The organism is Rouxiella sp. WC2420 (assembly GCF_041200025.1).
Taxonomy (GTDB): domain Bacteria; phylum Pseudomonadota; class Gammaproteobacteria; order Enterobacterales; family Enterobacteriaceae; genus Rouxiella.
In genome coordinates this window covers 5052231-5109901 of sequence record NZ_CP165628.1, presented here as the reverse complement: position 1 = coordinate 5109901, position 57671 = coordinate 5052231, and the positions used below count along the sequence as shown (strand labels likewise).

The following is a 57671-nucleotide window of genomic DNA, read 5'->3' as shown; positions in this document are numbered from 1 at the left end:
GTTAAAAGGCATTGTCGATCTGCCTGTTTTGCCATTGGAAAATGTGGCTGAAGCAGCCAAAGGCGTCGATGTCGTTTTTTTAGCGACGGCACATGAAGTCAGCCATGATTTGGCCCCGCAGTTTCTGGCACTGGGATGCACCGTATTCGACCTGTCTGGTGCGTTTCGCGTCAATGATCCGGCTTTCTACACCCAATTCTATGGTTTTGAGCATCAGCATCAGGACTGGCTTGATAAAGCCGTTTACGGTCTGGCCGAATGGCAGGCAGATAAACTGAAAGACGCGCAGCTGATTGCGGTTCCAGGATGCTACCCAACGGCGGCCCAGCTGGCTATTAAACCGCTGCTGGAAAAAGAGTTACTGAATCAGGACCAATGGCCGGTAATCAATGCGACAAGCGGCGTGAGCGGAGCAGGGCGTAAAGCCAGCCTCGGCACCAGCTTTTGTGAAGTGAGCCTGCATGCTTACGGCGTATTCAACCATCGCCACCATCCTGAAATCTCGACCCACTTGGGTACGCCGGTCATTTTCACCCCGCATCTGGGCAGTTTCCCGCGCGGTATTCTGGCTACCATTACCTGCCGTCTGAAGCCAGGCGTCAGCGCAGAGCAAGTTGCCAAAGCGTTTCACAGTGCCTACGACAACAAGCCGCTGGTTCGTCTGTATGACAAAGGCATGCCAGCGCTGAAAAACGTAGTTGGCCTGCCGTTCTGTGATATCGGTTTTGCTGTGCAGGGTGAGCACGTCATCATCGTGGCGGTTGAAGACAACCTGTTGAAAGGCGCATCGGCTCAGGCAGTACAGTGTCTGAACCTGCGCTTTGGTTTCCCGGAAACTACCTCGCTGGTGTAATAATCTGAAATTTAAGGCAATTAGTTTAAAAGCTAACTGATTGTTAATTTTATAAAACACCTTGTTTTGAACGTTTATTCGTCCGCTCAGGGGTGTTAAATTAAATACCCAGTGATTCCAGAAGTCGCTGGTGTTGAAGCAAGGTGGCATACGAATGAATCCATTGATCATCAAACTAGGCGGCGTGTTACTGGACAACGAAGAGGCGCTGGATCGCCTGTTCGCGGCGCTGGTTGCTTATCGTAAAGAGTATCAGCGTCCACTGGTGATCGTTCACGGCGGTGGCTATTTGGTTGATGACCTGATGAAACGTCTCAACTTGCCGGTGGTTAAGAAGTCTGGACTGCGCGTTACGCCTGCCGACCAGATTGATATCATTACCGGAGCACTGGCGGGCAGCGCCAACAAAACGCTGCTGTCCTGGGCGGTTAAAAACGATATTAGCGCAGTGGGCCTGTCTCTGGCCGACGGTGGTTCAGTTAGCGTAACTCAGCTTGATGAAGAGCTGGGCTTTGTGGGTAAGGCCGAAGCCGGTTCCCCTAAACTGATCAACACACTGACAACAGCGGGTTATTTGCCAATCGTCAGTTCTATCGGTATCACAGCCGAGGGCGTGCTGATGAATGTCAATGCCGACCAGGCAGCGACCGCTCTGGCTGCAACGCTGGGCGCAGATTTGATTCTGCTGTCCGACGTCAGCGGTATCCTCGATGGTGACCGTCAGCGTGTCCCGGAAATGACCGCAGCAAGAGCAGAAGAGATGATTGAGCAAGGCATCATTACCGATGGCATGATCGTCAAAGTGAATGCCGCTTTAGACGCCGCGCGCACTTTGGGTCGTCCGGTCGATATCGCCAGCTGGCGTGACGCAGAAAAACTGCCGGCTCTGTTCAATGGTGAAGCCATCGGCACCCGTATATTGGCGTAACCAGGTTTTAAGAGTTTTATTATTAAAGCGCGGCGTAAAAAAACGTCGCGAAATCAGATATTTTTAAGGAAATTATCATGGCAGCAACTCAAGGCATCAGCAAAATCGTTCTGGCTTACTCGGGCGGTCTAGACACCTCGGCCATTATTCCATGGCTGAAAGAAAATTACGGTAACTGTGAAGTGGTGGCGTTTGTGGCCAACATCGGCCAGGACCAGGCAGACCTGGAAGGCATCGAGCAGAAAGCGTTGGACACCGGTGCTTCTGAGTGCCACGTTGTTGATCTGCGTGAAGAATTCATCAAGGATTACGTTTACCCAGTGCTGAAAAGCGGTGCGCTATACGAAGGGACTTACCTGCTGGGCACCTCAATGGCTCGCCCATTGATCGCCAAAGCTCAGGTTGAACTGGCGCTTAAAGTCGGAGCAGACGCGGTTTGCCACGGCGCAACCGGTAAAGGTAACGACCAGGTTCGTTTCGAAACAACCTACACCGCGCTGGCTCCACAGCTGAAAGTGGTTGCACCATGGCGTGAGTGGGACCTGCGTTCCCGTGAAGCCCTGCTGGACTACCTGAAAGAGCGTAATATCAAGACCACTGCTTCTCTGGAAAAAATCTACAGCCGTGACGAAAACGCATGGCACATTTCTACCGAAGGTGGCGTGCTGGAAAGCCCTTGGAATGCTCCTAACAAGGATTGCTGGGCCTGGACCGTGGCTCCTGAAGATGCACCAGACGAAGCAGAACTGGTCACCTTGAAAGTTGAAAAAGGCGAAGTTGTTGCCGTTAACGGCAAAGATCTGACCCCGTTTGGTTGTCTCGAAGCGCTGAACGTCCTGGGTGTGAAACACGGCGTTGGTCGTATCGATATCGTTGAAAACCGTTTGGTAGGTATCAAGTCTCGCGGCTGCTACGAAACCCCGGGCGGCACCATCATGATGGCTGCGCTGCGTGGCGTTGAGCAGCTGGTTCTGGACCGTGACAGCTTCAAATGGCGTGAGCAGCTCGGCCAGGAAATGTCTTACGTGGTCTACGACGGTCGCTGGTTCGCTCCTCTGCGTGAGTCAATTCAGGCAGCTGCCGATTCTCTGGCGCAGGACGTTAACGGTGAAGTTGTTGTGAAACTTTACAAAGGCACTGCTACTGCTATCCAGAAAAAATCGCCGAACAGCATGTATTCTGAAGAGTTTGCGACCTTCGGCGAAGACGAAGTGTATGACCACAGCCACGCTGGTGGTTTCATTCGTCTGTTCTCACTCTCTTCACGTATCCGTGCACTGAACGCTGCTAAAAAGTAAGTCTCAGTTTACTTCGGTTACATCAGGCGTGCGGGGCATCTCGCACGCCTGAAACATCACTTCAAATTTCACTTCTACAGCAAGCAAAGTCAGGAGCATTATCATGGCATTATGGGGCGGACGCTTTAGTCAGGCAGCAGATCAGCGTTTCAAAGAACTGAATGACTCACTGCGGTTTGACTATCGATTGGCAGAGCAGGATATCGTGGGCTCGGTTGCCTGGTCAAAAGCGCTGGTCACCGTTAATGTACTGACCGCAGACGAACAGCTAGAGCTGGAAGGCGCGTTGAACGTGCTGTTGGAAGAGGTGCGTGCCAATCCTCGCGCTATCCTTGAAAGCGATGCCGAAGATATTCATAGCTGGGTTGAGCTGAAGCTGATCGACAAAGTCGGCAATCTCGGCAAGAAATTACATACTGGCCGTAGCCGTAACGATCAGGTCGCAACTGATATCAAACTGTGGTGTAAAACCCAGGTGGTTGAACTGCAACTCGCCGTTAAGCAGCTGCAACATGCGCTGGTAGAAACTGCCGAGGCTAATCAAGACGCCGTGATGCCTGGTTATACTCACCTGCAACGCGCGCAGCCGGTGACTTTTGCCCACTGGTGTTTGGCTTATGTAGAAATGTTGGCTCGTGACGAGAGCCGTTTGCAGGATACCCTTAACCGTCTTGACGTCAGCCCTTTGGGTAGCGGCGCATTGGCAGGCACGGCATATCCGATCGATCGTGAACAGCTTGCTGGCTGGTTGGGCTTTGCTTCGGCAACGCGTAACAGCCTCGACAGCGTTTCAGATCGTGACCACATTCTTGAATTACTGTCTAACGCATCAATCAGCATGGTTCACCTTTCACGTTTTGCGGAAGATCTAATCTTCTTTAACACTGGTGAAGCGGGCTTCGTTGACCTTTCTGACCGCGTGACGTCTGGCTCTTCACTCATGCCGCAGAAGAAAAATCCGGATGCGCTTGAGCTTATCCGCGGCAAATGTGGTCGCGTGCAGGGTGCGTTAACCGGGATGATGATGACCCTTAAAGGCTTGCCGCTGGCTTATAACAAAGACATGCAGGAAGACAAGGAAGGGTTGTTTGATGCGCTTGATACCTGGATGGACTGCTTGCAAATGGCGGCATTGGTCCTCGATGGTATTCAGGTAAAACGCCCGCGCTGCAAAGAAGCGGCTGAGCAAGGCTACGCAAACTCTACCGAGTTGGCTGACTATTTAGTTGCCAAGGGTGTGCCGTTCCGTGAAGCGCACCACATTGTCGGTGAGGCAGTGGTCGAGGCAATCCGTCAGGGTAAAGCGCTGGAGGCCTTACCGCTGGCCGATTTGCAGAAATTTAGCAGTATTATTGGCGATGACGTTTATCCGATTCTTGCGCTGCAATCTTGTCTCGACAAGCGCAATGCCAAAGGCGGTGTTGCGCCTGAGCAAGTTGCGCTGGCTATCCGTGAAGCCAAATCGCGTCTGGCTTAATAGCTTTTCGCCTGATTGCTGCTAAATAGCAGACATAAAAAAGCGGGCCTTACGGCCCGCCAAACCTTCATAGACTGCTTTCTTTCTAATAAGACGTTCTGATACTTATTAGCCCCGATACAAATCAGGCTGCGAAGTACTGTTCCAGATCGTCGCTTCCCCCGATGTGGCGACCACCGATGAACACTTGTGGAACTGTTGCACGACCACTGACCGCACGCAGACTCACAGTTGTTGCATCTTTTCCAAGTACCACTTCTTCGTACTGAATACCGCGTTCTTGCAGCATTTGCTTCGCTTTACTGCAGAAAGGACAGCCTGGTTTGGTGAATACCGAGACCGATTCCTGCACTTTATACTCTGGGGCCAGATATTTGAGCATAGTGTCTGCATCAGACACTTCAAACGGGTCGCCCGGCTTGTTTGGTTCAACGAACATTTTCTCTACCACGCCGTTACGGACCAGCATGGAGTAGCGCCAAGAACGCGGACCGAAGCCCAAATCGGCTTTTTCGACCAGCATGTCCATGCCTTTGGTGAACTCACCATTACCGTCTGGAATAAAGGTAATGTTTGAGGCATTTTGCTCGGCTTTCCAGGCATTCATTACAAAAGTGTCATTCACAGACACGCAGAGAATGCTGTCAACACCGTGCTGACGGAATACGCTCGACAGCTCGTTGTAACGTGGCAAATGGCTCGAGGAGCAGGTTGGTGTAAACGCGCCCGGCAGAGAAAACAGGATCACAGTTTTATTTTTAAACAGGTCATCGCTGGTGGTATCAATCCACTGATCGCCCTGACGAGTGTGGAACGTGACTTGTGGTACGGTTTTTCCTTCACGGCTTGAAAACATGCATAACCTCTTAAATCACTTATTTTGTGGTGAGTAATAAAATTTTTTTCGACGTTGCCTTTCGATGGAAGACATTATTAACGAATAGTCTTGATAGATATAATCGTTGATTGCTATCTTATCTATCGCTACTGACTATCGCCTTTGCGAGTCGTTAAGGGAGAATTTATGAACATCCGTGATTTAGAGTATCTGGTTGCGCTGGCCGAGTTCCGGCATTTTCGCCGCGCTGCCGATTCTTGCCACGTCAGCCAGCCAACGCTGAGCGGTCAAATCCGCAAACTCGAAGATGAGTTGGGCGTTATGCTGCTGGAGAGAACCAGCCGCAAAGTACTGTTCACACAGGCGGGTTTATTGCTGGTAGATCAGGCACGTACAGTATTGCGCGAAGTAAAGGTTTTAAAAGAGATGGCTAGCCAGCAGGGGGAGGCGATGTCCGGCCCGTTGCATATTGGGCTGATCCCAACCGTGGGGCCTTATTTGCTGCCGCAGATTATTCCGTCGCTGCATAAAACTTTTCCGAAGCTGGAAATGTATCTGCATGAAGCACAGACCCAGCAACTTCTGGCGCAGCTCGACAGCGGCAAACTCGACTGTGCGATTCTGGCGCTGGTAAAAGAAAGCGAAGCCTTTATTGAGGTGCCGTTGTTTGATGAGCCAATGAAGCTGGCAATCTATGACGATCACGCCTGGGCATCGCGCGACAGAGTAGCAATGGCGGATCTTTCGGGTGAGAAATTGTTGATGCTGGAAGACGGTCACTGCCTGCGCGATCAGGCGTTAGGTTTTTGCTTCCAGGCAGGGGCAGACGAAGACACTCATTTCCGTGCCACCAGTCTTGAAACCTTGCGGAATATGGTCGCAGCCGGAAGCGGGATTACTCTGCTGCCATCACTTGCCGTGCCACACGAGCGTAGCCGCGACGGTGTGACTTATTTGAAATGTGACAAGCCGGAACCGAAGCGCACCATTGCTCTGGTGTATCGCCCCGGTTCCCCACTGCGCGGTCGCTATGAACAGTTGGCCGAAGCCATTAAACAGCACATGCAACCTTACATGGACGCGTTAGCGTTAAAAAAGGCGGTTTAAGCCGTTTAGTGCCGCAACGCGATAGGCCTCAGCCATTGTTGGATAGTTAAAGGTAGTGTTAACGAAATACTCAATCGTATTTCCTGCCCCTTCCTGTTCCATAATGGCTTGTCCGATATGAATAATCTCAGCTGCGCGTTCACCAAAGCAGTGAATACCGAGTATTTGCTTGGTATCTCTGTGGAACAGCAGCTTGAGACTCCCGACGTTCATACCAACGATTTGCGCACGCGCGAGGTGTTTGAACTGCGCGCGGCCCACTTCATATGGCACTTTCATCGCGGTTAATTCCTGCTCGGTTTTACCCACGGAACTGATTTCCGGAATGGTATAAATACCGCTAGGAATATTTTCAATCAGATGCACTCTGGTCTCGCCCTGGACGATCGCCTGGGCAGCAATGCGGCCCTGATCATAGGCAGCAGACGCCAGACTCGGATAACCGACAACGTCGCCGACCGCATAAATATGCGGCTGAGCAGTCTGGTACATGCTGTTAACTTTCAGCAATCCGCGACTGTCTGCTTCAAGACCGGTATTTTCAAGTTTCAGCGAATCCGTATTACCGGTGCGACCATTGGCGTACAGCAGAGCATCGGCTTTAATTTTCTTGCCAGATTTCAGGTGCATAATGACGCCGTCATCAACGCCTTCAATCCTCTCAAACTCTTCATTGTGGCGAATAACAACGCCGTTATTCCAGAAGTGATAAGAGAGTGCGTCTGACATTTCCTGATCAAGGAACGCCAGCAATCGGTCGCGGGTGTTGATCAGATCGACTTTTACATTCAGTCCGCGGAAAATCGAAGCATACTCACAGCCAATTACGCCGGCCCCGTAAATAATAACGTGGCGAGGTTCGTGTTCCAGACCGAGGATTAAATCGCTGTCGTAAATGCGTGGGTGAGTAAAATCAACGTCTGCAGGACGGTAAGGCCGTGAACCACAGGCAATAATGATATGTTCTGCCGTCACAAAGTCCTGAGAACCATCGGCATAGGTTACCGAAATAGTGTTAGCATCTACAAAGCTGGCATCACCGGCAAACAGTTTGCATTGATTACGCTCGTAGAAGCTTTCGCGCATGCGGGTCTGCTGATTAATCACCGTATCGGCATGGCGTAAAATTTGCGGGAATGTCGAGCTCATTGCACGAGAACCGTCGCTATATAGCGGATTTTGGTTAAACTCGATAATTCTGCTGACTGCGTGTCTTAACGCTTTTGATGGAATGGTTCCCCAGTGAGTACAGCCGCCACCAACGTTGTTATAACGTTCGATGACTGCAACTCTGGAGCCTTGTTTAACCAGACCCATGGCAGCACCTTCACCGCCAGGGCCGGAGCCAATTATGATGGCATCAAAATGATAGTTCTGTGACATGGATAAGGGACCTATTTTTCTACAAAATCATAACGAGAATGTAACATCATAGACCTAATTTCCCAACGACCGGTTATCTATTCGTGGGAATGCGGCAACATTCAGAAGAACTTTATGCTCCACTTAGTATAACGGTCGTTGTAGAAAAATTTGGTATAGTGAAATGAATTCAGGCGAATGAGTAAGTAGATACTATCGGATGAAGGTCATGGGCGTAAGAGCACAACAGAAAGAGCGTACTCGCCGCTCGCTTATTGAGGCGGCCTTTAGCCAACTAAGCGCAGAGCGCAGTTTCGCCAGTTTGAGCCTGCGTGAGGTTTCTCGCGAAGCGGGCATCGCCCCCACGTCTTTTTACCGGCACTTCCGCGATGTGGACGAGCTGGGCCTGACCATGGTTGATGAAAGCGGTTTAATGCTGCGCCAATTAATGCGCCAGGCACGCCAGCGTATTGCCAAAGGCGGCAGTGTTATTCGCACCTCGGTTTCAACCTTTATGGAGTTCATCGGCAACAATCCCAATGCTTTCCGCCTGTTACTTCGTGAACGTTCAGGAACATCTGCGGCATTCCGTGCCGCGGTAGCGCGCGAAATTCAGCATTTTATCGCAGAACTTGCCGACTATTTGCAGCTTGAAAACCATATGCCGCGTAGTTTTACTGAAGCGCAGGCAGAAGCCATGGTTATTATCGTCTTTAATGCCGGTGCAGAGGCGCTGGATGTCGATATCGCCCAGCGTCGCCAGCTCGAAGAAAGGCTTGTACTTCAGTTACGTATGATTTCCAAAGGTGCTTACTACTGGTATCGCCGCCAGCAGGAAAGAACCGCTGACACATCAGTTAACGATGAGGTCATTCAAAGCGATTGAATTTGTGGCAAGGTATCAGTTCAATGAATGCAGCTTTGTGGGCTGTGACTTAACGTCAAAAAGGATAAAGAGGATTAGAAGATGACAGAACAACCACGCCAGGAGAACGGCACCCTGGTATTGGCTCTGATTGCCGGATTATCGATTAACGGCACCTTTGACGCCTTATTCAGTTCAGTTGTACCTTTTTCGATTTTCCCAATTATTGCGCTGGTGCTGGCGGTTTATTGCTTACACGTGCGCTATCAGCAAAGCGAAATGGCTTTTGGCGTGCCCAAACTGGCCGCTGCCTGTTTCGTGTTGGGATTATTGCTATACAGCACTATTATCCGCGCTGAACATCCGCAGTTGGGGTCTAATTTCGTCCCGTCAGTGATTTGTGTGGTGCTGGTATTCTGGATTGCCTATCGGATCAAGAAACGCAAGCAACAACATAACGCTTGAATTTACAAATAGTTAGAAAGGGCAGCCGTCGGGCTGCCTTTTTACTTTAGTTAGTCGCCAATGCGTTCAAGCAAAACGCCGCATTCCATATGATGGGTATACGGGAACTGATCGAACAGCGCGAGACGAGTTACGCGGTGGGTCTGCTGCAAGGTTTCAAGATTGGCGCACAGCGTTTCCGGGTTACAGGAGATATAAAGGATGCGTGAATACCCTTGAACCATTTTGACGGTTTCGTCATCCAGGCCACTGCGAGGCGGATCGACAAAAATGGTTTCACATTGATAACCCTTCAAATCGACCCCCTCCAGACGACGGAATTCTCTTACGCCATTCATCGCCTGGGTAAAGTCTTCAGCTGCCATACGAATAATTTGCACGTTATCAACATTATTAGCCGCGATATTAAACTGTGCCGCTGCAACAGAAGGTTTGGCTATTTCAGTTGCCAGTACGCGATTAAAATTACGGGCCAGCGCCATCGAGAAATTACCGTTGCCGCAGTAAAGCTCGAGCAAATCGCCTTTTGAACCTTCAGTCACCCCCAACGCCCACTCCAGCATATGAATATTCATTGCGGCGTTCGGCTGGGTAAAACTATTCTCAACCTGACGATAAATCATCTCGCGTCCAGCAACCGGCAGGACTTCATCGACATAATCCTGATCGAGCATGATTTTAGTTTTTGCCGCGCGACCAATCAGCTGAATATCAAAACCGTCTTGACGTAGCTGGTCGCGTAGCGCGGTTGCAGCCTGCTGCCAGACATCGTCAAGCTTGCGATGATAGAGCAGGGAGGCTATAAGTTTGCCGCTGCGGGTCGACAAATAGTCAATCTGGAAAAGCTTGTGGCGCAGGGCCGGCTCGGCTTTGACCGCAGCAAGCAAAACTGGCATCAGGCGGTTAATCAACTCGCTGGCAGCAGGGAACTGGTCAACGCGGATGCGGGCCTTGGTCTGCTGATCAAACATAATGTGATACAGGTCGCCTTCATCGTGCCAGACGCGGAATTCGGCGCGCATACGGTAATGGCTGACCGGTGAACGGAAAACTTCAGCCGCCGGCGCATTAAATGGCGTCATTAGCGCCGTGAGACGGGCGGTCTTTTCCGCCAGTTGGTCGTCATATTGTTCAATGGGCAGGTTTTCTGGCGTCATCTGGTTTCTCGTTTTACGGCTAATCAAAGGGCGAACATTGCGGATTATGATGCGTTTTGCCCGCTGATTGTAGGGAATACGAAGATGATGTCCAGTTTTGTCGTATTTAGTTGGGTTCAGCTCGATGGAAGTCTAGATTTCAAAATAGGTTGATCGTAGGATTCATCCTAGGCCTCCACTATTGAGTTAAAAGGGAATCCGGTGTGAATCCGGAGCTGTCGCGCAGCGGTATGGGGAAAGCAAGGCGAGTGCATTAATATTATTCTGCAAAACAAAAATGCAAACACTGTCCTTAATAAGGATGGGAAGTTATCGCCGGGTGTTAATTCTGTTAAATAACAAATCCCAAGCCCGAAGACCTGCCTGAATTACGTCGCAATATTCATTGTCATCGCGAAAGTGCCAATGATTTATGCGGCATCCTTTATTTATTTCGGATGCGCGTTTACATGACAATTAAAAAGCATGCGCTGCTGGCGGTTCTTTCCGCCACAGCTTTTTCGGGCTGGGCGCAAGATAGTAATCCTCAAACAGATAATGATGATGTAGTAGTTACGGCTAACCGTTTTCCACAGCCGGTCTCAACCGTTTTAGCTCCGACTACGGTGGTGACGCGAGATGAAATAGACAGATGGCAGTCCAAGTCGCTGGTTGACGTAATGCGCCGTTTGCCGGGTGTAGATATTGCCCAGAATGGCGGCTTGGGTCAGACCAGCTCGATGTTTATTCGCGGCACCAATTCAAGCCACGTATTAATTCTGATTGATGGTATCCGTTTAAATCAGGCCGGGATTTCTGGTTCTTCAGATTTAAGCCAAATCCCTATTTCTCTGGTGCAGAGAATTGAATATATCCGTGGCCCGTCTTCTGCGGTTTATGGTTCCGATGCCATTGGCGGCGTAGTTAACATTATTACGACTCGCGATAAACTGGGCACCACAGTAACAGCGGGCCTGGGTTCAAACGGCTACCAGTCTTATGATGCCTCAACTCAACAGAAGCTGGGTAAAGATACCGTCGGGACTTTCGCCGGTAACTATACCTACACCCACGGTTATGACGTAGTGGCCGATGGTAATACTGGTGGCGATCCGCAGCACGACCGCGACGGGTTTATGAGTAAAACGTTGTATGGCTCAATACTTCATAACTTCAGTGAAAACGTCAGCGGCTTTATTCGCGGTTATGGTTTCGATAATAGAACCGCCTATGATGGCTATTACACACCGGGAAGCGCTTTGCTGGATACTCAGCAGTTATATAGCCAAACTTGGGATACTGGCCTTCGTTATAACAAAGGCATTTATGCTACTCAGTTAATTGGTAGCTATACCCACAGCAAGACCTACAATTATGATCCGCGTTACGGTCAATACGATTCATCTGCGACCTTGGATGACGTGCAGCAATATAACGTTCAGTGGGGGAATACCCTGCAGGCGTGGCACGGTACATTAAGCGGAGGTCTTGACTGGCAGAAGCAAACGACCACTCCAGGTACTGATTATCTGAGTGATGGTCATGAGCAGCGTGATACCGGCGTATATGCAACAACTCAACAATTGTTTGGTCCGGTAACTGTTGAAGGCGCCGTTCGCAGCGACAATAACTCTCAGTTTGGTCAGCACACTACGTGGCAGAGCAGCGCGGCCTGGGAGTTTATCGACGGTTATCGCTTTATTGCTTCCTATGGCACGGCATTCAAAGCGCCGAATCTGGGACAGGTCTACAGTGCGTTCTACGGTAATACAAATCTGAAACCTGAAGAAAGTAAACAGTGGGAAGGTGGCGTTGAGGGTCTGACTGGTCCGGTAACCTGGCGTGTCAGCGGTTATAAAAACGAAATCACCAACCTGATTGACAGCGATCCAGTGACCTATCGTTATTATAATATCGGCGATGCCGTTATTAAAGGGGTTGAAGCCACGGCCTCCTTTGATACTGGACCGTTTAGTCACCAGATTTCTTATGACTTTGTTGACGCGCGTAATGGCCAGACTAATGAAGTACTATTACGCCGTGCCAAGCAGCAGGTTAAATACGAACTCGATTGGCAGGTTGAGCAAATTGACTGGGCTGTGACCTATCATTACCTCGGCCAGCGCTATGATACTGACTACAACACTTATCAGACTGTGAAGCTTGGCGGCGTGAGTCTTTGGGATCTCGCCGCTTCTTATCCTGTTACTGACCATCTGACCGTTCGTGCTAGAATTGCCAACCTCTTTGATAAAGATTATGAGACGGTTTATGGCTACGCTACAGCAGGACGTGAGTATTTCCTCTCTGGAAGCTATACCTTCTGATCATGCCATAGTACCGGCTCGCCCGACGGCGCTGGTGTTTGACTCTGGCGTCGGCGGGTTATCGGTTTATCATGAAGTCCGGCTGCTATTGCCGGACCTGCACTATATATATGCTTTCGACAACGTGGCGTTTCCCTATGGGGAGAAGTCGGAAGAGTTTATCGTCGAGCGCGTGCTTGAAATTGTCAGCGCTGTGGCGAAGCGCCATCCCCTTTCTATTATTATTATCGCCTGTAATACCGCGAGCACGGTTTCACTTCCTGCATTAAGAGCGAAATTCAGTTGCCCGGTAGTCGGCGTCGTCCCTGCTATAAAGCCAGCTGCCAAACTGACCCGTAACGGAATTGTTGGACTATTGGCAACGCGCGCGACGGTGCAGCGTCCATATACGCACGATCTGATTGCCCGTTTTGCTACAGACTGCAAAATCCTGATGCTAGGATCGGCTGAGCTGGTGGAGTTGGCCGAAGCCAAGTTGCATGGCGAAGAGGTTTCTCTTCCTCTATTAAGGAAAATCCTGCAACCTTGGCTTAAATTACGTGAGCCACCCGACACAGTTGTACTTGGATGTACTCATTTTCCGTTGCTCAGTGACGAGCTGTCGCAGGTTTTACCTGATGGAACTCGCATGATTGATTCCGGATCGGCCATTGCACGTCGCGCACACTGGTTAATTGAGACTGCTTTTACTTCTATTCCCGAAAAAAAACAGGGAACGGAAATAGAAAGCATCGCTTATTGCATGAAGCTCGATGAACAAGCTGCAGAGTTGCTGCCCGTTTTGCAGGCATATGGCTTTAAAAGCATCCACGAATTGGTGCTTTAAACAGCTTTTGATTAAACATTCAGCGGTCGGAAAAGTTTTTTAAAAATAGGGGTTGCGGCCTTCTGAGAACTCCCTATAATGCGCCTCCACTGACCGGGAACAACGACTCCTCTAACGAGAACCAAGTCGCCAGGTTGGGAAGAGAAAAAGAAAGATTCGAAAGAAAAACTCTTGACTCTTCAGCGGGAAAGCGTAATATGCACCTCCCGCGCCGCATAAGATTCATTGCGAACAGCGGCACTGCTCTTTAACAATTTATCAGACAATCTGTGTGGGCACTCACAAGACGATATCAGCCACCTCGGTGGCAACAGAATATCAAAGGCAGCAATGCCAAGTCTTAGAGTGACCAAGCAGTAATTCATTTTTGAATTATTACGAAAGTAAACTTTGAGCACCGCTTAACTTGTTTAAGCAAATCGAACTTTTAATTGAAGAGTTTGATCATGGCTCAGATTGAACGCTGGCGGCAGGCCTAACACATGCAAGTCGAGCGGTAGCACGGGAGAGCTTGCTCTCTGGGTGACGAGCGGCGGACGGGTGAGTAATGTCTGGGAAACTGCCTGATGGAGGGGGATAACTACTGGAAACGGTAGCTAATACCGCATGATGTCGCAAGACCAAAGTGGGGGACCTTCGGGCCTCACGCCATCGGATGTGCCCAGATGGGATTAGCTAGTAGGTGGGGTAATGGCTCACCTAGGCGACGATCCCTAGCTGGTCTGAGAGGATGACCAGCCACACTGGAACTGAGACACGGTCCAGACTCCTACGGGAGGCAGCAGTGGGGAATATTGCACAATGGGCGCAAGCCTGATGCAGCCATGCCGCGTGTGTGAAGAAGGCCTTAGGGTTGTAAAGCACTTTCAGCGAGGAGGAAGGCGTTGTTGTTAATAGCAGCAGCGATTGACGTTACTCGCAGAAGAAGCACCGGCTAACTCCGTGCCAGCAGCCGCGGTAATACGGAGGGTGCAAGCGTTAATCGGAATTACTGGGCGTAAAGCGCACGCAGGCGGTTTGTTAAGTCAGATGTGAAATCCCCGAGCTTAACTTGGGAACTGCATTTGAAACTGGCAAGCTAGAGTCTTGTAGAGGGGGGTAGAATTCCAGGTGTAGCGGTGAAATGCGTAGAGATCTGGAGGAATACCGGTGGCGAAGGCGGCCCCCTGGACAAAGACTGACGCTCAGGTGCGAAAGCGTGGGGAGCAAACAGGATTAGATACCCTGGTAGTCCACGCTGTAAACGATGTCGACTTGGAGGTTGTGCCCTTGAGGCGTGGCTTCCGGAGCTAACGCGTTAAGTCGACCGCCTGGGGAGTACGGCCGCAAGGTTAAAACTCAAATGAATTGACGGGGGCCCGCACAAGCGGTGGAGCATGTGGTTTAATTCGATGCAACGCGAAGAACCTTACCTACTCTTGACATCCACGGAATTCGCTAGAGATAGCTTAGTGCCTTCGGGAACCGTGAGACAGGTGCTGCATGGCTGTCGTCAGCTCGTGTTGTGAAATGTTGGGTTAAGTCCCGCAACGAGCGCAACCCTTATCCTTTGTTGCCAGCACGTAATGGTGGGAACTCAAAGGAGACTGCCGGTGATAAACCGGAGGAAGGTGGGGATGACGTCAAGTCATCATGGCCCTTACGAGTAGGGCTACACACGTGCTACAATGGCGTATACAAAGAGAAGCGAACTCGCGAGAGCAAGCGGACCTCATAAAGTACGTCGTAGTCCGGATTGGAGTCTGCAACTCGACTCCATGAAGTCGGAATCGCTAGTAATCGTAGATCAGAATGCTACGGTGAATACGTTCCCGGGCCTTGTACACACCGCCCGTCACACCATGGGAGTGGGTTGCAAAAGAAGTAGGTAGCTTAACCTTCGGGAGGGCGCTTACCACTTTGTGATTCATGACTGGGGTGAAGTCGTAACAAGGTAACCGTAGGGGAACCTGCGGTTGGATCACCTCCTTACCTAAAGATACGCATTGTGCAGTGTCCACACAGATTGTCTGATGAAATAGTAACGAGCAGAAATACCTTTATAGGCTTGTAGCTCAGGTGGTTAGAGCGCACCCCTGATAAGGGTGAGGTCGGTGGTTCAAGTCCACTCAGGCCTACCAATCCTTTCCTTCTCTGCGTTGTCGCCCCACTCGTTTGCACCAAGCAAACGTCGTGTGACTCCGCCTTGATAAGAAAAAGATTGGCTGACTCATCTGAACGATGAGTGATAAAGGTATCTGTTTAGTGACTGTATGGGGCTATAGCTCAGCTGGGAGAGCGCCTGCCTTGCACGCAGGAGGTCAGCGGTTCGATCCCGCTTAGCTCCACCATATCCATACGGCTCACATCAAATACTTCAGAGTATATTGGAAACAGTATGCTGCGAAGTATTTTGCTCTTTAACAATCTGGAACAAGCTGAAAAATTGAAATGATACAGCTGAACATAACTCTCCGTAGAAGTTTTGAGTTATGCGCACCTGTATTAGAGTCTCTCAAATAATCACGGCTACGAACGGCGTCACTCTTTATGAGTTTAAAAGACACCTTCGGGTTGTGAGGTTAAGCGACTAAGCGTACACGGTGGATGCCTAGGCAGTCAGAGGCGATGAAGGGCGTGCTAATCTGCGAAAAGCGTCGGTAAGGTGATATGAACCGTTATACCCGACGATACCCGAATGGGGAAACCCAATGTGATACGTCACATTATCGCATGGTGAATACATAGCCATGCGAGGCGAACCGGGGGAACTGAAACATCTAAGTACCCCGAGGAAAAGAAATCAACCGAGATTCCCCCAGTAGCGGCGAGCGAACGGGGAACAGCCCAGAACCTGAATCAGTTTGTGTGTTAGTGGAAGCGTCTGGAAGGTCGCACGGTACAGGGTGATAGTCCCGTACACAAAAATGCACAGATTGTGAGTTCGATGAGTAGGGCGGGACACGTGACATCCTGTCTGAATATGGGGGGACCATCCTCCAAGGCTAAATACTCCTGACTGACCGATAGTGAACCAGTACCGTGAGGGAAAGGCGAAAAGAACCCCGGCGAGGGGAGTGAAATAGAACCTGAAACCGTGTACGTACAAGCAGTGGGAGCCTACTTTGTTGGGTGACTGCGTACCTTTTGTATAATGGGTCAGCGACTTATATTTTGTAGCAAGGTTAACCGTATAGGGGAGCCGTAGGGAAACCGAGTCTTAACTGGGCGTCAAGTTGCAAGGTATAGACCCGAAACCCGGTGATCTAGCCATGGGCAGGTTGAAGGTTGGGTAACACTAACTGGAGGACCGAACCGACTAATGTTGAAAAATTAGCGGATGACTTGTGGCTGGGGGTGAAAGGCCAATCAAACCGGGAGATAGCTGGTTCTCCCCGAAAGCTATTTAGGTAGCGCCTCGTGAACTCATCTTCGGGGGTAGAGCACTGTTTCGACTAGGGGGCCATCCCGGCTTACCAACTCGATGCAAACTCCGAATACCGAAGAATGTTATCACGGGAGACACACGGCGGGTGCTAACGTCCGTCGTGAAGAGGGAAACAACCCAGACCGCCAGCTAAGGTCCCAAAGTCATGGTTAAGTGGGAAACGATGTGGGAAGGCATAGACAGCCAGGATGTTGGCTTAGAAGCAGCCATCATTTAAAGAAAGCGTAATAGCTCACTGGTCGAGTCGGCCTGCGCGGAAGATGTAACGGGGCTAAACCATGCACCGAAGCTGCGGCAGCGACGCTTAGGCGTTGTTGGGTAGGGGAGCGTTCTGTAAGCCGTTGAAGGTGGTCTGTGAGGGCTGCTGGAGGTATCAGAAGTGCGAATGCTGACATAAGTAACGATAATGCGGGTGAAAAACCCGCACGCCGGAAGACCAAGGGTTCCTGTCCAACGTTAATCGGGGCAGGGTGAGTCGACCCCTAAGGCGAGGCCGAAAGGCGTAGTCGATGGGAAACAGGTTAATATTCCTGTACTCGGTGTTACTGCGAAGGGGGGACGGAGAGGGCTAGGCTAGCCGGGCGACGGTTGTCCCGGTTTAAGCGTGTAGGGGTGTAGACTTGGTAAATCCGGTTTACTTTAACCCTGAGGCGTGATGACGAGCCACTACGGTGGTGAAGTAGTTGATGCCGCACTTCCAGGAAAAGCCTCTAAGCATCAGGTAACATTGAATCGTACCCCAAACCGACACAGGTGGTCAGGTAGAGAATACTCAGGCGCTTGAGAGAACTCGGGTGAAGGAACTAGGCAAAATGGTGCCGTAACTTCGGGAGAAGGCACGCTGTCGCTAGGTGGAGGAACTTGCTTCCCGAGCCGAAGACAGTCGAAGATACCAGCTGGCTGCAACTGTTTAATAAAAACACAGCACTGTGCAAACACGAAAGTGGACGTATACGGTGTGACGCCTGCCCGGTGCCGGAAGGTTAATTGATGGGGTTATCCGCAAGGAGAAGCTCTTGATCGAAGCCCCGGTAAACGGCGGCCGTAACTATAACGGTCCTAAGGTAGCGAAATTCCTTGTCGGGTAAGTTCCGACCTGCACGAATGGCGTAATGATGGCCAGGCTGTCTCCACCCGAGACTCAGTGAAATTGAACTCGCTGTGAAGATGCAGTGTACCCGCGGCAAGACGGAAAGACCCCGTGAACCTTTACTATAGCTTGACACTGAACATTGAGCCTTGATGTGTAGGATAGGTGGGAGGCTTTGAAGCGTGGACGCCAGTCTGCGTGGAGCCAACCTTGAAATACCACCCTTTAATGTTTGATGTTCTAACTCGGCCCCATAATCTGGGGTGAGGACAGTGTCTGGTGGGTAGTTTGACTGGGGCGGTCTCCTCCTAAAGAGTAACGGAGGAGCACGAAGGTTAGCTAATCACGGTCGGACATCGTGAGGTTAGTGCAATGGCATAAGCTAGCTTGACTGCGAGAGTGACGGCTCGAGCAGGTACGAAAGTAGGTCATAGTGATCCGGTGGTTCTGAATGGAAGGGCCATCGCTCAACGGATAAAAGGTACTCCGGGGATAACAGGCTGATACCGCCCAAGAGTTCATATCGACGGCGGTGTTTGGCACCTCGATGTCGGCTCATCACATCCTGGGGCTGAAGTAGGTCCCAAGGGTACGGCTGTTCGCCGTTTAAAGTGGTACGCGAGCTGGGTTTAGAACGTCGTGAGACAGTTCGGTCCCTATCTGCCGTGGGCGTTGGAAGATTGAGAGGGGCTGCTCCTAGTACGAGAGGACCGGAGTGGACGCATCACTGGTGTTCGGGTTGTCATGCCAATGGCATTGCCCGGTAGCTAAATGCGGAAAAGATAAGCGCTGAAAGCATCTAAGCGCGAAACTTGCCTCAAGATGAGTCTTCCCTGGGACTTCGAGTCCCCTGAAGGGACGTTTAAGACTAAGACGTTGATAGGCTGGGTGTGTAAGTGCAGCGATGCATTGAGCTAACCAGTACTAATGACCCGAGAGGCTTAACCTTACAACACCGAAGGTGTTTTAGAGAGACGAGACGAAAGTTTCAATGAAAATCAGCTTGTTCAAAGATTGATTCTGATGGCTGCCCTGAATAATGGGGAAAGCGGTTGGAATGAAACAGAATTTGCCTGGCGGCAGTAGCGCGGTGGTCCCACCTGACCCCATGCCGAACTCAGAAGTGAAACGCCGTAGCGCCGATGGTAGTGTGGGGTCTCCCCATGCGAGAGTAGGGAACTGCCAGGCATCAAATTAAAAGTAGTACTGTGTAGTAGTAGGACGGTTGCCTGCTCGAGAAGAGAGTAGGACTAAAAGCAACGCTTTTAGCACGTTGCTTGCAACGGCCCGAAGGGTGTATGACGGAGTCATACATAAACTGCCATGCATCAAATTAGTCTTCAATTCCCCTGACAAGGAATATTAACGAAGACAAACTGATAACAGACCGATTGTCTGTTGTGAGTGAAAGAACCGGTGGAGCGGTAGTTCAGTTGGTTAGAATACCTGCCTGTCACGCAGGGGGTCGCGGGTTCGAGCCCCGTCCGTTCCGCCAATTATTAAGATTATGCCTGCTAAAATTTAGCAGGCATAATAGTAAGTTGATTTAGGGGCGTAGCTCAGTTGGTAGAGCACCGGTCTCCAAAACCGGGTGTCGCGAGTTCGAATCTCTCCGCCCCTGCCATATTAAAACCCTTCGCGAAAGCGAGGGGTTTTTTTTCGTCTTAAATTCCTGAAAATGCCGATTTTCCCTCCAAAAATTTGCACATAATTTCTGCTAACCCTCGCCGTCTGCACGATTTATCCATATTCACTGCTTAAAAGTTGTCATTTTTTAGCTGAATACATGTACGAATCGATTGTTAATCATCTATGTGACCGTGCTCAACCCACCGTTTTTGCAATGCGCTAAAACTAAGTGTCGCCTGGTGAAGTTATGTTCACTTGGGAAACTCGGTTTTAGTATCTTTCTATGCCGCACCCTACAAGACTCAACAAAAAGTAGCTCAGACTACGCGTGAGGAAATAACAATGTATAAACGTCTCTTACTGGCAGCAGCGGTCGCAACGGCATTTTGTGGAGCCGCCCATGCGGCAACTCTAGTGGTTGGATTTTCTCAAATCGGCTCTGAGTCAGGCTGGCGATCGGCTGAAACCAAAGTGGCCAAACTCGAAGCGCAAAAACGTGGCATTACCCTGAAAATTGCCGATGCACAACAGAAACAAGAGAATCAAATCAAAGCGATACGTTCCTTTATCGCGCAAGGCGTTGACGCTATTTTCATTGCCCCAGTTGTCGCAACGGGTTGGGCTCCTGTCCTTACTGAAGCCAAAGAGGCCAAGATCCCGGTATTCTTGTTAGACCGTACAATTGAAGTCAGCGATCCAACACTTTACACCGCCGCTGTAGCCTCAGATAGCGTGCATGAAGGTAAGGTTGCAGGTGACTGGTTGGTTAAAGAAGTAGCCGGTAAACCGTGTAACGTTGTTGAATTACAAGGTACGGTCGGTGCCAGCGTGGCACTGAATCGTAAGCAAGGTTTTGCCGATGCCCTAAAAGCAGCACCTAATGTAAAAATCATCCGTTCGCAATCCGGTGACTTCACCCGCAGTAAGGGCAAAGAAGTTATGGAAAGCTTTATCAAGGCAGAGCAGAACGGCAAAAACATTTGCGCGGTATATGCGCACAACGATGACATGGCAATCGGTGCCATTCAGGCTATTAAAGAAGCCGGTCTGAAACCGGGTTCGCAAATCAAGGTTGTCTCTATCGACGGCGTTCCTGATATCTATAAAGCAATGCTTAACGGCGAGTCTAATGCGTCTGTTGAGTTGACACCAAACATGGCTGGTCCAGCATTCGACGCGCTTATCAAGATGAAAAAAGACGGTACTCAACCTCCGAAATTTATCCAGACGCAGTCGACTCTGGTCCTGCCAGACGCGGCACAAAAAGAGTATGACATGAAGAAAGACATGGGCTACTAAGCCTGCCCACCGGCTCTGAGCGCAAAAAATCAGAGCCGGTTTCCTCATCCCATTTTGCACATTCAGCAGTTACGTGCGCATGTAGTCGGGGTAAAGACGCTCATGGATAATCTTCAATCAGCAACCCTTCTTGAAGTCCGCGGCCTGTCGGTGGAGTTTCCTGGTGTTAAAGCATTGGAAAAGGTCGACTTCACGCTCAATCGCGGCGAAATTGTCGCTTTACTTGGCGAGAACGGTGCCGGTAAATCAACAATGATCAAAGCGCTAACCGGCGTTTATAAGCGCTCGGAGGGTACCGTTTATCTTAACGGGCAGCCTATCGAAGCGACCAATACCGCACACGCGCAGGCGTTGGGGATTGGGACGGTTTATCAGGAAGTAAACCTGCTGCCCAATATTTCGGTGGCAGCAAATCTGTTTATTGGTCGCGAGCCAACACGATTTGGGCTGGTCAATCAACGCAAGATGGACCAGCAGGCGCGCACTCTGCTTTCCGGTTATGGGCTGAATCTCGACGTCAGCCAGCCGCTTGCCACCTATTCCATCGCTATCCAGCAAATTGTCGCCATCGCCCGGGCAGTTGACCTATCGGCACAGGTGTTGATTCTCGACGAACCCACTGCCAGCCTGGATGCGAAAGAAGTCAGCATGCTGCTCGAGATCCTGATGCAGCTGCGTGATCGCGGAATGGGCATGGTATTTGTCACCCATTTTCTGGATCAGGTTTATCGCATCAGCGATCGAATCACTGTGCTACGCAATGGCAAACTGGTCGGCTCAGAGGCAACTAAAGACCTGCCGCGTATCGAATTAGTGCCAATGATGCTGGGACACAGTTTTGACGAAGCATTGCTAAAACGAAGCGAACATCGCGCCGTGAGTGGCGAGCCGCTGGTCGATTTTAAAGACTATGGTCGACGCGGACTGGTAGAGAATTTTGACCTTAAGGTCCGACGCGGTGAGATTGTCGGGCTTGCCGGCTTACTAGGTTCGGGTCGCACAGAAACCGCGCAGCTGATCTTCGGGATTAAAAGTCATAATACCGGCACGGCAAAAGTGAACGGGCAGGACGTGAAGATTAAAAACCCACGCAAGGCGGCAAAACTCGGTTTTGGCTATTGCCCCGAAGATCGTAAAACAGACGGGATTATCGGTGCCGCTACGGTGCGTGAAAACATTATTCTGGCTTTGCAGGCCCAGCGCGGCTGGCTGCGTCCTTTGTCGATGAAAGAGCAGAATCAGATTGCCGACAAGTTTATAAAATTGCTAGGGATTCGGACTCCCAGCGGCGAGCAGGAAATCCAGTATTTGTCCGGCGGGAATCAGCAAAAGGTTATTCTTTCGCGCTGGCTGGCGACCAATCCTCGTTTCCTGATTCTTGATGAACCGACGCGCGGTATCGACGTTGGTGCGCACGCCGAGATTATCCGGCTGATTGAGAAACTCTGCGACGAAGGTCTGGCGCTGCTGGTTATCTCATCGGAGCTGGAAGAGCTGGCCGGGTATGCCGACCGCATCGTGGTGCTGCGCGACAGACGCCATATTACACAAATCGAGCAGGACCAGATTTCGGTTCCGGCCATTATGACTGCCATTGCGGTTCAGTAAGGAGATTTCCATGACCAACAGGAGTCTGCCGATGACGCGAGGACCGCGCAAAGTCCGCTGGGTATTCCCCAAAGGTTCCACACAGGTCGGGGCATTTCTGGCTATTTTAGTTATTGATAGCCTGGTCGCACCCGGATTTTTTAATATTCACGTTCAAGATGGCCGCCTGTTTGGCAGCCTGATCGACATCTTTAATCGCGGTGCGCCGGTTGCGATCCTGGCGTTAGGCATGACGCTGGTTATTGCCACCGGGGGGATTGACCTCTCGGTGGGTGCAGTTATGGCGATTGCTGGCGCTACGGCGGCTACCATGACAGTGCAGGGATATCCGCTGATTACGGTATTACTGGCCGCAGTCGCTGTTGGGGCTGCCTGTGGATTATGGAACGGTTTTCTGGTTGCAGTGCTACAAATCCAGCCGATTGTCGCTACCCTGATGCTAATGGTCGCCGGTCGCGGTATTGCACAACTTATTACACAAGGACAAATCGTCACCTTCGAACATAACGGGCTGTCGCAGTTTGGCAGTGGGGCATTTCTCACGCTGCCGATGCCGGTAATTATTGCCGCCATCATGCTGCTTTTGTTGTGGTTATTGACTCGTAAAACTGCTTTGGGGCTGTTTATCGAGTCTGTGGGTATCAACTTACGTTCATCCTACAACGCTGGTGTCAACACCCGCCTGGTGCTGATCGCAGTGTATGTAATTTGTGGCGTTTGCGCCGCCGTTGCGGGGGTGATCGTTACTGCCGATATTCGCGGAGCGGATGCCAACAATGCCGGTCTTTGGCTAGAGCTGGACGCTATTCTGGCAGTAGTCATTGGTGGTGGCTCGTTGTTGGGGGGGCGCTTTAACCTTTTGCTTTCGCTTATCGGCGCGCTAATCATTCAGGGAATGAATACCGGCATCCTGCTCTCCGGATTCCAACCAGAATTCAATCTGGTGCTCAAGGCGGTCGTGGTATTAGCCGTATTAGTCGTCCAGTCACCGCGTGTTTCTCTTGGCGGCTTGTTTCGGAGGAAAGAATAATGCTTAAACGCAATCTCCCCCTGCTGATTACCATTTTGGTGTTTCTTGCGGGTTACGGTTACTGCTTCACACAGTTCCCCGGCTTTGCATCGACCCGCGTTATTTGCGATCTGCTCACCGATAATGCCTTTCTGGGGATTGTCGCCGTTGGCATGACTTTTGTTATCTTGTCTGGTGGTATTGATCTCTCCGTGGGTTCCGTCATCGCTTTTACCGGCGTGGCGTTGGCTAAGCTGATTGGCCAATACGGTGTCCCGCCATTTTATGCATTTGCCATCGTGTTGGTAATGGGCGCGATGTTTGGCGCTGTGATGGGCTGGATTATCGATACTCTAAAACTGCCAGCTTTTATCATCACACTCGCGGGAATGTTCTTTATTCGCGGGATGAGTTTTATCGTGTCTGAAGAGTCATTGCCTATCAACCATCCGCTGTATGCCACACTGGCAAACTATGCCTGGAAGGTGCCCGGAGGAGGGCGATTCACTCTGTTGGCGCTAGTGATGCTCTGCGTAGTGGCTGTGGGGATTATTCTGGCGCACAGAACGCGTTTCGGTAACAACGTTTACGCGATTGGTGGCAATACCCATTCTGCAGGGCTAATGGGGGTTCCGGTCCGTCGAACTACGATTTACATCTACATGCTGTCCTGTTCTCTGGCAGTGCTCTCTGGCATTATTTTCTCGCTCTACACTTCGGCAGGCTATGCCCTGGCTGCCAGCGGAGTTGAGCTTGATGCCATTGCCGCCGTGGTCATTGGCGGAACCCTGCTCAGCGGTGGTGTAGGCACCGTGCTTGGCAGTCTGTTTGGTGTGATGATCCAGGGCCTGATTCAGACCTATATCACTTTCGACGGCACGCTAAGTTCATGGTGGACCAAAATTGTCATGGGCATTCTACTGTTTATCTTCATCGCGTTGCAAAAAGGCATGGGTTCTTACTGGACCACACGTCGCGCCCGTCATCCTGAACTTAAAACGACGTGATCTTCATCTAACGTCGTTTTAATTACGGGTGTCCATTGGGGTTTTAAGCAATTGGCGGATCAACACTTGCTGGTCGCTGTTTTGTAGCCAGACGGCATACAGCGGCCTGATTACCGGCGGCACGTCAGGATAAATCGACAGGTGAGGATATTCTTTCTCCCAATGACTTGGGAGGAAGGCACATCCGCCCGTAGTCTCAAGCAGCTGTCTTGTCAGATGCGCCGAGGTGGTAGTCAGTACCGGCTCCTGATCGCTGGCTTGCATGCGGCTTTCCTGCTGCGGGAAATCAGCTCCCCATTCCAGCCTGATATATGCACCTTGTGCAGTTTTGTCTTTTTTATGCGAGCAAAAAAGACGTAACGAAAAATTACCCAACAGCTGACTGGAGAGTTCATCCATTTTCGGCGGTTCAGTGGTTATCAATAAATCGAGCTGTCTTTCATGCAGTTGCTTTACTAACGACTGACGAAGGGCAACCCTCGCTTCCAGTCGTAATGAATCTCGTTGCTCATACAGCGCCTGAAGCCAGGGGGTCAGATAGGACTCCCATAACGACGCCGTGGCACCAATCGACAATTCTGTGTGCTGTAGCGAACGCACAACCTCTTTCTTGGCTAATTGCCACGTCGACATCAGGTTTTCTGCATAGGGCAGCAGACGCTCTCCTGCGGGCGTTAAACGGATGTTATTTCTATGACGGGTAAACAAATTTGCCCCCAGCTGGGTCTCCAACTGGCGTATGCGAAAGCTCACCGCAGACTGTGTCAAATACAGAGATTCAGCCGCCCGACCAAAGTGACGAGTTCTACTGACCTCCAAAAAGGTTTTCAGTAATTCCGTGTCCACTACCATCTCCAAAATTTTTTGTCGTTAAGATTTAAATGTTTTGTTTTACAGATTGTCAAGCCTATCTAATACTCCGCGCCATAACAGCACGACCATGAATGAATTAGGAGCGTGTCAGATGGCGGAAAGCTTCACCACGACAAATCGTTTTTTTGACAATAAACATTACCCTCGCGGGTTCTCCCGGCATGGCGACTTCACCATCAAGGAAGCGCAATTGCTGGAGCGTTACGGCTATGCTTTCAACGAGCTGGACCTGGGAAAACGCGAACCGGCAACCGAAGAAGAAAAGCTGTTTCTGGATGTTTGCCGCGGTACCCGCGAGCCAGCAACCGAAGCTGAAAAAGTGTGGAACAAATATATTATCCGCACTCGTCGTCCCAAGAAATTCCATACGTTGTCAGGCGGAAAACCGCAGGCTGACGCGGTGGAAGATTACACTGACAGCGACGATTAATAAAACGGGGCTTGTCCCCGTTTTTTATGCCAAATTTTTATGCAATGTTAACAGTAGTCGATCCATACAACGATAGCTTAATGCTTCAGAAATCTGCGCTTTTTCTATATTCGCCTGCTTATTGAGATCCGCTAAAGTACGCGCGACTTTCAATATTCGATGCCATGCCCGCACCGACATTCCCAGCTTTTGTAACACATTTTCCAGAAACTCTGCATCTTCTTGAGTTAATTGGCAGAACTGCTGCACCTCACGGCTGCTTAAATGCGCATTTAATTTCCCGGCACGCCCCAGTTGCAGCTCTCTTGCAGCCTGTACTCGAACACGCACCTGCGCGCTGCTTTCCTGGGATATTTGCGAAGTTTGCTGATGCTGCTTGCTTAATAAACCCGGCGGCAGCAAAGGGACTTCAAGAGATAAATCGAATCTATCAAGGAACGGGCCGGACAAACGGCTGAGATAGCGCAGGATCTGATGCGGCGGCGTGCGGCTGTGCTGCCCTTGATAATGCCCGGTCGGGCTGGGATTCATGGCGGCGATAAGCTGTATTCGCGCCGGAAAATCCACTTTGGCGCGGGTGCGAGAAATAGTGATTTCCCCCGACTCCATGGGTTGTCGCAGGGCATCCAGCACCCTTCTTTCGAATTCCGGCAACTCATCGAGAAACAGCACGCCGTTATGTGCCAGAGAAATCTCTCCTGGCCTTGGGATCGAACCGCCGCCGACCAGAGCATGCAGCGAAACGCTGTGGTGCGGTGCGCGAAATGGCCGTTGGCGGGTAAAAGCCACGCTTCTACCGCTTTGCCCGTCTGGTTGCCCGGGTGAATAAATCAGGCTGGCGATGGCTGCGGTTTCCAGCGCCTCCTGCTGCGTCAGTGCTGGCAGAATTCCAGGTAATCGACTGGCAAGCATGGTTTTTCCGGTACCGGGTGGCCCCAAAAGTAAAAGATTATGGCCTCCTGCAGCAGCAATCTCTAATGCTCGTTTGGACTGTTCCTGACCCATGATCTCATTGAGATCGCCGACCTCGGGTTGGTGCGAAGTTTCACTGCCTCTTTCTGCGTCATGACTTTCAACCGCCACCAATGATCCGCTGCTCTGCAAAAACGCGCACACTTGTAACAGGTGGTCGGCTAGCCATACGGTATCGGCCGCAAGCAGCTGCATTTCTTGTTGATTATCGACGGGTAATATTAATCTGCGTCCTGAGCTTTTTGCTGCCATCGCAGCTGGAATAGCACCATTAACGCCGCGTAACGCGCCAGATAGCCCTAACTCACCAATAAACTCATACTGTCCTAGCTTGTCGGAAGCAAGCTGCTCAGAGGCCGCCAGAATTGCCAGAGCGATGGGGAGATCGTAACGGCCGCCTTCTTTGGGCAAGTCAGCGGGTGCCAGATTCACCGTGATACGTTTGGAGGGGAAAGTGAATCCGCAATTGATCAACGCGCTGCGAACTCTGTCGCGCGCCTCTTTGACCGTGGTCTCAGGTAAACCCACCAACGTGAGGGCGGGTAGGCCGTTACTGATGTGTACCTCGATAGATACGCGCGGAGCGACCACGCCCAATGAAGCCCGGGTATTAATAACCGACATCGACATGAAGCTTTCCTGTAGCGGTGAAAAATTCAGTATGTCGATTAACGGCTTACGGCCCTATCGGCTAAAACATTTTTTCCGCGACGTGCCGCAAAAAATCTCAGCAAATTCATACCTCGTGCAACAAATTGAGACGTCTCTCCAAATGTCTGGAAATACCTATTAACAGTTAGCCTTTTTTGGATACAAATTAGCCAGCTATTAATCTTGCTGGTAATTTATACCGCGTGTATTAATTAAACTTGTGTATTTAACAATAAAGAAACAAAACCATCTTCCCTGTAGCGTTCATTCCCCTGCCTATTAGAATAAGGTAAATCACATGTTTGGTTGGACTCCCCGGCAACGTAACGTCGCCATTGCCAGTTTTCTGAGTTGGACACTGGATGCTTTTGACTTTTTCCTTCTGGTCTTTTTATTGAGTGATATTGCTAGCTCCTATCACGTTGATATTAAAGAAGTCACGCTGGCCATTCTGTTGACCCTGGCAGTACGACCGATCGGGGCATTGCTGTTTGGCCGCGCGGCAGAGAAATATGGCCGCAAGCCGGTGTTAATGGTCAACATTCTGTTCTTCTCCTTCTTTGAGCTCTGTACCGCCGCCGCCCCTTCACTGACCGTTTTCCTGATCCTGCGCGTAATTTATGGCGTGGCGATGGGCGGGGTATGGGGTGTGGCTTCTTCGCTGGCAATGGAAACTATTCCAGACCGTTCACGCGGGCTGATGTCCGGGATTTTCCAGGCCGGTTATCCGTTTGGTTATCTGTTGGCGGGCGTGGTTTACGGTTTACTGTTCAGCGTAGTGGGCTGGCGTGGAATGTTTGTTATTGGCGCCGTGCCGATCTTCCTGCTGCCGTTTATCTACTTCAAGGTTCAAGAGTCACCGGTGTGGCTGGCGGCCCGCGAGCGTCACGAAAGTACCGCGCTGCTGCCAGCGCTAAAAACGCACTGGAAGCTCTGTGTTTATCTGGTGGTGTTGATGGCGGCGTTTAACTTCTTCAGCCACGGTACGCAGGATCTCTATCCGACCTTCCTCAAGGTTCAACACGGTTTTGATGCCCACACTGTCAGCATCATCGCCATCTGTTACAACATTGCATCGATTATGGGGGGAGTAACATTTGGGGTCTTGTCCGAGCGAATTGGGCGTAAGAAAGCGATTATCATTGCCGCGTTGCTGTCGCTGCCTGTGCTGCCGCTGTGGGCATTTGCCGGAGGTTCATGGATGCTGGGGCTGGGTGCATTCCTGATGCAGTTTATGGTTCAGGGAGCGTGGGGTGTGATCCCGAGCTATCTTACCGAGCTGGTGCCGGACAACACGCGGGCCGTGCTTCCAGGCTTCGTTTATCAGTTGGGTAATCTGATAGCCTCCGTGAATGCAACGTTGCAGGTTTATATTGCCGAAAGTCATGGTCACAACTATGGATTAGGGATGGCGATGGTCGCCGGAACGGTGGCGATTGTGATCTCGGTGCTGGTGTTCTTCGGACGCGATACTCGAGGCAAGGTCATAAATGCCGCATCAAATGCTAAAGAGGCAAATGTCAGCACGAGCACCTGAAAACGCTAAGTTTTTCTAGATTTGTTGCACAGTCGCCTTAGATGATAACGTAAGAAAAGTGTTGTCTTTGCTTATCTAACTGTGATAACTCTGTAGGCAATCGTTCGAAACAAGAATTTAAGAAACCAAAAAATGAAAGCTCTCGTCCGTGTGCTAAGCCTAGTCGTTATTCGTGTGGTGGTGATTATTATCCCACCGTGCGGGGCTGCACTTGGACGAAGAAAGGCTTACTAAACAAGCCTGAACCTGAAAAGAACCCCCGCACCGAAAGGTCCGGGGGTTTTTTTTTGGCCAGGTTAATTTTTAGCGGAATGAGGCGGAAGAAAATATGAACAACAGCATAATGTTCTGCGCTTGTAGTCAAAAGGCAGGAGAATAAAGATGAATGGAGCACAGTGGGTAGTACAAGCGTTGCGTTCGCAAGGGGTGGATATGGTCTTCGGCTATCCTGGCGGAGCGATCATGCCGGTATACGATGCACTCTACGACGGCGGCGTGGAACACCTACTGTGCCGTCATGAGCAAGGCGCGGCGATGGCTGCCATCGGTTACGCGCGCTCAACCGGCAAAGTCGGGGTGTGTATCGCCACTTCGGGTCCGGGTGCGACCAACCTGATTACTGGTCTCGCCGACGCATTGATGGACTCCGTTCCGATTGTGGCGATCACCGGTCAGGTGGGTTCCGCCTTCATCGGCACCGATGCTTTCCAGGAAATCGACGTGCTGGGCCTGTCTCTGGCCTGCACCAAACATAGCTTCCTGGTTGAGTCACTGGAAGCGCTGCCGGAAATCATGGCTGAAGCGTTTGCTATCGCCAGCAGCGGTCGTCCGGGGCCGGTTCTGGTTGATATCCCTAAAGATATCCAACTGGCAGTTGCCGATTTAGCACCGCACCTGATGCCAGTTGAACAGGAAATGCCTCATCCAACCGCTGAACTGGCGCAAGCTTATGAAATGATTGCCAAGGCGCAAAAACCGATGCTTTATGTCGGCGGTGGCGTCGGTATGGCCGGTGCGGTTCCCGCTCTGCGTTCGTTTATTCGTGCCACGGGAATCCCGTGCGTTGCTACACTTAAAGGATTGGGCGCACCTGATGCCAACGACCCGTGCTATCTGGGAATGTTGGGCATGCACGGCACCAAGGCTGCCAATCTGGCAGTTCAGTCCTGTGACCTGTTGATTGCCGTTGGCGCGCGTTTCGATGACCGCGTAACCGGCAAGCTCAACACCTTCGCGCCAAACGCCAGCGTTATCCACATGGATATCGATCCGGCTGAATTAAATAAATTGCGCCAGGCGCACGTTGCGTTGCAGGGCTCTTTGCCTGCGATGTTGCCTGCGCTGGAGCAGCAATGTTCAATCAGTGCATGGCGTGACGAAGTCATGACCATGAAAGCGGCAGGCGAGTGGCGTTATGACCACCCGGGCGAAGCGATTTTTGCCCCGTTGCTGCTGAAACAAGTTTCCGATCGTATGGACGCCAACACCGTGGTGACAACTGACGTGGGCCAGCATCAAATGTGGACTGCGCAGCATATGACATTCTCTCGTCCAGAGAATTTCATCACTTCCAGCGGCCTTGGCACCATGGGCTTTGGTGTGCCTGCTGCGGTAGGCGCACAGGTTGCACGTCCAGACGATATGGTTATCTGCGTTTCTGGTGATGGTTCATTCATGATGAATGTTCAGGAGCTGGGCACTATCAAGCGAAAACAGTTGCCGCTGAAAATCCTGCTGCTGGATAACCAGCGATTAGGGATGGTTCGACAGTGGCAGGAACTGTTCTTTGATGGGCGCTACAGTGAAACTAACCTCTCAGATAACCCCGATTTTATTACGCTGGCCAGCGCGTTTGATATCCCAGGCCAACGTATCAGCCGTAAAGACCAGGTCGACGATGCTCTGGACGCCTTCTTCAATAGTAAAGGTCCTTATCTGCTTCAGGTATCCATCGACGAAAATCAGAATGTCTGGCCATTGGTACCACCGGGTGCGGGCAACGAAACCATGTTGGAGAAAATGTCATGATGCAGCATAACGTCTCAATTCAGGCCCGCTTCCGCCCAGAAATGCTGGAGCGTGTATTGCGCGTCGTTCGTCACCGTGGATTCCAGGTCTGCGCCATGAACATGAGCCAGATGGCCAACAACGAAAATATCAATATTGAAATGACCGTTGCCAGTGAGCGGTCGGTGGATTTACTGTCAGTGCAGTTGAACAAACTTATGGACGTCGCCAGTGTTGAGGTCCAGCAGCAAACATCACAACAAACTAACCAACAAAAACGCGCCAACGCGTAAGTAAGGAACAGAAGAATGTCTACGAAGAAAGCTGATTTTATTTGGTTCAACGGCGAGATGGTTCCATGGGAAGACGCAAAGGTAAGCGTAATGTCCCACGCACTTCACTACGGCACGTCAGTATTTGAAGGCGTTCGCTGCTACGACTCGCACAAAGGACCAGTAGTTTTCCGTCATCGTGAACATATGCAGCGTTTGCACGATTCTGCAAAAATCTATCGTTTCCCGGTTAAACAGTCCGTGGAAGAGCTGATGGAAGCCTGCCGCGACGTGCTGCGTAAGAACAACCTGAAAAGCGCCTATATCCGCCCACTGGTATTCGTTGGCGACGTGGGTCTGGGCGTGAACCCACCGGACGGTTATGAAACTGACGTGATCATTGCGGCGTTCCCTTGGGGTGCCTACCTGGGCGATGAAGCTCTGGAAAACGGTATCGATGCAATGGTCTCTTCATGGAATCGTGTTGCAGCCAACACTATCCCAACTGCTGCAAAAGCCGGTGGTAACTATCTTTCTTCACTGCTGGTGGGTAGCGAAGCGCGCCGTCACGGTTATCAGGAAGGTATTGCTCTGGACGTTAACGGTTATGTTTCCGAAGGCGCGGGCGAAAACCTGTTTGAAGTGAAAGAGGGTATTCTGTTTACTCCGCCATTCACCTCTTCAGCATTGCCGGGCATTACCCGTGATGCAATCATCAAACTGGCGAAAGACTTGGGTATCGAAGTTCGCGAGCAGGTGCTGTCTCGTGAATCCCTGTACCTGGCTGACGAAGTGTTTATGTCGGGTACTGCAGCCGAAATCACCCCGGTTCGCAGCGTAGACGGCATTCAGGTTGGCGCGGGCAAACGTGGTCCAGTGACCAAGAAAATCCAGAGCGCATTCTTCGGACTGTTTACCGGCGAAACCGAAGACAAGTACGGCTGGTTGGACCAAGTAAACCCTTAATAAAAACACCCGTCATCTTTCACGTTGCAGGTGCGTTGGCTGCCCTCACTTACCCCAGTCACTTACTTGAGTAAGCTCCTGGGGATTCATTCAGTTGCCGCCTTCCTGCACCATGAAATCTATAGGGTGAGAAATAAAGTCGTGGGCGGCGGTTGCGCCGTCCACATAAAAGTATTAATTGGAGTAAATAGAGCATGCCAAAGTTACGTTCCGCTACCACGACTCAAGGCCGAAATATGGCCGGCGCCCGCGCATTATGGCGCGCTACCGGGATGACCGATGATGATTTCAACAAACCGATTATCGCCGTCGTCAACTCCTTTACTCAGTTCGTCCCGGGTCACGTTCACTTGCGCGACATGGGTAAACTGGTTGCCGAGCAGATCGAAGCCTGCGGCGGTGTTGCCAAAGAGTTCAATACTATCGCCGTGGATGACGGGATTGCCATGGGTCATGGTGGCATGCTGTATTCACTGCCTTCGCGTGAGCTGATCGCCGACTCGGTGGAGTACATGGTAAACGCGCACTGCGCCGATGCCATGGTTTGTATCTCCAACTGTGACAAAATCACCCCGGGGATGCTGATGGCCGCGCTGCGCCTTAACATTCCGGTGATCTTTGTTTCCGGTGGCCCGATGGAAGCCGGTAAAACCAAGCTGTCTGACAAAATCATCAAGCTCGACCTGGTTGACGCAATGATCCAAGGTGCAAACCCTAAAGTCAGCGACGCAGACAGCGCACAGATCGAACGTTCTGCCTGTCCGACCTGTGGTTCTTGCTCCGGGATGTTTACCGCAAACTCGATGAACTGTCTGACCGAAGTTCTGGGCCTGTCCCAACCGGCTAATGGTTCACTGCTGGCGACCCATGCCGACCGTAAAGATCTGTTCCTGTCTGCCGGTACCCGCATCGTTAGTCTGGCAAAACGTTATTACGAAAATGACGATGAAAGCGTATTACCACGCAACATCGCCAATAAAGCAGCATTCGAAAACGCCATGACGCTGGATATCGCGATGGGCGGCTCGACTAACACCATCCTGCACCTGCTGGCCGCGGCGCAGGAAGGCGATATTGATTTCAACATGACTGACATCGATGCGCTGTCCCGCAAGGTTCCTCACCTGTGTAAAGTGGCACCGAGCACGCCGAAATATCATATGGAAGACGTTCACCGCGCTGGTGGCGTATGGGCCATTCTGGGCGAGCTTGACCGCGCTGGCCTGATGAATCGCGATGTGAGCAACGTTCTGGAAATGAAATTCCCGGAAACGCTGAAAAAATACGACATCATGCTGACCGAAGACGAAGCCGTTAAAAAGATGTTCCGCGCAGGCCCTGCCGGTATCCGCACCACCAAGGCTTTCTCACAGGATTGCCGTTGGGACACGCTGGATGACGACCGCGCCGAAGGCTGTATTCGTTCCATCGAACACGCGTTCAGCACCGAAGGCGGCCTGGCCGTGCTTTACGGCAACATGGCGGTTGACGGTAGCATTGTTAAAACCGCAGGCGTTGATGAAGAAAACCTGACCTTCCGTGGCCCGGCTAAAGTATTTGAAAGTCAGGATGCAGCGGTTGAAGGGATCCTTGGCGGTAAAGTGGTTGCCGGTGACGTGGTTGTTATCCGTTACGAAGGGCCTAAAGGCGGGCCGGGCATGCAGGAAATGCTGTATCCGACCACCTATCTTAAATCCATGGGTCTGGGCAAAGCCTGTGCGCTTATCACCGATGGCCGTTTCTCCGGTGGTACTTCAGGTCTGTCAATTGGCCACGTTTCTCCGGAAGCGGGCAGCGGTGGCCTGATTGCGCTGATCGAAGAAGGCGACATGATTGACATCGACATTCCAAACCGCAGCATGGTGCTGGATGTCGCTGACAGTGAACTGGCTGCACGTCGTGAAATCGAATTGGCCCGTGGTGATAAAGCCTGGACGCCAAAAAATCGTGTGCGTGAAGTTTCCTACGCTCTGCGCGCCTATGCATTGCTGGCAACCAGTGCCGACAAAGGTGCAATTCGCGATAAGAGTAAGCTGGGAGGCTAACTGCATGGCGGTATCACAACCACTGCCCGACCAACCCTGCGGTGCAGAATATCTGCGCGCAGTGTTGCGAGCACCCGTTTATGAGGTGGCGCAAGTCACCCCGTTACAGGTCATGGAAAAAATCTCGACTCGCCTGGATAACGTAATTCTGGTGAAACGTGAAGACCGTCAGGCGGTGCACAGTTTTAAACTGCGCGGCGCCTACGCAATGATTGCCGGATTGACTGAAGAGCAAGCGGCGCGCGGCGTGATTACAGCTTCGGCCGGTAACCATGCTCAGGGCGTTGCCTTGTCAGCCACCCGAAAAGGGATAAAAGCACTGATTGTGATGCCGGTGGCGACCGCCGATATCAAAGTTGACGCCGTGCGTAATTTTGGCGGCGAAGTGCTGCTGCACGGAGCTAATTTCGACGAAGCAAAAGCCAAAGCGATTGAGCTGTCACTGTCTCAGGGCATGACCTTTGTGCCACCGTTTGACCATCCGGCGGTGATCGCCGGGCAGGGAACGCTGGCGATGGAGTTGCTGCAACAAGATGCGCACCTCGACCGGGTGTTTGTTCCGGTCGGCGGCGGCGGTCTGGCGGCAGGTGTGGCGGTATTGATTAAGCAACTGATGCCGCAAATCAAGGTTATCGGTGTTGAAGCCGAAGACTCTGCCTGCCTGCGTGCGGCGCTGGATGCCGGTGAGCCGGTGGATCTGGCGCGCGTCGGGCTGTTTGCCGAAGGCGTAGCCGTTAAGCGTATCGGTAACGAAACCTTCCGCCTGTGCCGTGAATATCTCGATGACGTCATCACCGTCGACAGCGATGCAATCTGCGCGGCGGTTAAAGACTTGTTCGAAGACGTGCGCGCTATCGCCGAGCCTTCCGGAGCTTTGGCGCTCGCCGGTCTGAAGAAATATGTGCAAGAGCATAATATTCAGGGCGAACGTCTGGCGCACGTGTTGTCAGGTGCCAATCTCAACTTCCATGCTTTGCGTTATGTTTCAGAGCGTTGTGAGCTGGGAGAGCAGCGTGAAGCCTTGCTGGCGGTAACTATCCCCGAGCGCAAAGGCAGTTTCCTGAATTTCTGCCAGTTACTTGGTGGTCGCTCAGTGACTGAGTTCAACTATCGCTATGCCGATGCCGATAATGCCTGCATTTTTGTTGGCGTTCGTCTGACGCGCGGGCACGCCGAGCGCAAAGAAATTATCGATTTGCTCAACGAGGGTGGCTATCAGGTCGTGGATTTGTCCGACGACGAGATGGCGAAACTGCACGTGCGCTATATGGTTGGCGGTCGTCCGAGCAAGCCTCTGCGTGAGCGTCTTTACAGCTTTGAATTCCCGGAGTCTCCTGGCGCATTGCTGAAATTCCTGCACACGCTGGGCACGCACTGGAATATTTCTCTGTTCCATTATCGCAGCCACGGCACCGACTTTGGTCGCGTGTTGGCCGCGTTTGAGTTGACGGATCAAGAGCCTGAGTTCGAAAAGAATCTTTCGGCGCTGGGTTATGACTGCCACAATGAGTCAGATAATCCGGCTTTCCGATTCTTTTTGCAGGGATAGGTTAGCAGTAATTTAGTTCATTAAAACAGGGACGGCGTATGAGCACTGCGTTTAACGGTTTCAGCCAGCAAGGGCTGAATTTTCTACAGCAGGTTCGCATCGAAAATGACAAGACGTGGTTTGATGAAAACCGTCACATTTACGATCAAACACTGCTAACGCCGTTCCGCACGCTGGTGGAAGCATTAAGCGACACCATGCTGGCTATTGATCCGCAGTTTGAAATCCGTCCCGCCATTGGTAAAACGCTGTCGCGCATTCATCGCGACACGCGTTTCTCCCACGACAAAACTCGTTATCGCAGCCGAATGTGGTTGACCTTTAAGCGCCCGAGCAAAGACTGGAAAGACGCGCCCGTGTATTTCTTCGAGCTTGGCCCCGATATGCTGCGCTATGGGCTGGGCTATTACAGCGCCAATAAGCAAACCATGGACCTGTTCCGCCACACGTTGACTCGCCAACCGGTGCAGTTTCTCGAGGTGGCCGAATGCTGCCGTGCGCCTTTTGAACTGGCGGGAGAAAGCTACAAACGTCCGCTGGTTATAGAGCAGGACCCGGCGATCGCCAACTGGTACAACCGAAAATCTTTTGCGGTGATGGCAAGCGACAATCAAGTCGAGAAGCTGTTCAGCCCCAGGCTGGTGGATGAACTGGCAAAAGCTTTCCTGCAACTTGAACCGCTGTATCACTGGCTGATGCGCGTTGAAACCATGAAACAGATCGATCCTGCCGATCTTTAATCGCTTTTTTGATCATAAAACCCATCACAAGAGCCGACAAAGATCACGGCGGAATTCCTCCCCGCCGTTTAAGCTACAGCTTCAGTTCAACCTGTAACAGCGACTGCCAGAACGCCTCAATCAGTGGCTCATTGAGTCGTTTACGCTGTACGCAAACCCCCAACGGCAGCGGTGCGCCGATAGTTACATTGTCGTGCACTAAAATACGGTTGCGGATCAGGTCAGGGCTATTTTCCAGCACGACGACAGGAATAAGCGCCACGCCGCAGCCCAAAGCCACCATCGAGACAATCGCTTCATGTCCTGAAACCGTGGCGTAAATCAGTGGGTTAGTTATTTTGTGATGACGGAACCAGCTGTCGATACGCTTACGCGCCGGCCCATGCTCGGGAATGATAAATGGAATTTGCGACCATTCAGGATGAGGCTCGCTGACCTGAGTCCGCACCGCACAGGGCAGAGACGGCACAATCAACGCCATGGTCACTTCACCAATCGGCGTAAAGTCTATACTTGAAGGCAGCGTTTCCGGATGCCCGGCAATGCCCAAATCGGCTTCAGTTGATTGTACTTTTTCAACTGCGTCCGCGGCATCTCCGGTGGTGAGCTTGATTTCAACCAGCGGATGCTGGGCGCGAAAACGGTCGAGGATTGGCGGTAGATGGCTGTACGCCGCTGTTACCGAGCAGAACAGGCGCAGCTCGCCGGAAAGTGTAGGGCCGTTTTGCCCCATCGCATGGCGCAGCTGTTGATACTGTAACAGGGTTTGCTGAGCGAAAATTTTTAGCTGGTCGCCTGCCTGTGTCAACTGTACGGTGCGGTTATCGCGCTGGAAAAGCGCCTGCCCCAGCTCCTCTTCCAGCCGCTGAATTTGCCGTGAAAGAGTCGACGGGCTGACATGCATAGCCTTGGCTGAACGCCCGAAATGGCGGCTTTCAGCCAGATTGAGAAACAGTTTCAGATCGCGTAAGTCCATAAAGTTTTCCGGCTAAGTCATGCGTTTGCTGTGGATTTATTGATGTTGCATAAACTGCAATGTCATCTTCTTAATATATCAATTTAAGCAATGCCGTGCATGACATATAGTGTTTCTCAAGCAACCCGTCATGCTTCACGTTGCAGATGCGTTGGCTACGCTCGTTCACCCCAGTCACTTACCTGAGTAAGCTCCAGGGGACTCACGAACTTGCCGCCTTCCTGCCACTCGAATCATTTAGGGCTCAACATTTTCGTACCAAACAAACGCAACGGAGTTTTACCATGGCTAACTATTTCAACACATTGAACCTGCGTCAGCAGTTGGCGCAATTAGGCAAGTGCCGCTTTATGGCTCGCGATGAATTCGCTGATGAAGCCAGCTTCCTAAAGGGTAAAAAAGTGGTGATCGTTGGCTGTGGCGCACAGGGCCTGAACCAGGGTCTGAACATGCGCGACTCCGGCCTGGACGTTTCCTACACCCTGCGTGCAGAAGCGATTGCCGAGAAACGTGCTTCATGGCGCAAAGCGACTGAAAACGGCTTTAAAGTTGGCACCTACGAAGAACTGATCCCGCAGGCCGACCTGGTGGTTAACCTGACTCCAGACAAGCAGCACAGCGCGGTAGTTAAAGCGGTTCAGCCTCTGATGAAAGACGGTGCGGCGCTGGGTTACTCTCACGGCTTCAACATCGTTGAAGTTGGCGAGCAAATTCGTAAAGACATCACCGTGGTGATGGTTGCCCCGAAATGTCCAGGTACTGAAGTACGTGAAGAATACAAACGCGGCTTTGGCGTTCCTACGCTTATCGCCGTTCACCCGGAAAACGATCCTAAAGGCGAAGGCATGGCGATTGCCAAAGCTTGGGCTGCGGCGACCGGTGGTCATCGTGCAGGCGTTCTGGAATCTTCATTCGTTGCTGAAGTTAAATCTGACCTGATGGGCGAGCAGACCATCCTGTGCGGTATGTTGCAGGCCGGTTCACTGCTGTGCTTCGACAAACTGGTAGCTGACGGCGTTGACGCAACTTATGCAGAAAAACTGCTGCAGTTCGGTTGGGAAACCATTACCGAAGCACTGAAGCAGGGCGGCATCACCTTGATGATGGATCGCCTGTCCAACCCGGCTAAACTGCGTGCTTTCGCACTGTCAGAGCAGTTGAAAGAGATCATGGCTCCACTGTTCCAGAAACACATGGATGACATCATCTCTGGCGAATTCTCTAGCGGCATGATGGCTGACTGGGCGGCAGACGACGTTAAACTGCTGACCTGGCGTGAAGAGACCGGCGCAACTGCGTTCGAAAACGCTGCACAGTTCGAAGGCAAAATCTCTGAGCAAGAGTATTTTGACCACGGCGTGCTGATGATTGCGATGGTTAAAGCTGGCGTTGAACTGGCGTTCGAAACCATGGTGTCTTCTGGCATCATCGAAGAGTCTGCTTACTACGAATCACTGCACGAGCTGCCGCTTATCGCCAACACTGTTGCCCGCAAGCGTCTGTATGAAATGAACGTGGTTATCTCTGATACCGCTGAATACGGTAACTACCTGTTCGCTAACGCGGCAGTGCCATTGCTGAAAGAGTTCATGACCACGCTGCAAGCCGGTGACCTGGGCAAATCTGTTGCTGCAACTGAAGTAGACAACGCTCAGCTGCGTGACGTGAACGAAGCAATCCGTGCTCACGCTATCGAATCTGTGGGCCACAAACTGCGCGGCTACATGACCGACATGAAACGCATCGCGGTTGCCAGCTGATAAACAGCGTTTTACCTGCAATACCGTATAAAATAAAAAAGCACTGCCTTGGCGGTGCTTTTTATTTTCTATTACTGTCACAGCCTGCGAAGCAAACTTAGTTGCGGTACAGAACTTTGATCAGATGGTAACCGAACTGAGTTTTAACCGGACCCAATGGCTTAAGCAGTTCACCGCTAAATACCACTTTGTCGAAAGCAGGAACCATGTCGCCTTTGCGGAATTCACCCAGTGAACCGCCATCGCGCTTGGATGGGCAGGTAGAGTGCTTACGCGCCAGTTCCTGGAAGTCAGCACCTTGTTGCAGCTGAGCCAGCAGTTCGTTGGCTTTGTTCTCGTCATCCACCAGGATGTGTAATGCTGAAGCGGTGTTCGCCATAATCGTGACCTTTAGATAAAATTAATCAATAACTACTCAGGGCGTAATGTAACACCTGCAACGCCGGATGTGCACTGCGCGATGCCTCTCAAGCTCTGAACCTTACACTTTTGACTCTCATTTCTGGCGGAAGTTTCTGCTACAATCCTCCTCCCGCGTCTATCAAGTGAGCAAAAATAACCCAATGCGATTAAATCCCAGTCAACAACACGCCGTCGAATTCGTCACCGGACCCTGCCTGGTCTTGGCCGGCGCCGGCTCGGGTAAAACGCGGGTTATTACCAATAAAATCGCTCACCTAATCCGCGAATGTGGCTATCAGGCACGGCATATTGCCGCTGTGACCTTTACCAACAAGGCCGCGCGCGAAATGAAGGAGCGTGTGTCGCAAACGCTGGGTCGTAAGGAATCACGCGGTTTGCTGATTTCAACCTTCCACACGCTGGGGTTGGAAATTATCAAGCGCGAGTTCGCGGCGCTGGGAATGAAATCCAACTTCTCACTGTTCGACGATCAGGACCAGCTGGCGCTGCTCAAAGAGCTGAGTGAAAAGTGGCTGGAAAACGACAAAACCCTGTTGCAGCAATTGATCTCGACGATCTCCAACTGGAAAAACGATCTTATTGACCCGTCTGGCGCCGCCAAGCTGGCTCGATCCGAGCGCGATCAGATTTTCGCACTTTGCTATGGCCTTTATCATGACCACATGCGCGCCTGTAATATCCTCGATTTTGACGACCTAATCTTGCTGCCGACGCTGTTGTTGCAACGCAATGAAGAAGTTCGCGAGCGCTGGCAGAACAAGCTGCGTTATCTGCTGGTGGACGAATATCAAGATACCAACACCAGCCAGTATATGATGGTGAAACTGCTGGTGGGCAACCGCGCGCGCTTTACAGTGGTGGGCGATGATGATCAGTCAATTTACTCCTGGCGCGGTGCTCGACCGCAAAATCTGGTGCTGCTAAAAGAAGATTTCCCGGCCTTGCAGGTGATTAAGCTGGAGCAGAATTACCGCTCCTCGCAGCGTATTCTCAAAGCTGCCAATATCCTGATCGCCAACAATCCGCACGTGTTCGAGAAACGACTGTTTTCCGAGCTGGCCTACGGTGAGGCGCTAAAGGTAATCACCGCCAATAATGAGGACCACGAGGCGGAGCGTGTAGTGGGGGAATTGATTGCCCATCGTTTTATGAATAAAACCAACCACGGCGATTATGCGATTTTATATCGCGGTAACCATCAGTCGCGGCTGTTTGAAAAGATGCTGATGCAAAACCGCATTCCGTATCGTATTTCGGGCGGCACCTCATTCTTCTCGCGCCCGGAAATCAAAGACCTGCTGGCCTATCTGCGAGTGCTGACCAATCCAGACGATGACAGCGCTTTCCTGCGTATCGTCAACACGCCGCGCCGTGAGATTGGTGCGGCTACGCTGCAAAAGCTCGGTGAATGGGCTAATCAGCGTAATAAAGGGTTGTTCAAGGCCAGCTCTGATTTTGGTCTGGGCCAGACTCTGACTGGCCGTGGCCTGGAATCGCTGCAGCGTTTTACTCACTGGATGGGAAGTGTCGCCGAACTTGCCGAGCGTGAGCCCATCGCCGCCGTGCGTGACCTGATCCACGGGATGGATTACGAGAGCTGGCTGTTCGAAACCTCGCCCAGCCCGAAGGCGGCTGAAATGCGTATGAAAAACGTCAATCAGCTGTTTAGCTGGATGACCGAAATGCTTGAAGGTACTGACCTGGATGAGCCGATGTCGCTGACTCAGGTGGTCACTCGCTTTACTCTACGCGACATGATGGAGCGCGGCGAGAGCGACGAAGAGCTGGATCAGGTTCAGCTAATGACACTGCATGCCTCGAAGGGGCTGGAATTCCCCTATGTGTTTTTGGTCGGCATGGAAGAAGGGTTATTGCCTCATCAGAGCAGCATGGATGAAGATAATGTCGATGAAGAACGTCGCTTGGCCTATGTCGGAATAACGCGTGCGCAGAAAGAACTGTTTTTTACTCACTGCCGCGAGCGCAGGCAATACGGTGAACTGCTGCGACCTGAGATTAGCCGTTTTTTGCAGGAGTTACCGCAGGACGATTTAGCGTGGGAAAGCGAGCGAAAAGTGGTGTCGCCGCAGGAGCGAATGGTGAAAGGTCAGAGCCATCTGGAGAAGATCCGTGCGCAGTTGGCCAGCGCAAAAGCCGCCGATCAAAATAAAAGCTAGCTCGCAAAAATCATAAAAATGGGAGCCGAAAAGCTCCCAGATGGGTGATAACATCGTCGATCAGCAGAGAAACGCCACGCAAGGTCGATTCTGCTTTTTCACTCGTTACTTGACAGTTTCTTCAACAAACAGTGGCCAATGGACATAGCTCTGCCAATGGCTTTCCTGCTCCAGCTCTTCAGCGCGTAATGGGTGCTGTTCCAGCCATCCGTTAGGCACCAGCACATTCAGCTCATCGTCATTGGCGCGTAAACGCACTGCAGGCAGCGTATCGTCGCGACGTCGGCTGGCAAAAATAATTGCCAGACGCATTATGCGACAAAGGCGTTCGGCCTGACGCGGAGGCAGGGCGTTTTGCTGATTTAGCAGCGGTAAATCCAGGTTATTACTCTGGTTTTGCAGCAGTGTCGCCAGCAGTTTTTTTTGCGCCGGAGTAAAGCCGGGTAAATCGAGATGACGGATCAGATAGGCCGCATGATTCTGCGCCTGTTTGAAATCAACGCTGAGTCCAATCTCGTGGATAAGACAGGCACTGGTCAGCAGTTCGCGCGCCCGCGCATCAAGCTGCCAGGTACTCGAAACCTGCTGAGAAAAGTTTTCCGCCAGAGCCGCTACTCGATTGGCCTGCTCAACGTCGAGCAGGTAGCGCCGTTGCAGGTTGTGCAGGGTGCGTTGGCGGATATCCTGTTCGACCGGCAAGTGGAGCATGCCGTAAACCAGCCCTTCGCGCAGCGCGCCACCGGCCAGCATCATCGATTCTATTTTCAGGGTCTTGAAGATAGCGATCAGAATAGACAGGCCGCTTGGGAAAACCAGTGCGCGTTCCAGCGTCAGGCCTTCAATTTCAAGCTCTTCCAGCTTGCCACATTGAATGGCGCGCTGTTTAAGCTGTTGCAGTTTGGACAGGGTAATGCGTTCGTCCATTCCCTGCGCCACCATGATTTCCTGTAGCGCCTGCACGGTCCCTGAAGCACCCACGCAGACTTGCCAGCCGTGGGCCAGTAGCTCCGGCGCAACAGGGATTATCATCTCAACTGCGGCCAGTTCGGCCTTTTCAAAATTTTCTTTCGTCAGGCTTCGGTCAGTAAAATAACGCTCAAGCCAGGTAACACATCCCATCGACAGGCTAAACAATGTATTGGCCTGCGCTCCGGTTCCGGTTACCAGCTCAGTACTGCCGCCGCCAATATCAACAACCAGGCGTTGGTCCGGGCCGCCGGTAGTGTGCGCCACGCCGTGGTAAATCAGCCGCGCTTCTTCTTCGCCGCTGATCACTTGAATCTTGCATCCGAGAATATTTTCAGCAACCTGTAAAAATTCATCGGCATTTTTGGCCAGGCGCAGTGTCGCCGTTGCCACCACGCGGATTTGCTCGCGGGGAATGTCTTGCAGACGTTCTGAAAATAATTTTAGGCATTGCCATCCACGCTGCATTGCTTCAGCGGAGAGATGACTGTTTACATCCAGCCCGGCAGCCAGGCGCACTTTGCGCTTGATTCTGGCCAACGTTTGAATACTGCCTGCCACCTCACGGACTACCAACATATGGAAGCTGTTGGAACCCAGATCGATCGCTGCATAAAGTGAGGTGGAACTCAGCATGATTTTCAGCCCGAACGTTTGCGGTTGTTACGTGGCGCACTGCTACCGCGTCGTGAAGATGATGATGAATTACGGCGTGGGCCGCTGCCATTGCGAGTACGCGCGAGGCGTTTTGGCGCAGGCAGGTCAGTCAATAATGCATCGCTGTTATATTTGCTGACAGGAATACTGTGGCCGGTATAAGTTTCGATGGCTGGCAGATTCAGAGCATATTCTTCACAAGCTAGGCTGATTGAGTGACCGCTAAGGCCAGCACGACCAGTACGACCGATGCGGTGAACGTAGTCTTCGCAATCGTCAGGCAGGTCATAGTTAAAGACATGCGTAACGGCAGGAATGTGCAGACCACGAGCGGCTACGTCGGTTGCAACCAGAATATCGATATCACCCTTGGTGAAGTCTTCAAGCACGCGCAGGCGTTTCTTCTGCGCCACGTCGCCGGTCAGCAAGCCTACGCGGTGTCCGTCAGCAGCCAGATGGCCCCAAACGTCTTCACAACGGTGCTTGGTGTTGGCGAAGATGATGCAGCGGTCTGGCCATTCTTCTTCTATTAACGTTTGCAACAGGCGCATCTTTTCTTCGTTGGAAGGGTAGAAGAGCTCTTCCTGAATACGGTGACCCGTTTTCTGTTCCGGTTCGATTTCTATCGATTCGGCATTGTTCATGTTTTCGAACGCCAGCTCTTTCACACGATAAGACAGGGTGGCGGAGAACAGCATATTCAGGCGCTGAGTCGCAGGCGGCATACGACGGAACAACCAGCGGATATCTTTGATAAAGCCCAGATCGAACATGCGATCGGCTTCGTCCAGCACCACGACCTGGATTGCACCCAGATTAATATGGTTCTGTTTTGCGTAATCGATTAAACGGCCAGTCGTGCCGATAAGAATATCGACGCCACTTTCCAGCACTTTAAGCTGTTTGTCGTAGCCGTCGCCACCGTAGGCCAGACCGAGTTTCAGCCCGGTAGATTCAGACAGCGCTTCGGCGTCCGAATGAATTTGCACTGCTAATTCCCGCGTTGGTGCCATAATTAAAGCACGCGGCTGATTAGTCTGACGACCCTCAGCAGCAGGGTTAGAAAGCAGATAATGGAAAGTAGACGCTAGAAAAGCCAGCGTCTTGCCGGTACCGGTTTGCGCCTGACCCGCAACATCACGTCCTGAGAGCGTGATAGGCAATGCGAGTGCCTGGATAGGCGTGCAGTAATGAAACCCTTTCTTTTCAAGGGCTTCGACTGCTAGCGGGTGCAGGGCGAAGTCGGAAAACTTCTGTTCAGTTAAGTGTGTTTTGCTCATAGTGTGGTAGAATATCAGCTAACTATTGCTTTACGAAAGCATATCCGTTGAAATAAACGTGGTGAAATAGAGTCAACCTACTGTTGGTTAATGCTACATCAACAAGGTAAAGTTAATCCTTTGGAGTAGAACATGAGCGATAAAATTATTCACCTTTCTGATGACAGTTTCGACAAAGACGTATTAAAAGCCGATGGATTGGTGCTGGTCGATTTCTGGGCAGAATGGTGTGGTCCGTGCAAGATGATTGCTCCGATCCTGGACGAAATTGCCAGCGAGTTCGAAGGCAAACTTACCATTGCCAAATTGAATATCGATGAAAACCCGGGTACCGCTCCAAAATACGGTATTCGTGGCATCCCTACTTTACTGCTGTTCAAAGGCGGCGAAGTGGCGGCAACTAAAGTCGGCGCACTGTCGAAGGGTCAGTTGAAAGAGTTCCTGAACGCTAATCTGTAATCGTTCCGAATGACCTAAATCAGGCGTTTGGTGGACAACGTGTGTTTTTCACACTGACCGCTAGACGCCTGCAAAGAAGCGTGCTAAGTTTACGCTTACTGCATATTTGAGCTTACCTGTAGTTTGATTCTAACGTTTTACTCTGTGTCGAAACCATCTGCCTATAAGTGCTTTCATAAAACTGCTTATATAGAAAATGACTTGTTTATAAAAACAGGCGAACTGGCGATGTGCTTTGACAATCAAACGGTTTTATAAAAATCGGCTTTGAGACACCTTCAATTTAAGTCTGCCCTCTTTCAAGAAATAGCTCGTGAGCAAAATCGCGACCTGTAATCAGAAGCTGCAAATTGAGAGTCTCTACCCTAAGAAATTTTAAGCTGGCATGGACAACCCCTGCCATCCCCATTCACGACAGATCTTCGAGATACACCCCGAGTTTAAGAACCCACCATTATGAATCTTACCGAATTAAAGAATACGCCGGTTTCTGACCTGATTACACTCGGCGAAAATATGGGACTGGAAAACCAGGCCCGCATGCGCAAGCAAGACATTATTTTTTCTATACTGAAGCAGCACGCCAAGAGCGGAGAAGATATCTTCGGTGACGGTGTTCTGGAGATCTTGCAGGACGGGTTTGGTTTCCTCCGCTCTGGAGACAGCTCCTACCTCGCCGGTCCTGATGATATCTACGTTTCTCCTAGCCAAATCCGCCGCTTCAACCTCCGTACTGGTGACACCATTTCAGGTAAAATCCGACCGCCAAAAGAAGGCGAGCGCTATTTTGCCCTGTTAAAAGTTAACGAAGTTAACTATGACAAACCGGAAAACGCCCGTAACAAGATCCTGTTCGAGAACTTGACCCCACTGCACGCCAACTCACGTTTGCGTATGGAGCGCGGTAACGGTTCAACTGAAGACTTGACCGCTCGCGTTCTCGACCTGGCTTCGCCAATTGGTCGTGGCCAGCGTGGTCTGATTGTGGCACCGCCGAAAGCCGGTAAAACCATGCTGCTGCAGAACATTGCGCAAAGCATCGCCTACAATCACCCGGACTGCGTACTGATGGTTCTGCTGATTGACGAGCGTCCGGAAGAAGTGACCGAGATGCAGCGTCTGGTTAAAGGTGAAGTTATTGCTTCCACCTTTGACGAGCCAGCATCTCGCCACGTTCAAGTTGCCGAAATGGTAATCGAAAAGGCCAAGCGCCTGGTTGAGCACAAGAAAGACGTTATCATCTTGCTGGACTCCATCACTCGTCTGGCGCGTGCTTATAACACCGTGGTTCCTGCTTCAGGTAAAGTGCTGACCGGTGGTGTTGACGCCAACGCCCTGCACCGTCCCAAGCGCTTCTTCGGTGCTGCGCGTAACGTGGAAGAGGGCGGCAGCCTGACAATCATCGCCACCGCGCTGGTTGATACCGGTTCTAAAATGGATGAAGTTATCTACGAAGAATTTAAAGGTACAGGTAACATGGAATTGCATCTGGCGCGTAAAATCGCCGAGAAGCGTGTCTTCCCTGCTATCGATTACAACCGTTCCGGTACGCGTAAAGAAGAGCTGCTTACCACTTCGGAAGAGCTGCAGAAAATGTGGATCCTGCGCAAGATTATCCATCCAATGGGTGAAATCGACGCAATGGAATTCCTCATCAACAAGTTGGCAATGACCAAAACCAACGATGAATTCTTCGATATGATGAAACGTTCATAATTCGTCTTTGCCGATAACAGTTGAAGTTTTTGCTTCAACATTGTTAAAAACGCTGCGTCTAGACGTGGCGTTTTTTGCTTTTGGTCGCTACGATGTGTAGTGGCTACGGGCTTTTTACGAAAGAATCAGATAACCCCCGATAGTCAAAACTGTCATTGTTCATTAATTTGTCGCTGTGTATAAGCGGGTAGGAAGGATCCTTCGGACCACACTAAAAATCTCAATAAAAATCCGAGCTGTCATTCTAGAATATGGCATCAAACCGCGAGGTGGTAATGGCTACTACCAGAATAGAGTCTTGGCTGCCCGAAAAGTCGTGTAGTTTTACCAATATTGCAGAGACGTTTTAACTGTGAATTTACTCAATCTGAGTACTGAGCTTGTTCTTGTTTTCTTGTTTTCATTTCTCTTTTTGTTTTTGGCCAGGAAAGTTGCCAAAAAAATTGGATTAGTTGATAAACCAGACTTCCGCAAACGTCATCAAGGGCTTATTCCCTTGGTGGGTGGCATAACTGTCTATGCCGGGGTCTGCTTCGCATTTTGGATCGGTAATCCACAAATTCCGCATAAGCTTTTATATCTTGGCTGTGCGGGTCTACTGGTTCTGATTGGTGCGTTGGACGACAAATACGACATCAGTGTAAAAATTCGCGCCTGCGTTCAGGCGCTGGTTGCCGTAGTCATGATGGCTTACGGCGATATGGTGCTGCACGATCTCGGACGAATTATTGGCCCCTGGCAGATGTTTCTCGGCCCTTTCGGTTATCTAGTCACCCTGTTTGCCGTTTGGGCTTCCATTAACGCATTTAACATGGTTGATGGAATCGATGGCCTGCTTGGAGGACTGTCTTGCGTCACCTTCGGATCGATGGGGGTGGTGATGCTATACGCGGGCAATCAATCCCTGGCACTGTGGTGTTTCTCCATGATTGCCGCCATCATTCCTTACGTCCTGCTTAACCTCGGCGTGTTTGGTCGTCGCTATAAAGTGTTTATGGGCGATGCGGGCAGTACGCTAATTGGCTTTACTGTGATCTGGATTTTGTTGCAATGCACCCAGACTTCGCGCACATCTTTCCATCCTCCAATGACACCAGTGACTGCGCTGTGGCTGATTGCCATTCCGTTGATGGACATGATTGCCATTATGTATCGTCGTCTGCGCAAGGGGATGAGCCCGTTCTCAGCCGACCGCCAACATATCCATCATCTGATTATGCGTGCCGGATTTTCTTCCCGTCAGGCCTTTGTGCTGATCACTCTGTCTGCGGCTCTGCTGGCGATTATTGGTGTTGTCGGCGAACATCTGCGTTTCCCGGAATGGTTGATGTTGGGGCTATTCCTGGTTGCTTTTATGCTCTACGGCTATTGTATAAAGCGTGCATGGCGTGTCGCTCGTTTCATGAAGCGCGTCAAAAGAAGACTGCGCCGCCATTCTGTTAATTAGCCTTACCTTTCAAATAGTTGCCGCTTGCAATGATCAAATCCAGGCATGACTGCAGTTGGATGACAGTATTACTTTAAATTCAAATAGTTGGTGGTAATGATGAAGTCAGAGACGATGTCTACAAGGAATGAACTCGCCCTTGATAACGAGCTGGATATTCGCGGGCTTTGCAGAACACTCTGGCAAGGCAAACTGTGGATTATCGGCCTGGGACTGGGGTTTGCCATCGCGGCTTTGCTTATCTCCCTGCTGATGAAACAGGAGTGGAGCACCACGGCGGTTACCGATAAACCTACGGTAAACAATCTGGCCTCCTATTTCTCCCAGGAACAGTTCCTGCGTAATCTCGATGCCAAAAACACCTTTACTCCCGCGGGTGACCAGGCCTCCATTTCCCACGACGCCTACAACGAGTTTGTGATGCAGCTGGCGGCTTACGACACTCGTCGCGACTTTTGGCTGGATAATCCCTATTACGCCCAGCGCAAGACTGGGGATAGCGGAGCGAACGCGGTTCTCCTCGACAAGTTGATTAGCGCGATTCAGTTTACACCGCGTGACGACAAGAAAATCCCTAACGACAGCGTAAAACTGACGGCCGAAACCGCTGCCGATGCCAATAAGCTGCTACGCCAGTACGTCAACTTTGCCAGCGCTCGTGCAGCACAACATCTTTACGATGAGATTCAAGGGGCCTGGGCTGCGCGAACGCAATCGATGAAAGCGCAGGTCAAACGCCAGGAAGAGGTGGCAACGGCCATTTATAATCGCGAGCTGAATAACACTGCGCAGGCACTGAAAATTGCCCAACAGAAAAACATCGATCACGGCATGACCGATGCCACGCCGGATAGCCTTGCCGATGCTGACATGTTCCTGCTCGGCACGCCAATGCTGCAAGCCAGGCTCCAGCTCTTACAGGCCTCTGGCCCGAGTTTTGATATCGATTACGATCAGAACAAAGCGATGTTGGCTACGCTTAATGTGGGGCCCGTTTTAAACGCCAAATTCCAGACTTATCGTTATTTGCGTACACCGGAAGAGCCGGTAAAGCGCGACAGTCCACGCCGGGTACTGCTGATGATTATGTGGGGAATTGTCGGTGGATTGATCGGAGCTGGTGTTGCACTGGCCCGTCGACGCGTCGCGTTAGTAAATTAAAAAAATAAAAAAGATAGCGATGAAAAATCGAGCGCCATTGACGCGCTCGCTCCGCAGGAAAGCGCTGCGCCTATCAAAAGAGAGTGCCTCTGTGAAAGTATTAACGATTTTCGGAACCAGGCCGGAAGCAATAAAAATGGCACCCCTGGTACATGCTTTGGCTCAGGATGATGCCTTTGATTCAAGAGTCTGTGTGACGGCCCAGCATCGTCAAATGCTGGACCAGGTCCTAAATTTATTTGCCATCAAGCCGGATTACGATCTCAATATTATGCAGCCCGGCCAAGGGCTGACCGAGATAACCAGCAGGATTTTGCTGGGGCTGAAGCCGGTGCTGGAAGAATTCAAGCCGAACGTGGTGCTAGTCCATGGCGATACTACAACGGCGCTGTCTGCCAGTCTGGCGGCATTTTATCAGCAGATCCCGATTGGCCACGTTGAAGCTGGCCTGCGCACCGGCGACATGTTGTCACCGTGGCCAGAAGAGGGCAACCGCCGTCTGACAGGACATTTGGCAAAATGGCATTTTGCGCCAACGGCCTTGTCGCGCAATAACTTACTGCGTGAAGGCGTGGACCAAAGTCGCATTACAGTGACCGGCAATACGGTAATAGATGCGCTGCTTTGGGTACGTAACCTGCTGCAGCGGTCGCCGGATCTCACTGCGCGAATTGCCAAAAACTACGATTTTATTTGCCCCGAAAGAAAACTGATTCTGGTTACCGGCCATCGACGCGAAAGCTTTGGTAATGGCTTTGAGCGCATTTGCAGCGCGTTGGCAGAAATCGCCAAACTTCACGCCGATGTGCAAATTATTTATCCGGTGCATCTCAATCCTTTGGTTCGCGAACCGGTAAACCGAATTTTGCAGGGCATTGATAACGTTATTCTAATCGATCCGCAGGATTATTTGCCCTTCGTTTATCTGATGGATAAAGCGTATTTGATCCTCACCGATTCTGGTGGGATACAGGAAGAAGCGCCGTCGCTGGGTAAACCCGTGTTGGTGATGCGAGATACCACGGAAAGACCGGAAGCTGTAGATGCGGGCACGGTTAAACTGGTGGGCACAGATACTGCGGCGATTGTCAGCGAAGTCTCGCGGCTTCTCACCGATGACGATGCCTATCAGACAATGACCCGAGCCCACAATCCTTACGGTGACGGGCATGCCTGTAGCTGCATTTTGGATGCGTTAAAGAATACTTGAGTGGAATCATGACTGTAATGACCAACGCCTCGTTTGAAACTATTTCCATCATTGGTTTGGGCTATATAGGCCTGCCAACAGCGGCCGCCTTTGCTTCACGTCATAAAAAGGTTATCGGTGTGGATATCAACCAGCGCGCGGTCGATATCATCAATCGCGGCGGGGTACATATTGTCGAACCCGAGCTTGATGCGCTGGTGCAACAGGCTGTCGAACAAGGCTTTTTGCAAGCCGTGACAGTGCCGCAGCCAGCAGACGCATTCCTGATAGCCGTGCCGACGCCGTTCAAAGACGGTCACCAGCCTGATATGAGCTATGTCGAGAAAGCGATTACCGCGCTGGCGGTGGTGCTGAAAAAGGGGGATCTGATCATTCTGGAATCGACCTCACCGGTGGGTGCTACCGAACAAATGGCGCAGTGGCTGGCTACATTGCGTCCAGACCTGCGATTCCCGCTGTCAGAGGCCTCGGCAACGGATACTAACGTGCCAGACGTTAACATCGCTTACTGCCCGGAACGCGTACTGCCGGGTAAAGTGATGGTCGAACTTATCAAGAACGATCGCGTTATTGGCGGAATCACTCCCCAATGCTCGCAGCGGGCCAGCAGTCTGTATCGTATTTTCCTGGAAGGGGAATGCGTGGTGACCAACAGTCGCACGGCCGAGATGTGCAAACTGACTGAAAACAGTTTCCGCGACGTTAATATCGCTTTTGCCAATGAACTGTCGCTGATTTGCGATGCGCAGGGGATCAACGTCTGGGAGCTGATTGGTTTGGCAAACCGCCATCCCCGAGTCAACATTTTGCAGCCCGGACCCGGCGTCGGTGGCCACTGTATCGCCGTCGATCCGTGGTTTATCGTTTCGCAGCATCCTGATCTGGCCCGGTTGATTCACACCGCGCGGGTGGTCAACGACGGCAAGCCTTTCTGGGTCGTTGATAAAGTTAAAACAGCAGTCGCAGATTGCCTGGCTGCTACTGGAAAACGCGCCAGTGAAATCAACATTGCCTGCTTTGGGTTAGCGTTTAAACCAGATATTGACGATTTACGTGAAAGCCCGGCGGTACACGTCACGCAGCTGATTGCCGATTGGCACGCAGGCGAAACCTGGGTGGTTGAGCCGCACGTTGAGCATTTACCCACTGCACTGGCAAACAAGGCCAGCCTAAAATCGCTCGACTCGACGTTGCAGCATGCCGACGTGGTGGTCATGCTGGTCGATCACTCGGCGTTTAAGCAGATACCTGGCCAACAGATCACCCAAAGCTGGGTGGTGGATACTAAAGGTGTGTGGCGCTAAGCCTCCCTTAAACTAAACGGTGTAATAGTTTACTCTGGCCAATGGCGTTAGGTCCGTCGTTGCGCGACTTCAAGGCTTGGAGGAAAAATGAACGATAATCTAATCCGCGGGCGACTTGAGTATTTGCAGTGGGAAAGCGATTTTTTCTCCCGGCCAAGCGCTAAACTGATACTGGATTCCGCAGGCCCGGTTTTACAGCGCAGTGATTTGGGTGAATATCCGCTGGTGCATGCCAAAGTGCCAGCCGATCAGAGCGAGATAATCGACGGCCTGTACTATTTAGGGTTTCGCATGGTTGAGGGGGAAATCGATTTCTCTCTGGATCTCCGCGATGCCGAGCCTGCAACAATCGAATATCAGTTAGCGACTCGTCGTGATTTATCCCGCGTGTGCCAGTTGGCCGGCAGCGCTTTTCAGCTCAGTCGTTTTCGCTCGCCCTGGTATCAACCACATGATTCTGGTCGTTTTTATGCGCTGTGGGCCGAGAAGGCGATTCTGGGGACCTTTGATACTCATTGCCTGACCTTAAGCGACAATGATGGCCAGCTGCTGGGATTTGTCACGCTGCGCGCCATTGAACCCAAGGTTGCCCGTGTTGGATTGTTGGCCGTTCAGCCTCAGGCTACCGGGCGTGGCATTGGCAAGCAGTTAATGAAAGCGGCACAGAGCTGGTGCCTCGCACATGGAATTGAGCAACTCAAGGTTGCCACGCAAACAGGCAATATCGCAGCGTTGAATTTGTATCGTACCTGCGGTGCTGTTCTGTCTCATTCAGCTTACTGGCTGTACAGGTAATTTTATGATCCCATTTAACTCTCCGCCGATTGTCGGCACTGAGCTGGACTACATGCAGGCTGCCATGGGCAGCGGTAAACTGTGTGGCGATGGCGGTTTTACCCGCCGCTGCCAGCAGTGGTTTGAAAAAAACTTCCGCTGTCCAAAAGTGCTTTTAACGCCTTCCTGCACTGCCTCCTTAGAGATGGCCGCCATTTTGTTGGACATCAAGCCCGGCGATGAAGTGATCATGCCGAGCTACACCTTCGTCTCGACGGCCAACGCCTTTGTTCTGCGCGGCGCGACAATCGTGTTTGTTGATATCCGACCAGACACCATGAACATCGACGAAACGTTGATTGAAGCCGCAATCACTGAGAAAACGCGGGCGATTGTGCCGGTGCATTACGCGGGAGTCGCCTGTGAAATGGACACCATCATGGCGCTGGCCGAAAAATATAAGCTCTTTGTGGTCGAAGATGCGGCGCAGGGCGTGATGTCGACCTATAAAGGGCGCGCTTTGGGTACCATCGGCCATATTGGCTGCTTTAGCTTTCATGAGACTAAAAACTACACCGCCGGGGGCGAAGGTGGCGCGACGCTGATTAACAGCCCCGAGCTGGTGGAGCGAGCTGAAATTATTCGCGAAAAGGGCACCAATCGCAGCCAGTTCTTTCGCGGCCAGGTTGATAAATATACTTGGCGTGATATCGGTTCCAGCTATTTGATGGCCGACTTGCAGGCCGCCTATCTCTGGGCTCAGCTTGAAGCCGCCCAGCAGATTAACCAGCAACGTTTAAAACTGTGGAACAGTTACTACAAGGCGCTGAAACCTTTGCAGGACGCTGGCGACCTAGTGTTACCCACCATTGCGCCCGGTTGCGTACACAATGCGCACTTGTTTTACATCAAGTTTAAAGACAGTGAAAAACGCGATGCGCTAATTGAATATATGAAAGAGGCTGAGATTCTTACCGTCTTTCATTACATTCCTTTGCATTCCTCGATTGCGGGTAAGAAGTTTGGCTATTTCTGCGGTGAAGACGTTTATACCACCGAAGAGAGCAGCAAACTGGTGCGATTACCGCTGTTTTACAACATGAGTAACGTCATGCAGCAGGCGGTAATTTCTACCTTGCGGAGCTTCTTCGCCTGATATGTCTTTAGCAAAAGCGTCTCTTTGGACCGCCGGTTCGACACTGATTAAAATTGGTGCTGGGCTAGTGGTCATTAAACTATTGGCCGTCGCTTTCGGCCCGGTCGGCGTTGGTCAGGCAGGAAATTTCCGCCAGCTGATCACCGTGCTGGGCGTGCTGTCGGGAGCGGGAATTTTTAACGGCGTCACCAAGCATGTCGCCCAATCACGGCAGGAGCCGGAAAAGCTTAGGGCAATATTAGGTGCAGCCTCTACGCTGATTCTCGGATTTTCCACCGTGCTGGCGCTGGTTATGTTGCTGGCCGCCGCGCCCATCAGCGTGGCGCTTTTTGGGCACGGCGACTATCAGTCGGTAGTGCGGGCTGTCGCGCTTATCCAGATGGGCATCGCATACGCCAACCTGTTTCAGGCGATTCTAAAAGGCTATCGTGATGCACAAGGCAATGCGCTGGCAGTAATCGGTGGCAGTCTGACAGGTTTGCTGGCCTATTGGTTATGCTTTAGCGTCGGCGGTTATCGCGGCGCGTTGGTCGGTTTTGCGCTGGTTCCGGCGCTGGTGGTATTACCGGCGGGAATTGTGCTCTGGCGTCGTCAGCTTTTTTCTGCGAAATTTTTAGCTCCAAGCTGGGATCCACAGCTGGCGCGCCAGTTCGCCAAGTTTACAATTATGGCGCTGATCACCTCAGTCACTTTGCCGGTGGCTTACGTGATGATGCGTAATTTACTGGCCGAGCACGACGGCTGGCAGGCTGTGGGGATCTGGCAGGGCGTGAGCAGTATATCTGACGCCTATCTGCAATTTATTACCGCCTCGTTTAGCGTGTATCTGTTGCCGACGCTGGCTCGTCTCACCAATAAAGAAGAGATTAGCCGCGAGATCGTCAAGGCGCTGAAGTTTGTGATGCCGGTGGTAGCCGCGGCCAGCTTGACTGTCTGGCTGCTGCGTGATTTTGCTGTCTGGCTACTGTTCTCGCCACAGTTTACGGCAATGCGCGATCTTTTCGCCTGGCAGCTGGTTGGTGATGTGCTTAAAGTCAGTGCTTATATCTTTGGTTATCTAGTGATTGCCAAAGCGTCGCTGCGTTTTTATCTGCTGACCGAAATCAGCCAGTTTCTTTTGCTGACTCTGTTTTCGCATTGGCTGATCCCGTTACACGGCGCACTCGGTGCCGCGCAGGCTTATATGGCGACTTACACTATTTACTTTGCGCTGTGCTGTACCTTTTTTGTTATTTATCGTAGACGACCATGAAAACGCTGATTCACGTTTTGGGATCTGATATCCCGCATCATAATTCGACCGTGCTGCGCTTCTTTAACGAGGTGTTACTCGATCACGTCCCGCTAGAGCAGGGGCAGCATTTTATGGTCGCCAGCCTTGATCCACAGGCGCTACCGGCGTGTGAAAAGTTGAGTATCGAGGTGTTGGCCGACAAAAAATCGCTGGCGCAGGCGGTGATCGCCAGAGCGCAGGCTGACAGAAATTGCCGTTTCTTTTTTCATGGCCAATTTAATCCTGGCATCTGGCTGGCTTTGTTAAGCGGTAAGATCAAAACCCGACAGGCCTTCTGGCATGTCTGGGGCGCGGACCTGTACGAAAACTCCGGCAGCTTGAAATATCGACTGTTTTATTTATTGCGACGCCTGGCTCAGGGGCGAGTCGGGCGCGTATTCGCCACTCGGGGCGATTTGTCACACTATCACCAAAGACATCCTCGGGTGCCTTCTTCATTACTGTATTTCCCGACCCGTATGGATCCGTCGCTGACCTTGCCCGCTGACGCCCCTGTTCCCGAAGGGCAGCCAACAGTGCTGGTCGGCAACTCGGGGGATCCGAGCAATCGCCATATCGACGCTCTGCGCGCGCTGCACAAACAGTGGGGCGCGGGGATAAAAGTGATTATCCCAATGGGCTATCCTGCAAATAATCAGACCTATATCGAGCAGGTACGCGGTGAAGCGCTGGCACTTTTCCCTGCGGAAAACGTCGAGCTGTTAACCGAGTCCATGGCGTTTTCCGACTACCTGAGCATGCTGAAAAGCTGCGCGCTAGGATATTTTATCTTTGAAAGACAGCAGGGGATTGGCACGCTTTGTCTGCTGATCCAGTTTGGCGTGCCGTTTGTGCTCTCGCGCAAAAACCCTTTCTGGCATGATATGGCGGAACAGGATTTGCCCGTTTTATTTGACGACGACCAGCTCGATGGTGCCACCCTGAACGAGGCTCGTCGTCAGTTGCTGAATGCCGATCGGCAAAATATTGCCTTTTTTAGCCCGAATTACATTCAGGGCTGGGTGCAGGCCTTGAACAACGCCGTGGGAGTTTCATCATGACGCTGGCGCAGTTGGGCGGTCTAAGCATCGTCTATGCTTTCTCGTTGCTATTTATTTTGAGTCTGACCTATCTGGAATTCCGGCGGGTGCGGTTTAGCTTCAATCTTTTTTTCTCCGTGTTGTATCTGCTGACCTTTTATTTTGGCTTCCCGCTGACCTGCCTGCTGGTGTTTGAATTCAACACCGCCGTGGTACCGGTGCCTTTTCTGTTGGAGGCAATGCTGTCGGCAACCTGCTTTTATGGCATCTATTACGTGGTATATAAAACGCGGTTGCGTAAAACACGAGCCGTGCCAAGGCGGGAAGTGTTTAGCATGAATCGGGTTGAAACCAATCTGACCTGGATCCTGATGGCGCTGGTTGCCTTTGTAACGCTGGGGATTTTCTTCGCCCACAACGGCTTCCTGCTTTTCAAACTGACCTCTTATAGTCAGATTTTCTCCAGCAACGTGTCTGGCGTGGCGCTAAAACGTTTCTTCTATTTCTTTATTCCGGCGATGCTGGTGGTTTATTTCCTCAGGCAGACTCGGACTAACTGGTTCCTGTTTCTGTTTACTACTTTTGCTTTTGGTCTGCTGACCTATGTAGTGGTAGGGGGCACGCGCGCCAATATCATCATCGCATTGGCGCTGTTCCTGTTTATCGGCATTATTCGCGGCTGGATCACGCTGTGGATGTTGTTGCTGGCGGGCATTATGGCAGTGGTGGGAATGTTCTGGCTGGCGCTGAAACGCTACAACCTTGACGTCAGTGGTCCCGAAGCTTTCTATACCTTCCTTTATCTGACCCGCGATACTTTCTCGCCGTGGGAGAATCTTGCGCTATTGCTGCAAAATTACGACAAGATCCACTTCCAGGGGCTGATGCCAATTATCCGTGATTTCTACGTGTTTATCCCGACCTGGCTTTGGCACGGCAGGCCGTCTGCGGTGATGAATACCGGCAACTATTTCACTTGGGAAGTGCTCGACAATCACTCTGGCCTGGCGATTTCTCCAACGCTGATTGGTTCACTGGTAATTATGGGCGGCGCGGCGTTTATCCCGTTGGGTGCAGTCGCGGTAGGCATGATTATCAAGTGGTTCGACTGGCTGTATGCACTGGCTCGGAACGCGACCAATCCTTACAAGGCGGCGATTTTGCAGAGCTTTTGTTTCGGTGCGGTATTCAATATTATTGTCTTGGTTCGTGAAGGGGTGGATTCATTCTTTTCGCGGGTAATATTTTTTGCCGTGGTTTTTGGCCTTTGCCTAATCGCCGCCAAGTTGCTGTATTGGT

At 51.4% G+C, this 57671-nt stretch carries 44 protein-coding genes, 4 tRNA genes, 3 rRNA genes and 1 riboswitch (2 of these 52 cut by a window edge); of the genes, 42 read left to right on the top strand and 9 right to left on the bottom strand.

The genetic code is table 11. The features are described 5' to 3' along the window. From argC to argH, 4 genes are all read left to right on the top strand, one after another. Positions 1-853 carry the 3' portion of an N-acetyl-gamma-glutamyl-phosphate reductase gene (argC, locus tag AB3G37_RS23530; protein ID WP_369789240.1) on the top strand. Its footprint begins 152 nt before the window's first position, so the window shows 853 of its 1005 coding nt (coding positions 153-1005); its start codon lies off the left edge, out of view; the stop codon is at positions 851-853. Positions 854-1007: 154 nt separating this feature from the next. Then, complete coding sequence (gene argB / locus AB3G37_RS23525) at positions 1008-1781, top strand: acetylglutamate kinase (RefSeq protein WP_369789239.1); 774 nt, start codon at positions 1008-1010, stop codon at positions 1779-1781. Positions 1782-1858: 77 nt separating this feature from the next. Next, complete coding sequence (locus AB3G37_RS23520) at positions 1859-3079, top strand: argininosuccinate synthase (RefSeq protein ID WP_009637744.1); 1221 nt, start codon at positions 1859-1861, stop codon at positions 3077-3079. Positions 3080-3182: 103 nt separating this feature from the next. Further along, entirely contained in the window at positions 3183-4556 is a 1374-nt protein-coding gene (gene argH / locus AB3G37_RS23515) for an argininosuccinate lyase (RefSeq protein WP_009637745.1), read from the top strand. Positions 4557-4680: 124 nt separating this feature from the next. On the opposite strand, the gene AB3G37_RS23510 is transcribed toward argH, so the two are convergent. Further along, a complete protein-coding gene (locus tag AB3G37_RS23510) occupies positions 4681-5412 on the bottom strand; it encodes a glutathione peroxidase (protein ID WP_369789238.1) in 732 nt (243 codons plus the stop codon). Positions 5413-5580: 168 nt separating this feature from the next. Between AB3G37_RS23510 and oxyR the strand changes: the two genes are divergently transcribed. Continuing rightward, positions 5581-6501, top strand: a complete 921-nt coding sequence (oxyR, locus tag AB3G37_RS23505) for a DNA-binding transcriptional regulator OxyR (protein ID WP_369789237.1) — start codon at positions 5581-5583, stop codon at positions 6499-6501. Here the strand turns inward: oxyR and sthA are convergent. Then, positions 6484-7884 (bottom strand): Si-specific NAD(P)(+) transhydrogenase, encoded by a 1401-nt coding sequence (gene sthA / locus AB3G37_RS23500; protein ID WP_009637748.1) that lies wholly within the window; start codon positions 7882-7884, stop codon positions 6484-6486. The two genes, oxyR and sthA, sit on opposite strands and share 18 nt — an antisense overlap. A gap of 208 nt (positions 7885-8092) precedes the next feature. Here sthA and fabR point away from each other — a divergent pair, with 208 nt between their 5' ends. Then, positions 8093-8749: an HTH-type transcriptional repressor FabR gene (gene fabR, locus AB3G37_RS23495; protein WP_037378808.1), complete on the top strand. Its 657-nt coding sequence runs from the start codon at positions 8093-8095 to the stop codon at positions 8747-8749. Positions 8750-8830: 81 nt separating this feature from the next. Continuing rightward, positions 8831-9193, top strand: a complete 363-nt coding sequence (locus tag AB3G37_RS23490; RefSeq protein WP_369789236.1) for a YijD family membrane protein — start codon at positions 8831-8833, stop codon at positions 9191-9193. A 50-nt stretch (positions 9194-9243) separates the two neighbouring features. On the opposite strand, the gene trmA is transcribed toward AB3G37_RS23490, so the two are convergent. After that, positions 9244-10350, bottom strand: coding sequence for a tRNA (uridine(54)-C5)-methyltransferase TrmA (gene trmA / locus AB3G37_RS23485; protein WP_369789235.1), 1107 nt, complete (start codon positions 10348-10350; stop codon positions 9244-9246). Between the two features lie 152 nt (positions 10351-10502). Further along, positions 10503-10732, top strand: a riboswitch (cobalamin riboswitch). Positions 10733-10799: 67 nt separating this feature from the next. On the opposite strand from trmA, the gene btuB reads away from it, so the two are divergent. From btuB to yjfF, 13 genes are all read left to right on the top strand, one after another. Beyond that, positions 10800-12656, top strand: a complete 1857-nt coding sequence (gene btuB, locus AB3G37_RS23480) for a TonB-dependent vitamin B12 receptor BtuB (RefSeq protein WP_369789234.1) — start codon at positions 10800-10802, stop codon at positions 12654-12656. Continuing rightward, positions 12601-13482 carry a glutamate racemase gene (gene murI, locus AB3G37_RS23475; RefSeq protein ID WP_369789233.1) on the top strand — a complete coding sequence of 294 codons (882 nt, stop codon included), beginning with the start codon at positions 12601-12603 and terminating at the stop codon, positions 13480-13482. Before btuB ends, murI begins: the two co-directional genes overlap by 56 nt. 428 nt (positions 13483-13910) lie before the next feature. Then, positions 13911-15453: ribosomal RNA gene (locus tag AB3G37_RS23470) — 16S ribosomal RNA — on the top strand. 72 nt (positions 15454-15525) lie between these two features. Continuing rightward, a tRNA-Ile gene (locus AB3G37_RS23465) sits at positions 15526-15602 on the top strand. Positions 15603-15736: 134 nt separating this feature from the next. Continuing rightward, positions 15737-15812 (top strand) — tRNA-Ala (locus AB3G37_RS23460). Between the two features lie 229 nt (positions 15813-16041). After that, a 23S ribosomal RNA gene (locus AB3G37_RS23455) occupies positions 16042-18948 on the top strand. Positions 18949-19071: 123 nt separating this feature from the next. Then, positions 19072-19187, top strand: a 5S ribosomal RNA gene (rrf, locus tag AB3G37_RS23450). Together the 16S, 23S and 5S rRNA genes with 4 tRNA genes alongside form the textbook arrangement of a ribosomal RNA operon. Positions 19188-19417: 230 nt before the next feature. Next, a tRNA-Asp gene (locus tag AB3G37_RS23445) sits at positions 19418-19494 on the top strand. A 53-nt stretch (positions 19495-19547) separates the two neighbouring features. Beyond that, positions 19548-19623, top strand: a tRNA-Trp gene (locus tag AB3G37_RS23440). A 347-nt stretch (positions 19624-19970) separates the two neighbouring features. Beyond that, positions 19971-20927 carry a galactofuranose ABC transporter, galactofuranose-binding protein YtfQ gene (gene ytfQ, locus AB3G37_RS23435; RefSeq protein ID WP_369789232.1) on the top strand — a complete coding sequence of 319 codons (957 nt, stop codon included), beginning with the start codon at positions 19971-19973 and terminating at the stop codon, positions 20925-20927. Between the two features lie 102 nt (positions 20928-21029). Beyond that, positions 21030-22535, top strand: coding sequence for a galactofuranose ABC transporter, ATP-binding protein YtfR (ytfR, locus tag AB3G37_RS23430; RefSeq protein ID WP_369789231.1), 1506 nt, complete (start codon positions 21030-21032; stop codon positions 22533-22535). Positions 22536-22545: 10 nt separating this feature from the next. Further along, positions 22546-23565 carry a galactofuranose ABC transporter, ATP-binding protein YtfT gene (gene ytfT / locus AB3G37_RS23425; RefSeq protein ID WP_009637891.1) on the top strand — a complete coding sequence of 340 codons (1020 nt, stop codon included), beginning with the start codon at positions 22546-22548 and terminating at the stop codon, positions 23563-23565. Next, positions 23565-24551: a galactofuranose ABC transporter, permease protein YjfF gene (gene yjfF / locus AB3G37_RS23420; RefSeq protein WP_009637889.1), complete on the top strand. Its 987-nt coding sequence runs from the start codon at positions 23565-23567 to the stop codon at positions 24549-24551. The genes ytfT and yjfF overlap by 1 nt, the downstream gene beginning before the upstream one ends. 18 nt (positions 24552-24569) lie before the next feature. Here yjfF and hdfR read toward each other — a convergent pair whose 3' ends face one another. Continuing rightward, positions 24570-25397, bottom strand: coding sequence for an HTH-type transcriptional regulator HdfR (gene hdfR, locus AB3G37_RS23415; RefSeq protein ID WP_009637888.1), 828 nt, complete (start codon positions 25395-25397; stop codon positions 24570-24572). Positions 25398-25515: 118 nt separating this feature from the next. Here hdfR and AB3G37_RS23410 point away from each other — a divergent pair, with 118 nt between their 5' ends. After that, positions 25516-25854 (top strand): DUF413 domain-containing protein, encoded by a 339-nt coding sequence (locus AB3G37_RS23410; RefSeq protein WP_009637887.1) that lies wholly within the window; start codon positions 25516-25518, stop codon positions 25852-25854. 24 nt (positions 25855-25878) lie between these two features. Here the strand turns inward: AB3G37_RS23410 and AB3G37_RS23405 are convergent, their stop codons facing one another. Beyond that, a complete protein-coding gene (locus tag AB3G37_RS23405) occupies positions 25879-27456 on the bottom strand; it encodes a YifB family Mg chelatase-like AAA ATPase (RefSeq protein ID WP_369789230.1) in 1578 nt (525 codons plus the stop codon). A gap of 319 nt (positions 27457-27775) precedes the next feature. Between AB3G37_RS23405 and AB3G37_RS23400 the strand changes: the two genes are divergently transcribed. From AB3G37_RS23400 to AB3G37_RS23365, 8 genes are all read left to right on the top strand, one after another. Continuing rightward, positions 27776-29014 (top strand): MFS transporter, encoded by a 1239-nt coding sequence (locus AB3G37_RS23400; RefSeq protein ID WP_369789229.1) that lies wholly within the window; start codon positions 27776-27778, stop codon positions 29012-29014. Between the two features lie 132 nt (positions 29015-29146). Next, complete coding sequence (ilvL, locus tag AB3G37_RS23395; protein WP_071988444.1) at positions 29147-29248, top strand: ilv operon leader peptide; 102 nt, start codon at positions 29147-29149, stop codon at positions 29246-29248. 147 nt (positions 29249-29395) lie between these two features. Continuing rightward, complete coding sequence (ilvG, locus tag AB3G37_RS23390) at positions 29396-31042, top strand: acetolactate synthase 2 catalytic subunit (RefSeq protein WP_009637884.1); 1647 nt, start codon at positions 29396-29398, stop codon at positions 31040-31042. Next, complete coding sequence (gene ilvM / locus AB3G37_RS23385) at positions 31039-31314, top strand: acetolactate synthase 2 small subunit (protein WP_369789228.1); 276 nt, start codon at positions 31039-31041, stop codon at positions 31312-31314. The genes ilvG and ilvM overlap by 4 nt, the downstream gene beginning before the upstream one ends. Before the next feature lie 15 nt (positions 31315-31329). Further along, positions 31330-32259, top strand: a complete 930-nt coding sequence (ilvE, locus tag AB3G37_RS23380) for a branched-chain-amino-acid transaminase (RefSeq protein ID WP_369789227.1) — start codon at positions 31330-31332, stop codon at positions 32257-32259. A gap of 194 nt (positions 32260-32453) precedes the next feature. Beyond that, positions 32454-34304, top strand: a complete 1851-nt coding sequence (ilvD, locus tag AB3G37_RS23375) for a dihydroxy-acid dehydratase (RefSeq protein ID WP_369789226.1) — start codon at positions 32454-32456, stop codon at positions 34302-34304. Positions 34305-34308: 4 nt separating this feature from the next. Next, positions 34309-35853 (top strand): threonine ammonia-lyase, biosynthetic, encoded by a 1545-nt coding sequence (ilvA, locus tag AB3G37_RS23370; RefSeq protein ID WP_009637880.1) that lies wholly within the window; start codon positions 34309-34311, stop codon positions 35851-35853. 38 nt (positions 35854-35891) lie between these two features. Further along, on the top strand, positions 35892-36593 hold the full coding sequence (locus tag AB3G37_RS23365; RefSeq protein WP_369789225.1) for a DUF2461 domain-containing protein: 702 nt from the start codon (positions 35892-35894) through the stop codon (positions 36591-36593). A 73-nt stretch (positions 36594-36666) separates the two neighbouring features. Here AB3G37_RS23365 and ilvY read toward each other — a convergent pair whose 3' ends face one another. Further along, entirely contained in the window at positions 36667-37569 is a 903-nt protein-coding gene (gene ilvY / locus AB3G37_RS23360) for an HTH-type transcriptional activator IlvY (protein WP_369789224.1), read from the bottom strand. A gap of 284 nt (positions 37570-37853) precedes the next feature. On the opposite strand from ilvY, the gene ilvC reads away from it, so the two are divergent. Further along, positions 37854-39329: a ketol-acid reductoisomerase gene (ilvC, locus tag AB3G37_RS23355; protein ID WP_009637877.1), complete on the top strand. Its 1476-nt coding sequence runs from the start codon at positions 37854-37856 to the stop codon at positions 39327-39329. 97 nt (positions 39330-39426) lie between these two features. Here ilvC and ppiC read toward each other — a convergent pair whose 3' ends face one another. Then, on the bottom strand, positions 39427-39708 hold the full coding sequence (gene ppiC, locus AB3G37_RS23350) for a peptidylprolyl isomerase PpiC (protein ID WP_009637876.1): 282 nt from the start codon (positions 39706-39708) through the stop codon (positions 39427-39429). A 184-nt stretch (positions 39709-39892) separates the two neighbouring features. Here ppiC and rep point away from each other — a divergent pair, with 184 nt between their 5' ends. Continuing rightward, positions 39893-41929, top strand: coding sequence for a DNA helicase Rep (gene rep, locus AB3G37_RS23345; RefSeq protein WP_369789223.1), 2037 nt, complete (start codon positions 39893-39895; stop codon positions 41927-41929). Positions 41930-42034: 105 nt separating this feature from the next. Here rep and gppA read toward each other — a convergent pair whose 3' ends face one another. Both gppA and rhlB read right to left on the bottom strand, forming a co-directional pair. Beyond that, positions 42035-43531 (bottom strand): guanosine-5'-triphosphate,3'-diphosphate diphosphatase, encoded by a 1497-nt coding sequence (gppA, locus tag AB3G37_RS23340; RefSeq protein WP_369789222.1) that lies wholly within the window; start codon positions 43529-43531, stop codon positions 42035-42037. Positions 43532-43536: 5 nt separating this feature from the next. Further along, complete coding sequence (gene rhlB, locus AB3G37_RS23335) at positions 43537-44832, bottom strand: ATP-dependent RNA helicase RhlB (RefSeq protein WP_009637873.1); 1296 nt, start codon at positions 44830-44832, stop codon at positions 43537-43539. A 132-nt stretch (positions 44833-44964) separates the two neighbouring features. On the opposite strand from rhlB, the gene trxA reads away from it, so the two are divergent. From trxA to wzyE, 11 genes are all read left to right on the top strand, one after another. Then, positions 44965-45291, top strand: a complete 327-nt coding sequence (trxA, locus tag AB3G37_RS23330) for a thioredoxin TrxA (protein ID WP_009637872.1) — start codon at positions 44965-44967, stop codon at positions 45289-45291. 456 nt (positions 45292-45747) lie between these two features. Then, the gene (gene rho, locus AB3G37_RS23325) at positions 45748-47007 is read left to right on the top strand and encodes a transcription termination factor Rho (RefSeq protein ID WP_009637871.1); all 1260 of its coding nucleotides are present in this window, start codon (positions 45748-45750) and stop codon (positions 47005-47007) included. A 352-nt stretch (positions 47008-47359) separates the two neighbouring features. Further along, the gene (gene wecA / locus AB3G37_RS23320) at positions 47360-48454 is read left to right on the top strand and encodes a UDP-N-acetylglucosamine--undecaprenyl-phosphate N-acetylglucosaminephosphotransferase (RefSeq protein WP_369789221.1); all 1095 of its coding nucleotides are present in this window, start codon (positions 47360-47362) and stop codon (positions 48452-48454) included. A gap of 96 nt (positions 48455-48550) precedes the next feature. Beyond that, positions 48551-49615: an ECA polysaccharide chain length modulation protein gene (wzzE, locus tag AB3G37_RS23315; RefSeq protein WP_369789220.1), complete on the top strand. Its 1065-nt coding sequence runs from the start codon at positions 48551-48553 to the stop codon at positions 49613-49615. Positions 49616-49706: 91 nt separating this feature from the next. Continuing rightward, positions 49707-50825, top strand: a complete 1119-nt coding sequence (gene wecB / locus AB3G37_RS23310) for a non-hydrolyzing UDP-N-acetylglucosamine 2-epimerase (RefSeq protein ID WP_369789219.1) — start codon at positions 49707-49709, stop codon at positions 50823-50825. 17 nt (positions 50826-50842) lie between these two features. Continuing rightward, positions 50843-52129, top strand: a complete 1287-nt coding sequence (wecC, locus tag AB3G37_RS23305) for a UDP-N-acetyl-D-mannosamine dehydrogenase (RefSeq protein ID WP_369791020.1) — start codon at positions 50843-50845, stop codon at positions 52127-52129. Positions 52130-52216: 87 nt separating this feature from the next. Then, positions 52217-52924 (top strand): dTDP-4-amino-4,6-dideoxy-D-galactose acyltransferase, encoded by a 708-nt coding sequence (gene rffC, locus AB3G37_RS23300; RefSeq protein ID WP_369789218.1) that lies wholly within the window; start codon positions 52217-52219, stop codon positions 52922-52924. Positions 52925-52928: 4 nt separating this feature from the next. Beyond that, positions 52929-54059 (top strand): dTDP-4-amino-4,6-dideoxygalactose transaminase, encoded by a 1131-nt coding sequence (rffA, locus tag AB3G37_RS23295; protein WP_369789217.1) that lies wholly within the window; start codon positions 52929-52931, stop codon positions 54057-54059. Position 54060: 1 nt separating this feature from the next. Next, positions 54061-55311: a lipid III flippase WzxE gene (gene wzxE, locus AB3G37_RS23290; protein ID WP_369789216.1), complete on the top strand. Its 1251-nt coding sequence runs from the start codon at positions 54061-54063 to the stop codon at positions 55309-55311. After that, positions 55308-56393 (top strand): TDP-N-acetylfucosamine:lipid II N-acetylfucosaminyltransferase, encoded by a 1086-nt coding sequence (locus tag AB3G37_RS23285; RefSeq protein WP_369789215.1) that lies wholly within the window; start codon positions 55308-55310, stop codon positions 56391-56393. The genes wzxE and AB3G37_RS23285 overlap by 4 nt, the downstream gene beginning before the upstream one ends. Beyond that, positions 56390-57671: the 5' portion of an ECA oligosaccharide polymerase gene (wzyE, locus tag AB3G37_RS23280; protein ID WP_369789214.1), read on the top strand. The gene runs 98 nt beyond the window's last position; the window shows 1282 of its 1380 coding nt (coding positions 1-1282); its start codon is at positions 56390-56392; the stop codon falls past the right edge of the window. The genes AB3G37_RS23285 and wzyE overlap by 4 nt, the downstream gene beginning before the upstream one ends.

Excerpts from the sequence above, each read along its gene's own strand:
- ilvE (WP_369789227.1), top strand. The coding sequence starts at position 31,330 with ATGTCTACGAAGAAAGCTGATTTTATTTGGTTCAACGGCGAGATGGTT.
- rep (WP_369789223.1), top strand. The coding sequence starts at position 39,893 with ATGCGATTAAATCCCAGTCAACAACACGCCGTCGAATTCGTCACCGGA.
- AB3G37_RS23490 (WP_369789236.1), top strand. The coding sequence starts at position 8,831 with ATGACAGAACAACCACGCCAGGAGAACGGCACCCTGGTATTGGCTCTG.
- argH (WP_009637745.1), top strand. The coding sequence starts at position 3,183 with ATGGCATTATGGGGCGGACGCTTTAGTCAGGCAGCAGATCAGCGTTTC.
- ytfT (WP_009637891.1), top strand. The coding sequence starts at position 22,546 with ATGACCAACAGGAGTCTGCCGATGACGCGAGGACCGCGCAAAGTCCGC.
- ytfQ (WP_369789232.1), top strand. The coding sequence starts at position 19,971 with ATGTATAAACGTCTCTTACTGGCAGCAGCGGTCGCAACGGCATTTTGT.
- AB3G37_RS23365 (WP_369789225.1), top strand. The coding sequence starts at position 35,892 with ATGAGCACTGCGTTTAACGGTTTCAGCCAGCAAGGGCTGAATTTTCTA.
- argB (WP_369789239.1), top strand. The coding sequence starts at position 1,008 with ATGAATCCATTGATCATCAAACTAGGCGGCGTGTTACTGGACAACGAA.
- oxyR (WP_369789237.1), top strand. The coding sequence starts at position 5,581 with ATGAACATCCGTGATTTAGAGTATCTGGTTGCGCTGGCCGAGTTCCGG.
- rffC (WP_369789218.1), top strand. The coding sequence starts at position 52,217 with ATGAACGATAATCTAATCCGCGGGCGACTTGAGTATTTGCAGTGGGAA.
- AB3G37_RS23405 (WP_369789230.1), bottom strand. The coding sequence starts at position 27,456 with ATGTCGATGTCGGTTATTAATACCCGGGCTTCATTGGGCGTGGTCGCT.
- ppiC (WP_009637876.1), bottom strand. The coding sequence starts at position 39,708 with ATGGCGAACACCGCTTCAGCATTACACATCCTGGTGGATGACGAGAAC.
- ilvY (WP_369789224.1), bottom strand. The coding sequence starts at position 37,569 with ATGGACTTACGCGATCTGAAACTGTTTCTCAATCTGGCTGAAAGCCGC.
- rho (WP_009637871.1), top strand. The coding sequence starts at position 45,748 with ATGAATCTTACCGAATTAAAGAATACGCCGGTTTCTGACCTGATTACA.
- ilvL (WP_071988444.1), top strand. The coding sequence starts at position 29,147 with ATGAAAGCTCTCGTCCGTGTGCTAAGCCTAGTCGTTATTCGTGTGGTG.
- yjfF (WP_009637889.1), top strand. The coding sequence starts at position 23,565 with ATGCTTAAACGCAATCTCCCCCTGCTGATTACCATTTTGGTGTTTCTT.
- AB3G37_RS23285 (WP_369789215.1), top strand. The coding sequence starts at position 55,308 with ATGAAAACGCTGATTCACGTTTTGGGATCTGATATCCCGCATCATAAT.
- rhlB (WP_009637873.1), bottom strand. The coding sequence starts at position 44,832 with ATGAGCAAAACACACTTAACTGAACAGAAGTTTTCCGACTTCGCCCTG.
- wecC (WP_369791020.1), top strand. The coding sequence starts at position 50,843 with ATGACCAACGCCTCGTTTGAAACTATTTCCATCATTGGTTTGGGCTAT.
- AB3G37_RS23520 (WP_009637744.1), top strand. The coding sequence starts at position 1,859 with ATGGCAGCAACTCAAGGCATCAGCAAAATCGTTCTGGCTTACTCGGGC.
- wzxE (WP_369789216.1), top strand. The coding sequence starts at position 54,061 with ATGTCTTTAGCAAAAGCGTCTCTTTGGACCGCCGGTTCGACACTGATT.
- wzzE (WP_369789220.1), top strand. The coding sequence starts at position 48,551 with ATGATGAAGTCAGAGACGATGTCTACAAGGAATGAACTCGCCCTTGAT.
- AB3G37_RS23510 (WP_369789238.1), bottom strand. The coding sequence starts at position 5,412 with ATGTTTTCAAGCCGTGAAGGAAAAACCGTACCACAAGTCACGTTCCAC.
- rffA (WP_369789217.1), top strand. The coding sequence starts at position 52,929 with ATGATCCCATTTAACTCTCCGCCGATTGTCGGCACTGAGCTGGACTAC.
- gppA (WP_369789222.1), bottom strand. The coding sequence starts at position 43,531 with ATGCTGAGTTCCACCTCACTTTATGCAGCGATCGATCTGGGTTCCAAC.
- trmA (WP_369789235.1), bottom strand. The coding sequence starts at position 10,350 with ATGACGCCAGAAAACCTGCCCATTGAACAATATGACGACCAACTGGCG.
- ytfR (WP_369789231.1), top strand. The coding sequence starts at position 21,030 with ATGGATAATCTTCAATCAGCAACCCTTCTTGAAGTCCGCGGCCTGTCG.
- btuB (WP_369789234.1), top strand. The coding sequence starts at position 10,800 with ATGACAATTAAAAAGCATGCGCTGCTGGCGGTTCTTTCCGCCACAGCT.
- ilvM (WP_369789228.1), top strand. The coding sequence starts at position 31,039 with ATGATGCAGCATAACGTCTCAATTCAGGCCCGCTTCCGCCCAGAAATG.
- murI (WP_369789233.1), top strand. The coding sequence starts at position 12,601 with ATGGCTACGCTACAGCAGGACGTGAGTATTTCCTCTCTGGAAGCTATA.
- ilvG (WP_009637884.1), top strand. The coding sequence starts at position 29,396 with ATGAATGGAGCACAGTGGGTAGTACAAGCGTTGCGTTCGCAAGGGGTG.
- ilvC (WP_009637877.1), top strand. The coding sequence starts at position 37,854 with ATGGCTAACTATTTCAACACATTGAACCTGCGTCAGCAGTTGGCGCAA.
- AB3G37_RS23400 (WP_369789229.1), top strand. The coding sequence starts at position 27,776 with ATGTTTGGTTGGACTCCCCGGCAACGTAACGTCGCCATTGCCAGTTTT.
- ilvD (WP_369789226.1), top strand. The coding sequence starts at position 32,454 with ATGCCAAAGTTACGTTCCGCTACCACGACTCAAGGCCGAAATATGGCC.
- trxA (WP_009637872.1), top strand. The coding sequence starts at position 44,965 with ATGAGCGATAAAATTATTCACCTTTCTGATGACAGTTTCGACAAAGAC.
- fabR (WP_037378808.1), top strand. The coding sequence starts at position 8,093 with ATGGGCGTAAGAGCACAACAGAAAGAGCGTACTCGCCGCTCGCTTATT.
- ilvA (WP_009637880.1), top strand. The coding sequence starts at position 34,309 with ATGGCGGTATCACAACCACTGCCCGACCAACCCTGCGGTGCAGAATAT.
- AB3G37_RS23410 (WP_009637887.1), top strand. The coding sequence starts at position 25,516 with ATGGCGGAAAGCTTCACCACGACAAATCGTTTTTTTGACAATAAACAT.
- sthA (WP_009637748.1), bottom strand. The coding sequence starts at position 7,884 with ATGTCACAGAACTATCATTTTGATGCCATCATAATTGGCTCCGGCCCT.